Raw genomic sequence first — 53,854 nt, forward strand, 5'->3', positions numbered from 1 at the left:
TTTCCTTGTGAATGCCCGGAGCCGCCGGGCGCGGTTCTGTTGGGAATGTTGCCCCCGAGGGCCCTATCCACCTCGGGGGCTTCCATCCGCGTCAGGGAGGGGGAGACGCGGTTGGAATTGGCGCCGCCGGGGCTGCCGTCCCGGCGGCTCTGCTGCGCTCAGTTGGTGGGCTGGGCGGGGCAGGTTTCGGGTTCGGATTTGGCGGGGCCGAATTCGGCGTGCAGCGCTGCGATGATTGCTGCCGTGACGCGATGCGCGGTGTCTTCATCCAGCACATGCGCAGCGACCTGCAGGATGTGGAGACCGGTCAGATTATCGACGATCCAGCCGTTACTCGACATGCGAAACCGGGCCGCCATCACAGCGCCCCCTCGGCGATCTGGCTGTTCGGCGCGGTTATCGCGGTGATAATGGCGCTGCCCAGAGCGCTGTCGCGCAGCCCCGGGACCTCGTGCAGCGCGCGCCGCAGCAGGTCCTCGGTGATCAGCATCCGAACTGCCAGCATCGGCAGTTGTGCGGCAAACTCGGGGCCCATGAGCTGGGTGGGTGAGGTTGTCGACATCAGCGCACCCCCTCGACCAGCTGCTCGATCGAGCGTCCACGCGTTTCCAGGGAGGTCGGCGCGACGAAAGCCTGCACATCCGCCCAGCTGATCGCGCTGCCCGCGACGTGCCAGGCTGTGACGATGATGATGACAGCGGAAATGGTTGCGGCGACCAGTGCTACCGCGCGGATCGCGCCGGAGAGCATGGCGCCGATGCGCGGGGCGGGGCGGGCGGCTGCTTTGGCCGGGTGGGCAAGTGCGATCATGCTGCGCCCGCCTTCCGGAGCAAGCGCAGCGCAGCGTTCACGCGGCTGGCGTGGTTCCGGCTGGTGTCTTTCAGGATCGCGATCGCACGGGCGGTCAGCGTCTCCGGCTCAAGACCGGCGTCCGCCTCGGGCATGGCGAGATCTCGGACAGACAGGACGGTGGGAATGTGCATGTGCGGGCTCCATCCGGTTGGGGATGGGGATATTTATGCGTAGTGCATAAATTATGTCAATGCGATACGCATATAAATATGCGAAATATATGCGATGTGATTCTGTGATGGCAAAATCACCGAGGTTAACGCGTTGCGTTGTGCCTTGCTTGCGGTAGTCGAATTATTCACAGATTCGCCCTCAGGTTTTATTCTGGGAGCGTGAGTCAACTGGTTGCCTAAAGGACTTGTTCACCTAACGTTCTGATGTCGGCGGTTGTGGAGAGGGTAATGGTCAAGCTTTCGGTTGAGGAGGATATGAAGTTCATTCTGAGGTCGCTGCGGGCAATCAGCTCTCTTCCGGTCGGAAGAGAGCGCGTTGACGCTTTACAACGGCTGCTATCATCCGCTGCTCTTCTTCGGACAGTCCGTCCAGGGAATCCGTTATGGCCTTCACTATTGGCGCTAGCGGAGACTGCGGATCGGCCGACTCGGTAATCGGCTCCGGGCCTAAATCTCCGAATAAGAGCCACTCCGGGCGAACGCCAAATGCTTTGCCATATTTGGCTGCGTCGTTCTGGTCGTAGGCACGACTTCCATTCTCGTGCGCGGCATATGTTGGATACGGTAGTGCCAAGCGCGCGGCACCGGCCTTTGCTGATTTGTACCCAGCGCGTCGACGAGCATCTTTGAGTCTGCTGTATGCGGTGTTCATGCTCAGCTTCTACAGTATAAAAATATGCATAGCGCATTGACCTAAAAAAATGCGTAGAGCATAATAATATGCATGACGCATATTTTTCACATTTGGCCCAAGATGGCCGATCTCGCGGCGGATCTTGGTCTGAGCTATCAGACTGTCGCCGCGTGGAAGCGGCGCGGGCGCATTCCCGCAGAATATGACCTTTCGTTGATCGAGGCGGCGAATCGCAAAGGTTGCAGCCTGACGCTCGATGTTCTCGCTCATGCGCGCGCTGTTCGGAAAAGATCTCCCGAGGACGCGGCATGAGCCTTCGCCCCGCCGCATCCTCTCTCCGTTCTGATGATCGTCCTTCTCCACGGGGACACAACAGCACAGGACTTTCTGAAATGTCTTTCCGAAAATGCAGCGGCGAGGAAGCCGAGCGGGCATGGTTTGCCAGCTTGCTCTGGCGCGCCTTCCCAGAGGCGCAGTCCGAGAACGATCTGGCGGAACGTGCAGCTGAGGTCCTGACCTCGGATCGTCGCCCGGTCACCTCGCGCACGGTGCGCAACTGGCTCCGCCGGGAGAATGCCCCGCATTTTCGCTATGTGCTGAAGGTCGTCGCCTTGGTCGGTGCCGAAGCGGTGTTTCAGATCATCGATCCGGAGGCGGAATGATGCGGGTGCTCTGGCGCATGGCGCAGCGATATTACGCGGCCCGGCATCGCCGGGCGCTTCGGGTGGCGGGTCGCTCGGCTGCCGATGCCGAATGGTTCAAATCGCAGTCGGAAAGATTTTTCCAACGGATCAAGGGCGCAAGCCGCGAATAACCCGGAGATTTTGCGGCCCTCCGGTTTCGTCACCGCCTAGCCTGTCCGGCTCCGGTGACCAACTGCGGGGCGGTCTCTGCTCAGATCGCCCCGCCTTTTCTCAAACAAACGCGAATGCGCATGAGGGACGGATCAGATGTATATTGCTTCTTCTCGCACAGCCGATGAGCGCGACCTCGCGATCCTGCGCCGCGCCGTGAGCGGCGACAGCTATTCCGAAATCAGCCGCGATCACGGCAAAGGCGTCTCCTTCTCTCGCGTGCTGGTCGCGCGGATCCGGGATGCAGATCTGCGCGAGAGCGGCGAGGCGGCGAGCATTGTGATCGCAGGCTATCCGAAGGCGCGCCTCCATGGGTAAGCGATCGAATTTCCCGCGGCGGGAGCGTGATTGGTACGCGACGCCGTCGGCAGCGGTTGCGCCGCTTTTGCCGCATTTGACATGGGGCGACAGCTTTGTCGAACCCTGTGCGGGAGACATGGCACTGGTCAGTACGCTCGAGGCCGCTGGCATGTCTTGCCAATGGGCGGGCGATATCGCGCCGCGTCATGAGGATGTCCGGTGCTGTGATGCCCTCTCCGACGATCTGGCCAGCTGGGCCGAGGATGTCGATTACATCATCACCAATCCGCCATGGACCCGCTCGATCCTGCATCCGATGATCCGGCATTTCGCGGCCATGCGCCCGACCTGGCTGCTGTTTGACAGCGATTGGGCGCACACGCGGCAGTCGGCTGAGTTCACGCCGCTCCTGCGCAAGATTGTCTCGATCGGGCGGGTCAAGTGGATCCCCGACAGCACGATGACCGGCAAGGACAATTGCTGCTGGTATCTGTTCGATGACCGCCCTTCCAACGGGATGACGGAGTTCTTCGGGAGGGCAGCGGCATGAGCGATTCCGTTCTCGGCCAGCCCGGTCGTGGGCGCGGCTGCTATCATTGGCAGGGGCGGGTCTATCATGGGGCCAAGGCCGTCGCGGCGGCGGCGGGCGTTTCTCTGAATACCGTATTTCGCCACCTGCGCGCCAACGGCAATCTCGATGGCCTCAGCGCCGAGGTTGCGGGTCGGTATGAATGGCAGGGCAAGTTCTATCGCCGACAGGCCGATGTCGCGGCGGCGGCCGGCACCTCGCGGTCCGGCGTTTCACAGCACCTTAGGCGTCACGGGAACCTCAAATCGCTCGGTGTCGGTGTGGGGCGCAATAATTCCCGCGCACCGATTCCGGGGCAACCCGTTCGGGTTGGGTCACAGAAATGGGAATCGATCAGCGCCCTAGCGCGCGTGATCGGGGTATCACGGCCAACCGTCAAGCGATGGCTGAAGCGCGGTGACCTCGAGCGGCTGCAAGCTCGGCTGATGGCGGTTGATGTGCGGGCCGCGAAAAGAGGTGCCGCATGAGTGTCGGCAAAAACACTCGGGCTCTTAGCCTGACACGCATTTTCGCAAAGCAATCGATGAGAAAGGACGGCATGCATGTCGCAAGCCTCTGATTTTTGGGCTTACCCGCTGCGTCATGGCGATAAGCTGCCCGGCTATGAATGGATGCCGCTCTATACGGAGCGCCTGCTCTCGTCGCGGTTTGTGTCCACGGCCATCTTTGCTGGCCGTCGCGAAGATATAGGCACCGCTCTGCTCTTGTGGGCCAAGAGCATGAAGCAGGATCCAGCAGGAACTTTGCCGGACGACGATGTCGAGCTGGCCCAGTTCGCGAGCTTTGGCACCGATGTTGGTGCGTGGCGTGAGGCGCGAACGGTTGCGCTCTATGGCTGGCGGCCGGTTCACATTGATGATGCGCCAGAAGGTGCAACACCGCGCCTCGCCCATCCGGTGATTGCCGAAATCGCGAAGGATCAATTCTCACGGCGGCGTGGGCGCGAACGTGGGCGAGAGGTTGCAGCATTTGCGATGATGAAGTCGCGGGTGCGCGGCAAGCTTCGTGAGATCAACCACGGCAAGGTCGCTGAAAACGAATTCGCAGTGGAGCAGATCGCAGGTTGGCTGCGGGACAATGACCTCTATGTCACGGCTGAAAACGTGCGGGTCGCAATGGAAGACGTCATGGGCGGCCCCAAGGTTGTCGCCCTGGCCGGGAGAGAGGTCTGATCGATACGGCGTGGTGTTAAGGTGCTGTTAGATAACTGAAATCAACTGTTACGTGATGTTATGATAACAGTTACCAACAGTTACGATGTCAGGGGTTAACAGGTCTGCAACTGTTATTGCCCTACAGGACAGCACAACACATCACACCGACATAGACAAAGACAAGAAACCTCTTATGGCGCGGCTGAGATGCTGCGCCTGTGGATAAGTCGAGACGTGCTGAGAAACGGGGATAGCCATGAACAGCGAAGAACAGGCACAGGGCGAAAAGCGGGTTTTGCGGCTTCTGGTCGAGCCATTGAAGCGGCGCGGGCTGGCCAAGCCGTCCTCGCTGACCGTTGCTGACTTCGAGGAAATGGTCAGAGATATGTGCGCGTGGCTCGCCTATATGTCGGCTGGGAGCCTGATGGCGCTTGAGGAGCAGGTCGCGGCAAGCCCCGGCGGCAAGGATCGCGATCGCTTCCCGATCTCGAACCAGATCCTGCAATGGGCGGGCGAGATCCAGCCGCCGGGCGACAGCGCTTCACCCTTGATCCGCGCCGTCTTTTCTCATGCCTGCGGCCAGACCGCGATCGCAGAAGGCTGGGCGCCCGAACTGCTTTTCGACTTGCGAAAGAACCGACGCTGGCCGTCTGCCTGGGCGCTCGGCACCATTCGCGATGGCGCGGCGAGCACCTTGCGCCGCTATCGTGATCTCGAAGGCCGCCTGGCCCGAGAAGGTGAGCTCGGCCCGGTGGACCTTGACTGGTGGGATCGGCGCAACGCGGCGTTGCAGCGTTGCCGCGAAATCGGGGAAGGGGTTGCAGCATGACCAAGGACTATCGGCAAATGGCCCAAGGGAGGGCGGCGGAAGAACGGGCGCGCCTCGATGCGGTTCTGTCGCGCGCCACACCGGTAGAGGGCTGCGGTCCGCTGATCCCGGTGGCGCCCGCGCGGGGGCCGCAGGTGGTGGTGACGCCGCTGCGCATGGTGCCGGATCCGAAGGACGGAACCGGTTGGAAGGTCGAGGAAATGGGCTGGCGCGGCTTTAACGCCGTGCGCGCGGCAGATGTCTTTGACGATCTTGCCCGCCGAGCGGCTCGGAGAAAGGCGGCGCCGCCCTTCTCGCCGGGGCAGGTTCAGGTTGCGCGGCTCTATCGCGATCTGGTCGAACGCCATGATGCGGGCGGGATGCGCTGCTCAAGCCTTGAGGCTGGGCGCGGTGGCTCAAGCTCGGGTGGCGAGTTCATTGATGCCTTCATCGAAGAGGGCAGGGTGATCGATCTTTTGCGCCGTCGCATCGGGGCCGGTGTCGCCATGGCGGTGCGTCGAGTTCGGCCCTCGGCGCGGGGTGAGGGTGGCGCGCGGATCATTCACGACCGCGTGCTGGTTGATGAGATTTGCCTGCATGGACGGTCGTTTCGCGACGTGCTGGAGCGGCATGGGTGGACTGGGACCGCGCGAAATATCAACATGCTTGTCGTGTCTTTGACTGCGGTCCTCGAGCGCATGCGCGGACATTTTGCGCCAGCCTAAGTCAAACCCTCTTGACTGCTTAGGACGCACGGCCCTATCAATCTTTCTATCATCTATCAGTGCGCCCGGCGGGATCATCCCAAGCCGGGCGCACTGCGTTTCAGGGTCTGCGATGTCGCGTCACGCTCTCTATAAGACGGCGCGGTGGCGGTCTGCCCGGCTTGCGCATCTGCGACAGGAACCACTTTGCCGGATGTGCCAGCTGCGCGGCATCCTCAATGATGGATCTCGGTCAGCGTCGGGCGAGCCGCAGGGCAACCCGAAGCGGCGCTTTCTAGTGGTCGATCACGTCATCCCGCACCGCGGCGATCTGGTTCTCTTCTGGGATCAGTCGAATTGGCAGACGCTCTGCCCCGATCATCATGACGTGGTGAAGCAGCGCGAAGAGGTGCGGGGCTTCTCGAACGCGCGGGGCCCGGACGGATGGCCGCTCGACCCGCAGCATCCGGCGAACCGGTAGGGCCCCAGCGCGATCCGTCAGCGCGTTGCCAAAATGTCACAGATGGGAGGGGGGAGGTCGAAAGTTCAGGGGCGTCGGGCCCAGGGACCGGCGTCCATCCTTTCTGTGCGCAAAGTCGAAATTGGATAGAAAAAGCCCAAGGTTAGGAAGAGGTAATGGCAAGGGGACGCAAGCCTGCCGAGTCTGTCGTCGTGCCGATGAAGGACGACGGCGACGCCGGTCACAATCTGCAGGCCCGTGCTATCGCCCGCGCCGCCGAGCTTCGGCCCGAAGGGCTGCTCGACAAAGAACGCTGGGTTTATGACCGGTTGGCGCCCCACCTTTGCCATCCGACCAAGGCCCGACTGAACGAGATCAACATCTTCATGTTCGTTCAGCTTTGCCGGTCGGTTGTGCGCTACGAAGATTACCAGCTGCTGCTGGCCGAGTTGGGCGAGACCTATACCGCGCAGACGCGCAACGGCATCCAGATCAAATCCCGGCCCGAGATCGCCCAGCTCAACGAGACTTGGCGGCAGATCCGTGCGCTTGGGGGCGACTTCGGTATGACGCCGGCGGCAGAGCGTTCGCTTGGCGGGGGTGGCCAGCTTGGCTTCACCTTCCCGGACAACGGCGATGACTTCACTTGAAGCCGCGCCGGCGGATCGCTATGCGGCCGATCCAGTCACCGCTTGGGCCGAGGATGTGGCGGCCGGGAAGGTCACTGCCGGGCCGCATGTGCGTAACGCCGCCGCGCGGCACATCCGCGATCTGGCCGAAGGACCGGGGCGCGGGCTCGTCTGGGATGTCGATGAGGCCAAGCGGGTCATCGGCTGGTTCGCCCGTAACCTGCGGCTCAATGGCGGGCAGTTCGAAGGCAATCCCTTTGTGCTCCATCCGAGCCAGGCGTTTCGCGTCGGCTCGCTCTTTGGTTGGAAGATCAAGGCAACGGGGCTGCGCCGCTTTCGCCGCTTCTATGACGAAGAGGGCAAGGGCAACGGCAAGAGCCCGATGCTCGGCGGCATTGGCCTCTTCCTGCTGGTCGGCGATGGCGAGGCGCGCGCCGAGATCTATTCAGCGGCTGCCAAGAAGGATCAGGCGCGCATCCTCTTCAATGACGCCGTGGCCATGGTCGATCAATCGCCGCGGCTGGCATCGAAGATCGTGCAGCATGGGATCGAGCCGGTCTGGCAGCTGAGCTATCGCGGCAAGGATGGTGGCAAGCGGTTCTTCAAGCCGATCGCCAATGAGACCAAATCCCGCGGCCAATCCGGACCGCGTCCGCATGCGGCACTCTGCGATGAGGTCCATGAGCATCCGAGCCGGGATACGATCGACATGCTCGAGCGCGGCTTCAAGTTCCGCAAGCAGCCGATGCTCTGCATGGCGACGAACAGCGGGTCTGATCGCAAGTCGATCTGCTGGGAGGAGCATCAGCACGCGGTGCAGGTCGCCGCGGGGATCAAGGAGGATGATCGGACCTTCGCCTTTGTCTGCTCGCTCGATGAGGGCGACGACTGGGCCAATGATCCGAGCTGCTGGGTCAAGGCCAATCCGTTGCTGGGCGAGACGATCACCGAGGAATGGCTGGCCGAGCAAGTCAACCAGGCGAAGATGATGCCGGGCAAGCGCAACGGCATCGCCCGGCTGCACTTTTGCGAATGGACGCAGGCGCAGACGGCGGCGATCAAGCGTGAAGCTTGGCTCGCCTGCACAGGCGAGGTCGATGAGGAGGAGATGCTGCGTGCGGGCTATCCCTGCTATGGCGGTCTCGACCTCAGCCGGACGCGGGACTTTACCGCGCTGACGTTGCTCTGGCTAATCGATGCGACCCGTGACGCCGAGCGCTTCGTGACCAAGACTTGGTTCTGGACCCCGAAGGACACGCTCGCCGATCGCGCGGCGCTGGACCAGACGCCCTATGATGAATGGCATCAGCAGGGCTATCTCGAGGCGGTGCCGGGCGACCGGCTCAAATATGCCTGGCTCGCCGATGCGGCGGCGCGGCTCAACGCGAAGTTCGCGCCGATCACCATCGGTTGCGACCAGTACGGCCTCGAGCGGCTGCAGGAGAACCTGACGGATATCGGCGCGGCAATCCCGGCCGAGATCCACCCGCAGGGCTTTCAGAAGCGGATCCTGGAAAAGGACGCCTCGCAGCCCGAAGGCCAGCAGGAAATCTATTTGTGGATGCCCGACAGCATCAACAAGCTGGAGGCGGGGCTCTATGAGCAGCGCTTCCTGATCGATCGCAACCCGCTCATGGACAGCATGGCGGCCAGCGTCGTCTATGCCGAGAACCGCACCGGGCATCGGATGTTCGACAAGCCCAATGCCTATGGCCGCATCGACGGCATGGTCTCTCTCGCCATGGCAACCGGTGTGGCGCTCTGCAGGCCACGCGGTGCCGGGCCATCCATCTACGAGGAACGCGGAATTTTGGTGATCTGATGGGATACTTCAACCGCCTTGGCGCGGCGCTGCTCGGTCAAGGCGGGGTGAAAGCCGCGGTTTCCGACGGTCCGCCTTCCTATGACCTGAGCGATCCGCGCATCGTGGAGTTGATGGCGGCGCTCAGCCAAACCGAGAGCGGCGGACAGGTCTCGGTCGCCAGCGCCTTGCGCAACACCACGGTGTTTCGCTGCGTCAGCCTGATCAGCTTTGCCATGGGGATGCTGCCCTTGCAGCTTCACCACAGCAAGGACCGCAGCAAGGCGCGCGAGCATCCGCTTTATGCCCTGCTCGCGGTTCAGCCGAACGATTGGCAATCAGCCTTCGACTTCAAGGCGTGGATGCAGTTGCAGGCGCTGGTGCGCGGCGATGCCTTCGCGCTGATCGTGCGCAGCATGGGGCGGCCGATCCGGCTGGTGCCTCTGAAGCCCGGCACGGTGACCGTGGTTCAGCGCGCCGATTGGGCCGTGGATTATCACTATCAGCCCGCGCGCGGCGGCAAGCAGATCTTTGGCGCGAACGAGATCCTGCATCTGCGCGGTCTCTCTGAGGATGGGCTGCGCGGCATGTCCTTGGTCAAACAGGCCGCCGAAGCAATCGGCCTCGCCGCGCAAGCTCAGAAGGCGGCGGGGCGGCTCTTCAAACAGGGCATGATCGTCGGCGGCATCCTGAAGCATCCGGGCAAGATCAGCCCTGAGGCCTTCGCCCGGCTCAAGGCGAGCCTAGAGGATCGGCGCGGGGCAGATGGGGCCTATAAGGAGATGATCCTCGAAGAGGGCATGTCCTGGGATGTGCCGTCCGCAACCAGTCGCGACAGCCAGCATCTCGAGATGCGCGGCATGCAGATTGAAGAGATTGCCCGCGTCTTCGGCGTGCCGCGCCCGCTCCTGATGCTCGACGACACTTCATGGGGATCGGGCATTGACGTGCTCGGCCAGTTCTTCGTGCGCTACGGGCTCGCGCCGTGGTTCACGGCTTGGGAGCAAGCCATCCGCCGGTCGGTCCTGACCGGCGCGGAAAAGGAAGAGCTTTACGCCAAGTTCAATGACGGGGCGCTGCTGCGCGGCTCGATGAAGGATCAGTCGGAGTTCTTCGCCAAGGCGCTTGGCGCCGGGGGGCATCAGCCCTGGATGTCAGTCAAGGAAATCCGCGACCTGCAGGATCTTCCCGAGATCGATCCCAAAGACCTGCCGCCCGCTCTGGGCCAGAGAAAGGAGAAGGGCAATGAGCCTTCGCAAACTGCCTGAGATCGCTGCAGCGCGCCTGCCCACGGTCTGCGCCTTTGAGCCCGATGCCGATGCGGTCGAGCGTTGGAGCCCTGGCATGATGGCTGCGGTTTCGGGCGAGACGACGATCAGCATCCTCGATGTCATCGGCGAGGATTACTGGACCGGTGGCGGCGTGACCTCGAAACGGGTCGCCGCTGCCCTGCGTGCCATCGGCGATCAGGATGTCGTGGTCGATATCAACTCGCCCGGCGGCGACTTCTTCGAGGGCGTGGCGATTTACAACGCCCTGCGCGCCCATCCCCGCAAGGTGACGGTGCGGGTCATTGGACTGGCCGCTTCGGCTGCCTCGATCATTGCCATGGCTGGCGATGAGATCCAGATCGGCAAGGCAGGATTTTTGATGATCCACAACTCCTGGGTCATGGCGATCGGCAATCGTCACGATCTTGCCGATGCCGCGCGGACGATGGAGCCCTTCGACGATGCCATGGCCACGGTCTACAGCGATCGGGCCGGGGCGACGAAAGCCAAGGTCACCGAATGGATGGATGGCGAGACCTGGTTCAACGGCGAGCAGGCGGTGCAAGAGGGTTTGGCCGATGCCTTTCTCGCGGCCGATGCCGTCGCCGAAGACAAGACCAAGGCGGAGGCGGCGCGCGGGGTGAATGCCACCCGGCGCATCGACGCACGCCTCGCCAAGACTGGCATGCCTCGGACGGAACGCCGCGCGCTTCTGGCCGAGTTGAAAGGGGGCACGCCCGACGCTGCCCCGCCCGCTACGCATGACGCTGGCGCACTGGTCGCAGCCCTCGCTGCGGCATCCCTGACAATCCGGTCATAACGGAGGTATCCCATGACCAAACATTTTGCCCCCGCGAAAGCTCGCGGGATTGTCTCCGTGCGTGCAGATGGTGATGCGCTGTCGCTGATCCGGGCGCTGAATTCGGACTGGAAGGCGCATAAGGATGCGCAGGCCGAGAAGGACAAGCAGCTCGCTGCCCGCTTCGACGATGTCGTCACGACCGACAAGCTGGTCAAGATCGAGGCTTCGGTCGGCGCGCTGACCGGGGCGCTTGATGAAGCCAACGCCAAGCTGGCGGCTCTGGCGCTGAACGGGCCCGGCGGACAGGATGAGCGCAGCCAGGAAGAGCGGGAATACTCCGCCAGCTTCGATGCGTGGTTCCGCACCGGCGAGGGCGAACGCGACCTGAAGGCGCTGGCCAAGAACGGCGGGATCAAGGCGGCCTACTCGGTCGGCTCCGATCCGGATGGCGGCTATACCGCGCCGGTGGAATGGGACCGCACCATCACCGACAGGCGGGTCGAGGTCTCGCCCATGCGCCAATATGCGGGCGTCCAATCGGTCTCGGGGCAGGGGTTCAAGAAGCTCTACAACGTCCACGGCACGGGCGCGGCCTGGGTCGGGGAAACCGGCGCACGCCCGCAGACGGCAAGCTCGACGCTGGTCGAATACGATTTTGCCTTCGGTGAGCTTTACGCCAACCCGGCGGCGACCGAGCGCATCCTCGAAGATAGCGAGATCGATATTGCGAGCTGGCTTGCAGGCGAGGTCAACATCGAGTTCGCGCGGCAGGAGGGCCTTGCCTTCATCAACGGCGACGGCGTCAACAAGCCCAAGGGCCTGCTGCGCTATGACGCGGCGACCGAGGCCGCGCTGCCCGTCGCGCAGCGCCACCCGCTCGGCGCGATCGGCGAGGTCAACACCGGCGCGGCAGCAGGGCTGACCGCAGATGGGCTGATCGATCTGATCTATGATCTGCCCGAGGATCGCTCGACCGGGGCGGCGCTCTATGCCAACCGCAAGAGCCATGCTGTCATCCGCAAGATGAAGGATGGCGAGGGCAACTTCCTGTGGTCGCCGCCGTTCCAAGCGGGCCAACCGGCGCAGGTCCTCGGCCAGCCGATCCGCGAGCTCTCGGGCCTGCCCGATGTTGCAGCCAATGCCGTGCCGATCGTCTTCGGCAATATGGCCGAGGGCTATCGGATCTTCGATCGCGTCGGCGTGTCGGTGCTGCGCGATCCCTACACCAACAAGCCCTACATCCTGTTCTACACCCGCAAGCGCGTCGGCGGCGGGCTCTGGAACCCGGAGTGGCTGCGCTATCACCGCGTCGCTGCCTGATCGGGCGGGTCTGCATTGATCGAAGGGGCGGCGCGACCGCCCCTTTTTCTATGGAGAAGGAGGCCAATTATGGCGAAGCTGACCAAGCCCATCACCGGCGTGCCCGATGGTGAAATCTATCCGCGCGTGATCCCGGCAGGGGAAGACTGCCCCGCCTCGCTCGTGACCTATGCCCAAAGCGAGGGCGCGTTCGATCCTCTGCCTGATGGCAACATGCCCCTGACGCTCCGCGCCGACATTCTCGAATCCCCGGAGTTTCAGGCGGTCTTTGCCGAGATGATGCGCGAAGCGAAGGAGGCTGCGGATGAAGCGCTTGCGAAAGTCGATGAGCGCAGCTCCGAGCTGGAGGCACGGTCGAGCGCGCTCGACCTGCGCGAGGCAGATCTCGATGCGCGCGAGGCCGATCTGGCTGCACGTCTCGCTGCCATTGAGGCGCATCCGTCGCGCGACGATGAGGCGGCTCATCAAGCCGCGGATGAAATCGATGCCGCGAAGGGAGAGGCGGCGAAGCCGAAAGGCCGGGCTGGGAAAGCTGAAGCGGGCGAGCCGTCGGCATGATCCCGCGTCTCGTGGTCGCGCCGACCGAGCTTCTGGTCACGCTAGAGGATGCCAAGGCACATTGCCGGATCGACGGCAGTGACAGCAACGCTCTGGTTCAGGGCTATATCGATGCCGCCATAGCCTATCTCGATGGCTATCGCGGCATTCTCGGCCGTTGCATCATGACCCAGACTTGGGAGATCGATCTGCCCTGCCTCGGGCGCCATCGCCTGCCGCTGCCGGATGTGATCGAGGCCAGCGCCGTGGATGCCGAAGGCGAAGAGATCGCCTGCGAGTTAGTGCAAGATGCGCGGGGCAGCAGCGTCATTCTCGCCGGTGCGGCGACGGTGCGCTTTACGGCGGCGCTGCCGGAAGAGCTGCGCCCGAGCCTGCGCGTCGCGGTGCTGTTGCTGGTCGGGCATTGGTATGAGAATCGTGAGGCGGTCACGTCCACGGCGCCGCACGAGCTGCCAATGGCTGTCGATGCACTGCTCGCGCCGATCCGTTGGTGGGCGCCATGACCGCGGGCAAACTCGATCGCCGCATTGCCTTCCAGTCGCCGATCGAGGGCAAGGATGCCGACGGCAAGGTCGTGCAGGCATGGTTCGATGAGTTCACGCTTTGGGCAGGGGTTCGCTATCTCAAAGGCGGCGAGGCGGTGATGCAGGCTCGGCTGGCCGCGCGGGCACCCGTCCTGATCATCATTCGCCGGTCGAGTGATGCGGCCCGGATCACCAATGCCTGGCGCTGTCTCTTTGACAACGAGGTTTATCATGTGAAGGAGCTGCCCCGCATGACGGAGGATCGCGCCTATCTCGAGTTCCTCGCCGAAGCGGTGATCACGCCGTGAGGGCCGGTCGCAAGCTGCGGGTCATGGTCATCGCCCGGATTGAGGCGGCTGTGCCCGCGCTCGCGGGACGGGTCTATGACCGCCCCACCGAAAAAGCCGCCGCACCCTATGCCGCGCTTGGACCGAGCGATTGGCGGCCAGACGATGCAGAGTGCATCGCGGGTCGCGTGATCTCGCTCCAGATCGATGTTTGGGAGAAAACCGAGAGCAAGGGCGCGCTCGAGGATCTGACCGATGATGTCGCCGCTTGCCTCAAGGGCTGGGCCGATACCGACGCGCTCACCATGCATCCGATCGAGATCGCGCTCGTTCGCGTCATGGATGACCCCGATCCGGATTGGGTCCATGGCGTGGTCCAGATCGAGGTCGAGGTAGAGGAGTAGGGTATCCAAGTCGGGTCAGTATTCAGAAGTTTAGAGGCTGATCGGCACCAAATTGAGCGCCGGCGCATACCCCTGTCTCCGACAAAATGGTTTCGTCGTCCTTTTCGACATCCATCACTGAATTGGCCGGTGACCAGCGGAAGTGGTATCCGTCAATGTTCGCGGTTTCAAAGCGAGTTGAGCCGGAACCCAGCGCCATAACAACCGGCCCTCGACCGCCGACAGTTATGACGCCCGACAAATCTACGTTTGTCCGAGAGAAAGACATGATCACATTCGGTATGGTCGGAAACTCGCAAGAAAGAGCGAATTGGTCAAACTCATCCGGTCGGTCATTCGCCAATGCGGGGAGCGTAAGTACCAATGCCAAAGCAATAATTGGGAGTGCGTGGCGCATGGTTAATAGCTCCGGATTGAAACTCAAGCTGTCCGCTATCCCAGTCAAGGTCCTTGAGGCTGTCAAGAGCCAGATGGAGGCTTACGCCAATCAGATTGTGGGTGAGATGCGGATGCTTGCCCCAGTTCTCGCTGAGCCTGATCCGCGCCGAACGCCGGGCGCGCTGCGGAATAGCATCGGATGGACTTGGGGGAAGGCGCCAAAGGGGGCAATGACCATTGCTGAGGTCAAAGGCAACAAGATCGAGGGGCTGTTCATTACGATCTATGCCGGGACGCGTAGCAAATCGCTTGGCGGCAATGATGCCTATTATGCTCGATGGGTGGAGTTCGGAACGAAAGGTGCCCCGGCGCAGCCGTTTTTCAATGTCACCTGGCGCGCCAATCGCAACCGGGTCCGTCAGGGCATCAACCGGGCCATGAAGAAGGCCGTCCAATCCATCTGAAGGAGGCGACATGCCAAAGCCAACGCGCGCGGAGTACCGCGTGCTGAAGTCGTTTGACTACGTGCCCAAGCAGAGCGTGGTCATCGCTTTCAAAGCGGGGCAGCTCCGTTCGGGCCTGACCGCAGACATGATTGCCCGGGGAAAATCACTCGGCGCTCTCGAACCTGTTTCCACCTCAAAGGAGCCTGACAATGGCTAAGCCGAAAACCTATTCCGGGTCGCTCGTGGCGATCTACCTCGAAGGCGCGGTCGCCGGGCAGTTCACACGTCCGTGCGGTCTGACACAGCATTCCGTGTCATTCACGAAGAACATGAACGAGGTCGATGTGCCGGACTGCGATGATCCGGACCTGCCGGCGTGGATCGAGCGCGAGGTTTCCTCACTCGATTTCTCTGGCAATGGTTCCGGCGTGCTTGCGGTCGGAGCTGTCGATACCTGGTGGGAAGCCTTCGAATCGAAGGAATCTATCCCGGCCCGGGTCTATATCGGCAAGCCGGATGATGTTCAGAATGGGCGTTATTGGGCTGGCAATATTCATGTCAGTTCGTTCGAGGTCACCGGCAATAAAGGCGAAAAGGCGCAGGTCTCGATCGCCTTTGCCTCTGACGGCGAAATGACCTTCCATAACATCACGGCACCCTGATGCGCGAGCCGGAGTTCCTCAACTGGGCAGGAGGGGAGCATCCCTTCCTGCACCGTATCGGTGAATTGCTGGCTCTGGAAAAGTCATGCGATTCCACAACCGGCGAAATCTATGAGCGCCTTGGCTCCTCGCTGGTCGGGGCGCTGCGATGGGGTGTGCGCGATGTCAGCGAGACGATTCGCCTTGGCCTGATCGGCGGCGGGATGGATCCCGGAAAGGCACGCGAGCTAACTCTCGGTGCGATTTCATCTTTTGGCCTCATGGCTCTAGCCCCGACCGCCCTGGCAGCGCTTTATGGGTCGCTGCGCGGCGACGATGAAGAGGTGGTGCCGGATGGGGACGGTCTGCCGCAGGACGAAAAAAAAACACACCGCAAGGCTAGATCCTGAGGGCCTTTATGGCTCCGGCGCCGTCCTCGGCTATCGTCCTCTGGACGTGCGTGAGATGACGCTGGACGAGTTCGGCGCCTGCGTCGCGGGCTGGAATCGGGCGCAGGGAACTGGCCCGGCACCCGATCTGTCGGATGCCGATTACGACGCGCTTGCTGCGCTCACCGATGTATTCAATGGGGTTAGCCATGGCGAAGGATGATAGCGATCTTGCGATCGATATTGGCGTCAGCATGCAAAAGCTGAACCGTCAGCTTGCAAAGGTTGAAGCCGATTTCGTCAAAGCGGCCAAGAAACAGGAAGCGAGTTTCAAAAAGACGAACGAGCGGATCGCCAAGGATTTCGATCGCCTGCAGCAGCAGGCCAATGCTTCACTGTCCAAGATCCGCGCTCCTACTGGCCTCTCGTCGCTTGGTGGCCTGGGCGCTGGTCTGGCCGGCGCTCTCTCGGCGCGCGAGTTGGTCCGAATGACCAGCACTTGGACTGATTTGTCTGGCCGCGTCGGGCTCGCCGTCGGGCAGATGGATCAAGCGCCGGAGGTGATGAAGCGTATCTCTGAGATGGCGCGGCGCACCTACTCAAGCCTCGAATTGACCGCCGAGAGCTATCTGGCAAACGCGACCACGCTTCGGGAGCTTGGCCTTTCAACCTCGGAAAGCCTTGATTTCACCGAGGCGCTCAACAACGCTCTGGTCGTTTCCGGGGCGAAAGCCCAGACTGCGGCCTCCGTCCAGGATGCACTGTCGAAGGCCATGGCGCTCGGCGCGCTCAAGGGCGATCAGCTTAACACCGTCATTGCCAGCGGCGGGCGGGTAGCCGAGCTTTTGGCGGAAGAACTCGGCGTTGGTGTGAACCAGCTGCGCAAGATCGGTACCGAGGGTGGCATTACCGGAGCCGTGATCGACAAGGCACTGCGCGGCAATCTGGAAAAGCTGCGCACCGAAGCCGATTCCATGTCGGCGACTATCAGCGATGCTTTCCAACTTCTGCAGAATGCTGTCCTGGAATACGTTGGCACGACGGATAAGGGTCTTGATGCCAGCGAACGGCTCGCGGCGGCGCTCATTTTTGTCGCCGATAACATCGATCTCGTCGTTGCGGCGGGCGGCGTCCTGGCGGGGCGCGTTCTCGGACCGGCAATGCTTGCATTGTTGACCCGTACCTCGGCGGCCTTCGTGGCAACAGCTGCGGCCCTCCGGACCACGGCAGCAACGGCGGGCGCAGCGGCTGCGGCGATGACCGGGCTGAAAGCTGCGATGTCCTTTCTCGGCGGCCCGATCGGGCTTGTCCTCGCCGGATTGACAGCCCTGCCCCTGGTCACGACATCGGCAGCAGAACGGACGGCAGAGTTGAGGCGTGTCGGAGAAGGTGCAGCAACGGCGCTCAATGCCTTTGCCGAAGCCTCCGAGAAAGCAAAGGCCGAGCAGTCCGGGCTGGCGGGCGAGGTTTCCCGGACCACGGCGAACCTGCTCATGCAAAGCCGCGCTGCATTGCAGGTCTCGCTCAAAGAATTGCGCAAACAGGCGGGTGCGCAGGATGGCCGCCTGACGGGCAGTAGCAACTGGATCTTTGCCGGTGAGATCGACGGCGCGGTCCGCGTGCTTGAACCTGCCGCGCGGGCTGGCGCGGAGTTCAATAGTCATTTGAGCGATATCCGTACAGGCCTTCAGGGGATTGGTAGCAGAAAGACCGATGTTGCGGCGCTGGTCGCGCGGATGGATCAGTTGGCCGGTGTCGGCGATGAGGTTTCTGGCATTCTCGCGGAGGTTGACGCTCGCCTGAAGGAGGGTGACAGCCGCGCACTCGAGGAAGCAAAGGTCGAACTCATTCGGCTTGCAGAGGCTGCCGGTGCCTTTGAGGCTGAGCTGGCCGCTGTGAAAAAGGCCAAGACCGCCGAAGAGCAGCGAGCAGCATTCGACCTACTGCGCAAGTCGATGGGCGAGGCATCACAGGCTGGTCAGGTTTTGCGCGATACGCTGATGTCAAGTCTACGCGAGAACCTGTCGGATTGGGCCAATACCGAAATTCTGATCTCGGCCGTCGAGGAAGCGCTGAAGGGGAATTTGCAGGCGGCTCAGGCGATATTGGCCAACGGCAATCCATTTGCAAAGGTCGAGGCTGGGGCATCCAGTGCGACTACGGCGGTAAACGCGCTTAAGGAAGCAATGGATGCCCTGCCGAAGGAGATTCAGACCCGTGTCAGTGGACTTGAAAACGCTTCTGAAGGTCTGACCGCCTCGGCCTCGCTATTGCGGCAGTTTGAAGGCTTCTCGGCAACACCCTATTGGGATGTCAACGCATATCGTGCGGGCTTTGGTTCTGATGAGATCACGCTTGCCGATGGTTCTGTCCATCAAATCACGGCTGGAATGCGCGTCTCTGTGGAGGATGCGAACCGCGACCTACTCCGCCGGATCGGCAACTTTCAGGATGGAATTCGCCGGGATATCGGGGCTGAAACCTTTGAATCATTCAATCCGGCGCAACAGGCTGCCTTGACCAGTGTCGCATATAACTACGGTTCTCTCCCGGACCGCATCGTCGCCGCGATCAGAAGCGGCAATAACGACAGCATCGTCACGGCTATTGCGAGCCTGCAGGAACATAACGGTGGGGTTAATCGGGATCGGCGTCTTGCAGAGGCATCGATCTTTGCCAATGGCGTGGGCGTCGAAAGCGCGGCGCAAAGGCAGGAATCCGATGCTGCAAAAGCTAAGGCAGAGGCCGAGCGTGAAGCAAAGGACGCCATTACGGAACGCACCAAGGCGGAAAAGGAGGCCAAGGAAGCCCGTGCCGATCTCGTCAAGCAGGCAACTCAGCAGGTTAACGACGCCGCCTTCGAGGTCGAGCTGATCGGAAAAACCGCCTCGGAGCAGGCCCGCTTGCGCGCGATCTATCTGCTTACAAATGACGCCAAAGCGCGTGGGATCGATCTCAACGAGCGGCTTGCTGGTTCGGAAAAGACCTACGGCGACATCATCGCCGAGCAGGCGGCCAAGGTCGGCGAGTATGTCGCGCAGCAGGATCGTCGGACGAAAGCCGTTGAGAATGCAGCTGAACGCGAGCAATTTTTAGTAGGCGTCCAGGACACCCTCAAGGACGGCCTGCTCGACGCGATCGTGGCGGGCAACAGCTTCGCTGATGTCCTCGGTAATGTCGCCAAGATGCTCGCCAAGGCCGCGCTGGAGGCGGCGCTGTTCGGGTCTGGGCCATTCTCTGGCGGCGGGTCGGGGTTGCTGGGCGGGCTGTTCGGCAGCATCTTCGGCGGGGGCGACAAGTTGGTCGGAGCGCTACGCGGCGCGGGTGCGCCTGCTGTCCTTCCGGGCCGCGCCAATGGCGGCCCCGTTACAGCCGGTCAGATGTACATGACTGGCGAGCGCGGGCCGGAGCCGTTCGTCCCGGCGGTCAACGGGCGGATCTTGAGCGTCCCGCAGGCGCAGGCCGCGCTGCGCGGGGGGCAGGGCGGCGGCAGCGCAACCTTTGCGCCGCAGATCCATATCGCGGGCGATGCCAGCGAGAAGACCGTGGCGCTCATCAAAGCGGCGCTGGCGCAAGAAGGGGCGAAGTTCCCCAGCCGGTGGCGCGCGGCCCAGAAAGAATTCTCTCAGAGGACGTAATGCCAGAGATCATCGAATGGCCTTGCGGCCTTGGGCTGCGCGATACCGATTTCTTTCTGAAATGGACCACGCGCAGCGCCGGGCGCAACCTTGCCGGATCAGAGCAGATTATCGGGGTCAACTCGGCAGTTTGGGAAGTCTCGCTGACCTTTGGCCAGACCTTCAAAGCTGACCGGCTGCGCGCCTTCGAGGTGCTGGTGACGCGGATGCGCGGGCGGACCAATATCGCGAGCCTCTGCATCTGCGATCCGTTTCGCTACGGCCCGCGGGTCGCGCCCCGGCAATGGCCCTTCGACGATGACGTCTGGTTCTCGGACGGCACGGGATTCGCGGATCCGACCAGCGGCATGCAGGATCTCCTGCTCAAAGCGGCGGCCTCGGCCGGCGCGACCTCTTTCGTGACCGAGACCAGCAATCCGACGCGCCCGAACCTGCGCCCCGGCGACATGTTCTCGCGCGATGGATTTCTCTATCGCGTGACCGGCAGCCAGCCCGGCGGTCAGGTCTCGTTCGAGCCGCCGCTGCGCGCGAACCTGCCGCTTGGCGTCCGGCTCGTCACAGATCCGCCGCGGTTCTATGGCCGCTTTGCCTCGGACGATGAGGGGCGGCGGGTACGCGAGAACCTCAAATGGGGCCAGCAGGTCACCGTCAACTTTGTCGAGGCGTTTGATCGATCGTGAGTGCGTGCATCATGGGATTACCGCACAAGAAAGCTCTGGAAAGGCTGCATCCTTAGCTGTGCGCAAAGATTGCCGCAGCGCTGAAAGGGTGTTGGCCCGGTAGGGGTGATCCTCGACCGTGATCCTTGCAATCTCATCGACCAGCAGAATGGCTTGATGAATTGCCGCGCGAATATTGTCGTCATTTGACGCCATGAACCTGTCCATTCGTTGTTGATGTGTGCGCCAGTTACGCGCGCCACTCCAAGGAAGTCCAGAAAAAGGAACATTTTGTCTTGGCTTTCACCCCTGCGCAGGTCGCGCTTCTCGACGCCAATCGCGAGCTGGTCGAGTGTCGACGCCTGTTCCATGTTGCCTTTGCCAGCGCGAGCTATCGGCTGATCGAGGGTAGCACGCCGGACACGCTCGGCGGGGTCACCTGGCAACCCGCCCATGACTGGGTCCAAGCGGCGGCGATCGAATCCGGTGGTCCGTTGGAGGCGGTGCCCGCGATCTATCGCATCGGCAAGAACCCTCTGCCGCTCCTGCTTGCGGCGCTCGACAACCGCGCCGAATGGTGGGGGCGTCCGATCCAGCAATACCTGCAGCTCTATTCCGGCGGCGTGCCGGTCGGGCCGATGGTCTCGATGCATCGGGGCAGGATCCGCGATGTCAAAAAGGTCCAGACTGCCGAGCTCGAATATCTCGAGATCCGCGCCGAGAGCCCGCTCGACATCCGCAATATGACACCGCTTGGCGAATATACCGATCGCGACCAGCAACGGCGCTCAGCCGGGGATCGCGGCTGCGAATTTGCGCCGAGCCTCGTCGGCAAGGTCATCATCGGTTGGCTGCGCGGGTAGGCGATTACATCCGCCAGAGCTGGCATCGACCCTGGAGCTGGGGCGAGGTCGATTGCACGCTCTGGGTCGCGGATTGGTGCCTCTTGCATTGGGGCCTCGATCCGGCGGCGCGCTGGCGCGGGCGATATGCGACCGAGGTGGAGATGCGGAGGATCACCGGCGGCGATCTGCCGGGGTTTTTGGCGCAGGAATGCCCGCTGCCGCAACGCGCGGCTGCGCGTGAGGGCGATGTCGCGGTGATCGCGGTCGCGGGTCATGAGGTCGCGGCGATCCGCCATGGCGAGAAATGGGCTTTTCGTAAGCCGCGTGGTGTCGGGCTGGTCCGCGCCGAAGCAATCCAGATCTGGGGAAGATGAATGCCACAAGTTGGGGCTTGGCTGGTGGCGACATGGAGCGCCCAAACGGTCGTGGGCTTTGCTCTGCGCACGGCAGCCGCCATCGCGTTGAATATGGCGGTGGCCAAAGTCACCCAGCCGAAAGGGCCAAAGCCGCGCGATCTGCAGACCGAATTGCGCGACAGCAACGCGCAGCGCATCCGCCATCTTGGCCGGGTGCGCGCCTCGGGCGCCGCGATGTTCTGGGATTGGGCGCAGGTCGGCGGTCAGCGACGGCTCTTCAAGCTCTTGGCGATGGGGCAGGGCGGGATCTCGGCGGTTGAGACGGTGTGGCTCAATGACAAGGAGGTCACACTCTCAGGGACTGCGGTGACCAGCAAACCCTATGACGGCGTGGTCAGCATCGACTGGCGCTCTGGCCAGAGCGCCCTGCAATCGGGCGGGGCCTATGCTGCGCTGCAGGCAGCGTTTCCGGGCTGGACGCCGAACCACCGGCTGCGCGGGGTCGGCACGATCTTGGGCACCTTCGATGCGGTCAAGGGCGACAAGATCTCGGAGATCTATAGCGGGGGCGATCCGCAGATATCGGCGCTGATCAAGGGCGATGCTTGCCACAACCCGATCACCGGCGACGCGACCTGGTCCGACAATATCGCCGTGCAGGCGCGGGATGTGCTGACCCATCCGAGCTATGGCCCGCTGCGGCTCGCCGATCTCGACACGGCCTCTTTCGCCCAGGCCATTGCCGATTGCGAGGATCCGATCCCGCGCAAGGCACCGGGCACCGCGCGGCGCTATATCGGCGGCGGCAGCTATGCCCTGTCCGAACCGGTGGTCGATGTCCTGCGCCGCCTCGAGGATGCTTCTGCGGGCCGGTTCTACATCACCAGCGAGGGCAAGCTCGGCTTTCGGGTCGGCAAATGGCGCGCGCCGAACTACACGATCCGGGAGGAGCATATCGTCAGCCTCGACATCGGGCCGGGCTCTGGCGAGTTCGAGCGCGTCACCACGCTGGTGCCCAAATATGTTGCGCCCGAAATCGGCTGGCAGCAGACCAGCGCTGATCCTTGGGATGATGCTGCGGCGCTGGCGCTTTATGGCGAGAGCGCGGCGAAAGAGATCGACTTCCCTTGGGTGCAGAGCCACGGGCAGGCGCGGCGGCTTGCCAAGATCAAGATGGCCAAGCTCAATCCGAGTTGGCGGGCGACGGTGCGGTTGCGCTTCTGGGGGCTGTTGCTCCTCGAAGAAGAAACCGTGCGCCTGCATCTGCCCGAGCTTGGGCTGATTAATGCGAGCGCCTGGATCGACGGCTTTGCCTTTGACGCCGAGGGCGATGACGGCGTGGTCACGGTCCAGCTGATCGCGGCAGATCCGGCGAGCTTTAGCTGGACTGCCGCGGAGGAGGGCGACCCACCCTCGGTCCCGGAGAAAGTCGAGCCCGGTCAGCAGCTTCTCGCGGCGCCGGTGATCTCCTCCCTGACAATCGCCAACAATGACGGGCCGCCCTATATCCGCATCGAGGTCGATCCGATTGACGGGCCGTATTATCTCGGCGGCTATTACCGGCGCGCGGGCTCGAGCTTTCGCTATGGGCTCGAGGTGCAGGACATCCGGGTGGGCGGCAAGCTCGTCGCGCGGAGCCTGCCCAATGCCGATCGCGGCGAATATGAGATTGGCATCGGCTGGTATAGCGCGCGCCCAGATAGCGGCGCGGCGCCGGGCGGCAATGATGCGGCCTCAGAAATCACGACGGTGACGGGCATCGAGGTTGTCGCCAATACCACGCCTCCCGATGCGCCGCAGATCATCAGCAAGTCCGGGACGGCTGGCGGCACGCTGACGGTGATCATGGCTCCGGATCTCGGCGCCAATTACTACCGCACCGGACTGTGGCGCGCCGCGCCAGCCGCGCCGTTCAGCGCGGCGGTCTTCCAGCGCTGGAATTACGACACCTCGTCCGAGGTCGCGATCACGGCCAGCATCCCGTCCGAGGGCGCGCGCTACTGGCTCAGATCGGAAAACCAAAGCGGCAAGACCTCGGCTGAGGTGCTTGTCGGCCAATATCTCCCCTAAAAACTGAGGTTCCCCATGGTCACGACGACCAAGACGCCGGGTGCGATTTACCCGAATGGCTCCGCGGTGCCCAAGGCCGATATCCGGACCTGGATGACGGAGATGCAGACGGGCACGAATGCTGAGCTCACGGATCTGCGCAATGGCAGGCTCTGGCACAGCTCGAGCACCAATCTCTCTGCGCAAACCCCGCCGCCCGGCACGAACCAGATCATCGTCGCCAATAACTCCGGGACCTTTAACTGGCGTCGGCTTGGATCTGCCCCGAACCCGGTCAATCCGGCGATCCATGCCCAGACCGCCGATGCCGCGTGGTGGTATCTCTCCGAGGATACCCCGGCGATCAAGGCGCGGGTCTCGGCTGTTGAGACCGATCTGCCCAATGGCCGGGTCTGGCGCTATGCCCGCAATGACCTGACGCCGGTGGGTGCTGCGCCCCCGACCGGCACCCAGATGATCGCGGTGCATAAGACGACCGGATCTGGCCAGGCCGACTGGGTTCGGCGATCGGCGCCGACGAGCGGCGGCGCGACGGATGTTTTGGTTCAGGATGCGACCGGCCAATGGTGGGGGCGCACGTTCTCGACAACGTCGATCGAGAGTGATCTCGCGGCCAAGGCTGACACCTCCGAACTGCGCTCTGGCCGGGTCTGGCAATATGCGAGCAATGGCCTGACGATTGACGGGGCCAATCCACCAACCGGGACGCAGCGGATCACGGTCAATCGCTCTGCCGGGACCGAGACGGCGGATTGGGCGCGGACCTCGGCCCCGTCTGACGGGGTGCTGACCGCGACGCTGCGCCCGGATGCGAATGGACAATGGTGGCGCCGCGTCGCCTCGCTCTCGGCCATCCTCGATGAGATGCGCGACGGTGAGGTCAAGCGGATCATCTCGAACAACCTGCACCCCTCCGGGGCGACGGTCCCGGTCGGGGCCAAGGTGATCTGGGTGGTCAAGGGCAATGCCTCCGGCGCGGCGATCTGGGCGACCATCGGCGCGCCGGGCAACGGGATCGAGACCGATGACTTCAAGAAAGACGCCTCTGGCCAATGGTGGGTTCTGCGCTGGTCGTCGGACTGGATTGCGCGCGATCATCCGACATTTGCCCAGATGCAGGCCGCGCTGGCCACGGTCTCGGGCAGCGGCTCGGGCGGCGGCTATACGCCCCCCGAGCCCTTGCCCGCCTCGGCGACCCTGTTGCCGTGCCGCGTCGGCGGCGTAACCCAGCTGGTTGGCGATGCCGGGATCGGCGCTGCGGCACGCTATACGATCGGCGGCGACGGGGCATGGAACTGGTTGCCGTCCCGTGTCGCGATTGTCATGGTGCTCGGGCAGTCCAATGCGGCTGTTTCTGAGATGGAGGGCCCTCCGCTCTATATTCCAGCGAAAACGCCTGACTTCGTGATGATGTCGAATGATGGTGTCGGCGAGCTCGGTGCGTTGCGCGGCTGGAATGGTCAACCTCCGGGCAAGGCGATCACCGGCTTTGTGCCCGCCGAGATCACCGGCGTCCAATCCTCGGCCGAGGCTCTTGCCTCTGCGTCGAACGCGCTCGATCCGCGCGGGGCCGGGGTGATCTACGCCGGCAGTCATGGGCGCGGCGGCGCGGGATTCACGGCGACCGATCCGAATTTTGCGATCTGGAAAGTCCTGCCGAGTGGCGCGCCCGCGCCCCAGCGCATTCGCATGATCGAGTGGGTGACAGCGGTGATGACTTATGCCCCGGTTCCGCCCACGGAAATCGTGATCGCCTTCACCCATGGCGAGACCAACCGGCGCGACCCGTGGGCGACCTATACGGCTGACGGGCTCGGCTACATGGCCGATATCGAGGCTGATCTGGCGTTCACCGGCCTGCCGGTGGTCTGGCTGGTCGATATTCCGGGCGGCACCACAGCCATGTCCGCGTTTGGTAGCGATTGGCAGGTCAAATACGCTTTGCGCGAGTTGATGCGACAGGCGCGCCTGGCGGGTCATAAGGTGGTCGATGTCGGGCCGCGTTATCACCTGCCGATGGGCACGGCGCGCGGCGGGACGCCCGATCATATCCACACCTCCTATCTGTCGCAGGTCCGTTTGCGCGAGATGGATGCCTTTGCCTATCGCAACCACGTTGCGGGCCTGCCGTGGTGGTGTGCCTTTCCCAAGGGAGAGCGCGCGGCAGGGCTCGGCAACAAGGTGATCCTCGCGGTCGAGAGCCTGACGCCGATTATGATTGACCGGGACATGATGCCGCTCGATCCCCATCTCGGCTTCAGCCTCTCGAACGACAGCGCCACAATCACCGGGGTTGAGCAAACCGGGGATCGCGAGATCACCCTGAGCCTCTCGGGCACGCCGAACAGCTCGGCCCGGCTGCAATATGTCTATCGCCGCCCGAATGCGGGTGAGATCGACACACGCTATGTCACCGCAGCGGGCTCGATCCGCGAGGTCTGGCAGGGCACCGGCCCGATCACCGGCCTGCCGGTCTATCGCCCGATGCACTGCTTCGAGGTGCCGATTGCCTGATGCCCGCCTCGCGCGGGCTTTTTCATGCGCAGGAGGCGCAATGACTGAACCTTCTTCCTTCCGCTCTCCCGAGTTCTGGATCGCGATCGCCATCGCGCTGATCGTCAAGATCAAGACCACGGCGCAGCTCGGCCCTCTTAAGGTCATCACCACGATTGCTGTTGCTGTCGGCGCGGCCTGGGTCGGGGCCGATTGGGCTGCAGAAACCCTTGGCGTTCCCGTGCCGGTCGCCGGTGCCGTTGTCACGCTCACCGCAGAAGGCGTCATGCGCTGGCTGCTCTTGGCTGTGGATGATCTGAAAAACGCCATCGATCTCTGGAAGCACTGGCGGCGCTGACCGCCTTGCCCGTCCCACACGCTGCCGCCCCTCCGGGCGGTTTTTTCATTTCAGGAGAGAGAGAACATGACCGCAGTCATGAACGCGGTGCGCGCGCGGCAAGCGCGCTGCGCCGCTTTGGGCTTTTGGCCAGGCCCGATCGACGGGATCAACGGCAGTCGGACGCGCGCGGCCTATGCGGCGGCACTGGCCGCCCAGAAGGCGCGGGGGCAGCCGTTTCAGCATTCGAGCGGGGTCACCCGGATCCACTGGCATTGGGCCGCGAGCGGCTATGCCGCCAGCACCGAGGCCATGGCCGCCTATCACGCCCTGATCCTCGGTGATGGTGAGGTGCGCTGGCTGGCTGATCCAGCGACGCCGCGCTCGCATACGCTCAATGCCAATGGCGGCGCGGTCGGTCTTTCGATCTGCGCCATGGCCGGCGCCAATGAGCGCCCGTTCGTCTGGGGCCGGGCCCCGCTCCTGCCGGTGCAGGTCTCAGCTCTCGCGCGCGAAACTGCGCGGCTGTGCCGGATCTACGACATCCCGGTGTCGCGCTGGTCCACGCTCTCCCATGCCGAGATCCAGCCGAGCCTCGGCGTGGTCCAGAAAAACAAATGGGACATCACGGTGCTGCCCGGCATGGCCGGTCCCGCTGATCCGATCAGCGTGGGCGATCGCCTGCGCGATCTCGTGTCCCGCGAACTCTCCACCCTCTGAAACCGAAAGGAACCGCTCTCATGCTCGGACAAATTGCTCTGATTATCCGCTATATCCTCTACCCGCTGGCCGGTGCGCTGACCGCGCTTGGCTTCGTCAGCTTCGATGAGGCCACGGGCACGCTCACCGTCTATCTGAACGACCTCGCTGTCGTTCTCGCGGGGCTCGTGATCTATGCGGCGACCGTGATCTGGTCGCGTGTCGCCAAAAAGAAAGGCGGGGCGACGTGATTGTGGTGCTGCTGGTCAGCGCAGCGCTGGCTGCGCTGCTCTGGGGGCTGTTCAGGGGTGGAACAAACCGCCCCTGAACAGCAAGCGACCGAAAGGAAACATCCTGCCCGGCCACCAAAACATGCACTCGTTACAACACAATCAACAGGCGTCACTCATCACGCAAAGACAGTGCTGCGATGCAGAACGAGTTTCCTGTCTAAAACGGCAGGCGGTTGTCCAAGGGGCGGCTGGAGCGTAGCTTGACGTCGCGGTGCGGCGTTCGCGTCGCGACGTAGCGAGTCTTAATCTTCCGGTCAGACGCCGGCATTCTCGGGCTCCTTTCCTTGTCCCGGGGCCGGTCGGTGCGGTTACTTGGTGGTGTAGCCGCCGTTGACGAGGATCGTCTGGCCCGTCATCCACCAGCCCTCGGTGACGAGGAAGCGGATCCACGGAGCGATGTCCTGAATGTCGGTCAGGCCGGTTTTCGAAAAGCCCGACAGCGCGGCGGCTGATTTGTGATAGGCCTGCGCGTCGGCGTTTTCCTGGCCATAGAAGAACGGCGTATCCATCGGGCCGGGGCCGATGGCGGTAACGGAAATCCCCCGCTCGCCCAGCTCTTTGGATGCGGCGCGAGTGAAATGCTCAACCGGAGCCTTGGTTCCGGCATAGCTCGAATAGAACGGCGTATAGGCCCCCAGCAGCGAGGTCACCAGCGTGCAGATTGCGCCATTGTCATTGACCGCGCGCCCGGCCTCTTTCAGGAAGAAGAACGCGGTTTTGGCATTTACCGCGCTCATCTCGTCATACTCTGCCTCGGTGATGTCGGACATCGGCTTTTTCAGTACCTTGCCGACGGTGTTGATAGCGATATCGGGGCGACCCACCGCCGAAGTCGCATCGGAGAACAGCTTTTCAACCGCGTCAGCCGTGGTCAGATCGGCCTGAAAGGCAACCGCCTGCGCCCCGGCGGCCTTGACCGCCGCGACCGTCGCCTCGGCATCCCCGGCACTGGCCGCGCTGTTAAAGTGAATCACGACGGCCTTTGCCCCCTGCGCTGCGAAATCGCGGGCCAGCAACCCGCCGAGGTTCTTGGCCCCGCCAGCAATTAGTACGGTTTTCCCGGCAATGGTTCTGTTTGTCATGATCGGCTCCTCATTTCTGAGGGCTTGTTATATGTTCGCGGGTATCGGAATAAATTCACCCATTCTGACTTCACCTGTCGCAGAAATCGAACAATGGATCAGCTCGACCTCTATCGCATCTTCGTCCGCGTAGTTGAGGCCCGCAGTTTCACCCGTGCGGCGGATACATTGCAGATGCCGCGCTCTAGCGTCTCGACCGCGATTGCGGATCTAGAGGCGCGTCTGGGTGCGCGGCTTCTGAACCGCACAACGCGCGTGGTCGTCCCCACCGACGAGGGTCAGGAATTCTATGAACGCTGCACCGGCTTTCTGGCTGCGGGCGAAGAGATGGAGGCGATGTTCCGCAATGCCGGCCACGGGATGAAGGGGCGGATCCGCGCTGATCTGCCGGGGCGGATCGGCCGGCTGATCGTGGCGCCGGCCTTGCCGGACTTTCTGGCGCTCTGGCCCAGCATGAAGGTGGAACTAGGGATGACCGACCGCGCCGTGGATATGCTGGGCGAGCGGGTGGATATTGCCCTTCGTATTGGACCGATGCCCGATTCCGGGCTGAAGGCACGGCGTATCGGCGAGATCGCCCAAATCAATGTGGCCAGCTCCGCCTATCTAGCGCAGCATGGCGTGCCGCTGTCGCCTGCTGATCTAGAGGCACATTGGCAGGTTGCCTATGCTTCGCCCTCGACCGGCCGCGTGGCGGAGTGGGAATGGCAGGAGGGCGCGCGGACCCGGACCTGCCCTGTGCCATGGCGGGTCACCGCGAACAGCGCCGAGGGCTATATCGCCTGTGCGCTGGCCGGGATGGGGTTGATCCAGATCCCGGCCTATGATGTGGCGGACCATCTGGCCAAGGGCGAACTGGTCGAGGTGCTAGCAGAGCATCGCCCCGATCCGATGCCGATGTACTTTCTGTTTCCGGGTAGCCCTGGCAAGCTGCGCCGCGTGACAGCTTTTGCCGACTGGATGGAGGGGCTACTGAGAAGGCGTATCTGCGGTTGATGTGGCCCGTCCAAAATAGCTCGTGCTGCGCGCGGCAAGCAGACCTCTCAAATGGCAGAAGGGCTTCATGAACGATCTCTTCGCGTTCGCGAAGGGTGGCCGCCGAGGAGTGCGATGGCTGACCGGGCCCAGGAAACAGTCCTTGCCCGGTCAAGAGCACAGATAGCTAAACAGCTTACTCAGAAAAAAAAGCGTCACAAACACCAACGGGGCTGATGTACTACACGTGTATACGTTATGCCAATTTGCCTATTTGGATAGACGCATTGTTGCGCGCCTGTGCGCTTCCGATATGTCCTAGCTTAAAGTACCGGAAGCGCATGGTCAGTTCGTCTGATAGTCTGGCAACGACAGCGAGGATGGATCGACGCGATACAGACGATGATGATACTGGATAGACATACCTCTAGACTGCTTAGCAGCCTGATCGATCGGGACGGAGAGCAAAGCGCTCTTGGGCCGTTGCTCGTCGATGCACTGCTTCGTGCACAAGTTATCTTAGGTCTAAATCCGCACGGAAAGCGATCATACGAACCGCTTCCTTAGGCGTAGCACGGGGATGAGAGTAGAACCGAGCGGAAAGTTGATTGTAAGACCCGCTCGGCACTTTAATAAAACATCATTTAACGTGTGCTGTAAATCCGATTTCGCATGCAGGGGGGTGAAGCCCATGTATCCATTTGGACAGGTGCAATTTCCCCATATACTTTTCTAGCGCACCTCCAGAACGGCTACTGTAACGTGCTCCGCGGCTCCAGCAGGACTGGTCCGGTAGCGTTCGACAGCCATACTGCGCACTTTGGTGCGCTAGGAGAAGATGAGACTTAGATCTTGGCAAAATCAACCAAATGATTTTAGATCCGGAATCCTTCTTGTGCGAATGATTGCGCCGCTGATTTGATTAGTGGTCTGAAATTCTCTGGAATCGATTGATAGAGCCTGACTAATTCTAGAGCAGACTCTAGCAGCGGGTCTATGGTCGCCTCTTCTCCCGTTTGCAGGTAGAGATCGCTGACAGAGACACCGAATATTTTGGCGATCTCAAAAAGCGTTGAAGCAGGTAGTCGATTAACTGCAAGTTCGTACTTCTGCACTTGCTGGTATGAGACGTCTAGTTGTGCTGCGAGGTCCCGTTGAGTAAGTTTGGCTGACCGACGCAGGCGCTTTATTTCTTCACCTATCATTTGATCGATGGGATGGCGTACTGAAATTCGTGTCATCATAAGAATATTCTTGAACACCTTTCTGGTAGTACGACAAGCCAAATTTATCGAAATATGCACCGAATCGGCATACTCGTGCTTATGAGTTCGGGCCAAGGCGACCGACAAAATGCTTTTGAGATTGAATCGTAGGTCACTTCAGTTCGAAGGCTATGCGTAACTCAGTATTGGGGGCGGCTATCGCGACGAACTGCTTACGCAGCGGGCATTGCGGTCTATGCCCCGACCGTTTGCTGGCCGCGCTCCGTCAAAGGTGAAGGCAGAGACACCTTATGCTCGGGTTGTGTCCCGGCTGCGGCACACTGTTTGGTTTCGCGCTCTGGGGGCTGATAGGGGTCGGAAAAACGCCCCTAAACGGCGAGCGACCGCCAGAAAACATCCTGGGCGGTCACCAAAAGGCTACTCGCTAACACACAATCAACACGCGTCACTCATCACGCAAAACCAACGCTGCAATGCAGAGATGGTTTCCTGTCTAAAACGACAGGTTTGTATCCGTCGAGCTTGGCTGTCTCGATAAGGGTTTCAAGCAGAACGCATTTTCTTGAAAGTATACAGATCTTCGGAGGGCCATGCTTCGTAAACCACCCGGGCCGTCGATCGGCGACGGCCAGTCGGTCGCCGCTAAATCCTCAGTTGATGTAAATGACGGATCAAAACTCCATGCCATCACTGCGAATGAATGATAAATTTTCTACCCTGTTGGCTGGGCGCCGCCAGCGCCTACGGCGCCGATTTGAGGTTATAATTTGACGAGCGTTTGGGCTTCATTGTAGTAACGAAGGAACGAAGATGAAGCTCAAATCCTCCCGTGCACACTCGCCGAGTAGGTCCCCTGCTAAGGGGCGGTTAAGGATATCCGACGTCAGACGTGTGGACACCTCTCGGCTGAGGACAAGATCCGGATCGTCGTAGAAAGCCTGCGCACTGATGACAGCGTGGCCGAGTTGTGCCACAAGGCGGGCATTGCCCAGGGCCTCTATTACACATGGTCCAAGGAGTTCATGGATGTGGGTAAATGTCGTCTTGCCGGCGATACGGTCCGTGCCACGATGACCGGCAAGGTCTAGGATCGACACCGCTAAACCCGCGCGCTTAAGAGGTGCGTTCCCGAAATCACCCTAGAAAACCGATTTCCCCCAAAAGTATGGTCGCAGATGGGAGCGAAGACGGGTGAGGGACCCCGCATCCTATAAGTTCGCGATCATGCGGATCGCCGAACAGTCGGACCTGTCGACCAAGCGGAAGCTGGACCAACTCTGTATTACCCGTCGGATGTTCTATAGCTGGTATCATCATTACCGGCGTGGTGGATCGGAAGCGCTGGAGGATAGCCCTTCGGCACTGAGGCCGGTGTGGAACCGCATCGGTGGGAATGCCCAAGACAGATCAGCGAAATGGCGTTGAAGGCGACCGATCTCAGTCCGCTCTCTGATAATCTACGCCGCTAGCCGCGTTAAGTGTTCTGACGACGGACAGATTAAAAATGGGCCGCAAGCGATTTCCCTCGCGGCCCGAGAGAGCTCATCAGCCGAAACGGATCACGTCAGTTACAACGGGACGCCTGTTTTGACGATGGCGCACCGCAAGCTTACGAGCCTGACGACCAGAGGCGAGTATCCGCGCAGGGGGCATCACATAGTCCGGTTGCTTTAACTCCGGGAAGAGGGCCAATATTTCATTGACCGCTTCTGGACTCAGCGCTTTCAACGCCTCTGGCCCGGCATAAAGCGATTCCGTTTCCGCGCCATTCGAAAGGACGACTTCGTGCTGGTCAAACATGAAATGAAAGTATTCGACATCTTCCATATCTTCAGCGATATCGACTCCGTCCAGTTGAAGCAGCTGTTTGGCAGCCACCAGGACTTCGTTCGTGCCAAAAACCCTCTGTGCGATCGCTGAGCGCACCAAAATTCGATGTTGGGGTGAGACCAGCAGGTCAGAGCTTGGAATACCTGAGCCCAAAGCTCCTTGCTTAATGCGGATGGGAAGGAGTTTCGGATTGCGCTTGAGGGTATTGGCGCCCACTTTTGCACTGCCAATCCAAACAATGGGCTTGAACCCATTGTCACGGGTCGCCACGAAGTCACCCACAGTTAGCTCCTCCACTGGGATCAAGCCAGACTGGGTCGCAATGAGCGTTCCGATGACGAAGCAAGGAACGACTTGATCATCATCAAGATCTAGAGTTCCGGTCGGGCTATAACCGACGTTGACGACCAAGGTATCAAGTGCACCCTGAATGCCGCTGAGCAATGGACCAAGAAGCGGGTTGCTAGCCAAAGCATCTAACTTGATATCCAAAAGGTTAACGTTGAGACCTGCGATCGTGCCTTGAATTTTAACCCCGATGTGTGAGCTATCCAAAGGCTGATCGGTGACCATGTAAACCTTGTTATCTGGTCCGACAACATAGTGACCATTTATCGGATTTAGCTGGACTGTAACACCCAGAAGTGGCGGCAAACCAACATTGACGCTCGCTGTCGACAAGGACCCGGAGCCAGCGTATTTCGCTCCGGACATGAGTGGATCGTTATTTTGGTCAACAAAGCCGATGTTGTCTCCGCCATGGAGTGTAGTTGCTTGATTGGCATCTACATCATATTTGTCAAACTCCGTTGAGCCGTGAAGCTTGTTCAGAAGCAAGTTGCTTCCCAAGCTGACGACCGGAGTCGCGACTGTGAGGTCGATGGTTGCCCCGGGGATCTCGGTATAATATGGCATAGTATTCTCCAAAATCAGGCAGGTTCGCGCTCTGCCGATAGAGCGTTGCGAAGCGAGTTCGCTAAAATGAAAGTTAGGTGGAAGATGTAAACAGGTTGAAATGTACCTACACAACGCAACCTTGAGCCGAATCGCGCAGTCGGGTCAATTAATATTTGATCTTCGTGTAGAATATTTTTTCGGAAAGCAGCGTTTTCGGTGGTGGTCGGTGTCTCGCGGCGGTGCATCGTCCAGCTTGTTGGCGAAAATGTAATAATTTGAAATTGTTGGAGTTGTTTCGCTACCTGCCGTAGCCGTGGAATTGCTCCATTCGGAAGTCAAGGAGGGAAAGAGCCGCACCGGCGTCCGAAGGTGTGGCTCTTGTTAGCTGGATGAAGTGTAAGTAAAACTCGCTAGGGGTGTCGAAAGCTCTGGCTAACTCACATTGGCCTTATTCATCAGTAGCACGCCAGCTCTTGATGGTGACGTTGCTAAGTTCAGTTATACCGGCTGCTGGTGTTTGATCTTTATAGATCTAAATCTATTCCCCTAGCTCGCCAATTGTGGATCGATTGACGAGAGCGCTCTCGGCTGTATCACCATCCTGACTGAGGACGCGTAATGCAGTTAAGATAATAGGTCTCAGGTGCTTTGGGATGGAGTGATATAGCTCCATCAGTTCGTGTGCTTTTGGGAGGGTGGGATCGGTAGGAACTTTCTCAACTATTTTCGGATATAGTTCATCAATGGGAATATCCAATATTCGCGAAATCATATAAAGCATTGAAGCTGGTAACCGATTTGCCCCAGACTCGTATTTCTGAATTTGCTGAAATGAGATTCCGAGGTGCCGAGCGACATCTCGCTGTGTTAGTTTTTTTTCTCGCCGCCGCGTCCGGAGTTCGCCTCCGAGTGCAGCATCGATGGGGCTGTATTCAGTTCTTTGTGTCATGATAGGGCTGCTTCAGGACAGATCAACCGATGACGAGCGCTCTCATGGCAGTATATGGCTTAGTAATGCGATAAGCTGCATCGGCAATTGTCAAAAGCTCTCCCGTGGAGAGGGCAAGTCCCAATTCATGAATGGCATCATCGGCCTGTTCAAGCAGCGATAGAAAGCCCTCTTTTTCGCAGGCGCTGATTTCAATAAATGATGTCATGGCGATCCCCATTGTTCGCTCAATCTTGGGAAAGGACAGACTGGTTAATTGTAATTGGTAATAACGACAGCACGCGTCGGCAAACGTCCGCAGTGTAATGGGTGGTAATAACGCAATACTTTCCTCTAGGAAAGAGGTGGTCAAGAATTTTTTTCCTATGATCATCTCGCGAAATCTTGTTGGCATAGTTGCCTCGTAAGCGTTCGTCTTGGTCGCGAAAAGTCAACGAGGAAAATCGACGTCAGCCAGCGCTTCGCCCAGCTCTTGGTCAGGGGGGCGCGCTCGGTCTCAGGTGAGGATGTGGGCGGTGACTGCTTTGATACGAAGGCAGTCTCTCTATTTCCATTATGAGATTGACGGCGCGACAACTCATCGTCCATTCCAAATCGAAAAACATCCACGGGACACTAAGCAGCATCACGTCGCTAATCACTGGCCCTTCCGGAGATTGGCGTGGGAAACTTGCTGTAGAGTGTCCTATATTTCTATCGCTTCAGCGTTTGAGAGCTTCCAGATGAGGACGCACAGGCTGGCAACCTTAAGCGCCCTCCGGCAGCGCTCAGGCGCCGCCTCGCCTAAGCTCACGCGCTAGCCTCAGGCCGCAAACTCCTATTCGGCCACCTTCTTCACGAACTGGGACTTCAGGCCCATCTGGCCGATCCCCGGCACCTTGCAGTCGATGTCGTGGTCGCCGTCTACCAGCCGAATGCCGCGCACTTTGGTGCCAACTTTCACGACCTGCGACGAGCCCTTGATCTTCAGATCCTTGATCACCGTCACCGTGTCTCCATCGGCGAGGATGTTGCCGACCGCATCACGAACTTCGGACTGGGCGTCAGCTATCTCGGACGACCATTCATGGCCGCATTCAGGACAGTTGAAAAGCGTATCCACCTGATAGGTGAAGCTGGAGGAGCATTCGGGGCACGGCGGCAATGTTTCTGTCATGCCGAGATCTTAGCGGGCAGCATAAGGATAGGCCAGTCATCGCTTGGCGGCGTGTGCATCGATCCTGACGGGACCGTGACGCGGATATCGGCGGCAGGCTAGAAGACGATCGAGATACGGCGGGAGAGTCGGCGAGGCACCGCGCGGACACTGGGCATAACGCGGCTCTAGGGTAGTAACAGTGCGCGATCATCGTTCGCCGCATCAATGCTGTCTATGTGCGTGGCATAATGGGCATTTCCTAGAAATCACCATACGCTCAAGACTGTACCACATTCCAGCAGCGCGAGTTGCTGCGCCGGCCTTTCAAGACGCCAGCGCAGTAGGGGATCGCGCTATTCGCTCGTGGCTTCGCTCAATTCGCTATCCGCGCGCCAGATCCGGTATTTCACAACAAGATCTTCGGGCGCATAGATTACCAGAGGCAATTTGCTGTTATATCGCCGCAGGGATTCGGCGCCGATATTAGCGGTGACGAAACGCTCGGTCTTGGCATTGTCCGGGCAGGCCATCAGCGTCGTGGCCGGAGGTGATACTTTCCCGATTGTGAGGTAATCATAGCCCCAGCCGTCAACGGTTTTCGTTTCCGCTTTGGCCGCGATCATCACGCGGTTGCAATCGACTTCAAGCATCTTGCCGGGAAGGATCTCGACGCGGAGATCCTCTTCGTTCTGCTTTGCGGGGAGCGTGATGACATGGCGGACCATCCCCGCTTCGGCGGCGGGAAATGCCTTCAGATCGGTGGCCGCGCTTTGGGCGAATGCTGGTGCGGACAGGGCCAGAAGGCTGGCGGCGGCGATCCCTATGGGTGCGATGGACATGCGCTTTTCTCCTACAGGTTCCATTGGGACGACCATGTCAGGCCCGGGTTATAATGACAATGCAGCGTGCTGTCCTAGGCGGACTTACCCAAGGAGACGCAGGTAACAGATTCCCGTCCCAAAATTTCGGTGGTTCCACATGGCGTGCCGCTGCCTCAAGTCAAGCGGCGCGCCCAGTGCCGTGCCTGATGGCAACATAGCGTCTGCCAAGTGACGGTGATCGGCGACGCTCTTGCTCCCAGCGACGAACCGACGGTTGCCCCACCGCTCTGGGCCCGTTTGCCCGCGGTCATGGGCGGTCCCATAGTGCTATTTTGCGAGAAGCAAGGTTTGTCCATGTCGAGTATCCGGCACATCGCCTTGAAGGCTCTCTGGGCCGTGCACTGCCGGAAGAATGCGCCGTTCTGCTCAGCCCGGCAATGGCTGACAGGTCTTCTGCGCTTGCTAATGGATCGGTCGGCAAGCTCGCTCATGGCTTCTCTCCCCTAGGGTGTCCGTCGAGCCGCTGTGCGCGCGCGGCAGCAGCTCTGGGACGGCCTGATCGGTTGGCGGCGCTGTCTCGGTGTAGAGTGGGGAGCGAGGAGCGCTTGAAAAGGCGAGGTTAGGATAGTCTTCGAGAGCTTCTATAAAAACAGCATCTTTTGAGAAAACTGCCAAAACGGTGATACAAAACGCGCCATAAGCTATTGATATGTCGTGCGGCTGTTTTAGGTGGTGATACAAGATAGCACATTGAATTTAAAAGGTTGCACTAGTCCTCTTGGGTGCGCCATAAAATCAATGCTTTAGCCATTATCTTCCTTCCTCGCGGTTCATTTATGGTGCGGATATCAACCGCGCCGGTTCATTGCGTCCACCGCAGATGCCTGATGCTGCGGGCTATGGTGGCCATAGGTTCGTTCGATCGTTTGGACTGATGTTGAGAAATATCCAGCAGCATCCCAAGTCGTTGCCCCACGCTGGAGAGCCCAGGTTATAGCCGTGTGCTTCAGGGTGTGGGGCGTCACGTCAGACAGGTCGATCCTGATGCCTTTTGCCTCAGCCATGCTCTTGGCTAGGCGGCGGGCGCGATCCCATGATTTTTTAACGTCACGCACCATTTCACGAGAGATTGTGCCGTTCCGTTCGATCTGCCGTTCGACGACATATTTTCGGCCATTCTTGGCTTGGCGCCGAAGTTGCGCGAGATAGCGTGGCGGGATGCGCGCCGGGCGCTGGCGCTTATTCGTTTCAACCTTCGAGATGGGCTTGCGGTAGAGAATACCGCTGCGAGTATCGACTTAGCCGCCGAGAACTGACCGCTGATCGATATGCATTGCCAAAATCGTCTCCTTGCGGCTGCCCGTGTAAAGGCCATGCAGGATGAAATCGGCGAGATGGCGGCCGTCACGGTTCAATGCTCTGGCAGCTCTGATCAGCCATGCCGCTTCCTGCCGCGTTAGCCAGCGTTCCTTGCTGGCAGGACGATCTGGCATTGCGACCCGCGGGGCATGGATCAAATAGCCCTCGGCGTGGCAGTGGTTTATTGCGGCTTGGAGAACGTTGAGTTCTCGGCGGATTGTTCCGTCGCTTGCCGGTTGTCCATCTTTCTTGATCCGGCTCTTGGCGTATCGACGACAGGTTTCGCCCTTGACGTCGCCGATCGTCATGCCCCGCCAGAAGCGATCAAGCGCGTCGATCGCATACCCGATCCGTTGCGGGTCGGACACGGACACAGCCCGCTCCTCAGCATAGATTGTCAGGCACATGCCCACGTCTAGCTCGTCCGGTCGAGCGGGACCACTTGGGCGATGTTTCCGGTCGATGTATTGCGCGAGCTGCGTTTCAGCATCGCGGCGGCTGTCTGTACCGGTCGAGATTCTGGTGCTGCCGTCCCTGATTTCCCAGACGGACGGACCGTCTTCACGATCTCTCCAGTAGAGGCGGGGGCCTTTCGCTCTGCGCGGCATAGGTTGATGATCTCCGGTAGGTCGTCGGGGTGCAGGCGAACGGAACGCCCAATTCTGATTTCTAGGCCATGATGTTCCACGACCCTTTTCAAGCTTGTCTCTGGAACGCCGAGACGGGTCGCGGCCTCGCGTATCGTCCAAGGGAGCGGCGTCATGTCATCCTCCTTAAAAGCCCCTCGACGGCTGGACACGACATCGCACTGGTAAAGCGCCTTCGAGGAGGAGTTAGCCGCGCCTGCATGGTGGATGCAGGGTGGTGCGGCGGGATAAATCAGCGCGGGGCGAAGACGCCGTCCGCGAATTGTTGTTTCAGCGTCTCCCGCAGAGCGCGCAGCAGATCCTCGAAGTCCCAGAGGCCCGCGGTCATGCTGCGAGCGCGGCGTGACAGACCTCGCCGCTCCCGGCCTAAGCCTTCTGAAGCAGCTCTGTAGGGCGGCGGTCTTGCATTGTCTCCGCGCGCTCATCGGTGCTTTCAGCCACACCTAGAGCGCGCTCGACTGGATGCGCGGGCGGCGGCACATCGCACGGATGGAAAACTGACCCCGATACTCGGCCACAAATGTCGTCGTCATTGGACTCGAACCAATGGCTCCACTCACTTTGCATCCCCGGAGAATACGCGGTGGTCTTTTGGCAGATTTCACGCTCCTCGGAGACCCGCGCCAGTTCCCGCTTCAGTCGCCGGATCTCCGTATCCTTCTCAGTGTCACTAGATGCCGCCTTCGCGACTGGCGTTTCCATGTATAGAGTGCGAGAGTGCTCGCCCCGAGACGATCCGAAACCTCGCTGACCGGATAGCCTCGCTCGGTAATCTTGTGCGACCGCATCGCGCTTACGCTCGTCAATGAAGTTGCCTATGCCTATCATGGCCTCCTTACCTCAAGATTAGCGAAGAAGGTGTCCACGAAACATGGGGCTATTCAGTTTGACCCAATGCGCGACCAACTACTTGTTAGCACCAATTATTTCGGAAATTTCGCGAATGCCGCAGTCTGAAGATATCATGTCGAGCACCTCGGCACGAAGCTCCTGCAGCCAGCTACAGCGGGGACTCTTATGCCAAAAAGCTCCGGCGTTGTCCTGAACCCCAATACTCAGCGTTATCACCTCTTTTTGTTAGGTGACTTCATTGTAGATAAGTTATTGATTCATTGAGGCATGGAGTCTTCGCGCCGCTTACAGTACCTTAATAAGCTCAGAATCGCCTGACTTTTCGCCATCCATTAGATGCGGACGGCGAACGTCTCTCGGACTTCAATAATCTCGCTTTGGATTACCGATGATCTCACTGCGCGGAACCATGCTCATTGGTGCAAGTAAGAAGGGCCTTAGCATTCTTCAAATGACGTCGGATCAGCTCTTTTTGCAGCGCGTTCGATGGGATCATATGTGCCGACGTTCCAAGACCAATCTCGGGAAAGAGTGTCGCAAATTCTTCTCGTTGCGCCTTGCTGAGCGTTTTTTGCGTTTCGAGGTTTAGCAAGAAGCTCTCGGTTGGCGTGCCTTCGGCGAATATTACTTCATGCTTTTGGAGGATGAGATGAAAGTATTCGACATGATCTACAGTGTCATCAACGTAAATCCCCGGAAGTTCTGTCAATCTTATCGCTGCGACGAGAGCTGTCTCGGACCCAAACATACGCTGAACAATAATGGATTTTATGGCCATCCGATGCTGGCGGGATACAAGCAGATCTCTCGTGGGCAATGCCGATCCCAATGCCCCAGCGGTGATCCGTACTGGATAGAGCTTTTCATTTCGCTCCAGCTCATTCGACTCGACGATTCGGCTTGTCGCCATAATAAGCTCTTGAAACCCATTATCCTGCGTCAGCACCTTAAAGCCGGGCTTCAGTTTTTCCACGGGTATATCGCCCTGATCTGTCGTGACCAAGGTTCCGCGGACGAGGCAGGTCGCGCCGGTTGGAACCAAGTCGCCAGCGACCTCAAGGGTATCAATGTCAGAGTTCCATTTTAACACGCCGAGAAGGCCACCGCCAGAAAGCTGGGAAAAATCAATAACCATAGTGGTATAGACATCGCCTACGGCAGGGCTTCCGGCAATATTGACGATCCCCGAATATGTCACAGCTATGCTGCCACTGATATTTTCATAAGCTTGCTCTAAATGAAAAGGGAAACCTTCCTTGGATCCAGGTGTGGAGGCGGCATTAGGAGAGGTGTCGGAATCGAAGGTCGTGTCGAATACTGAGCTGGCGGGCTGTAAATCGATTTTAAGTGAAGCCAAAAGCTTGGTTGTCGATAGGTTGTGCCAATCGAAGCCGAACGACATTTCAATGTTTTCGCCGCTAGCCCCACCCATAGTGTATGGGTCATAAGCGCGCCAAGTCAGGGTTTCAGTGGAGCCATCAGCATATGTCGCTGTGACCTTGGCGCCGTCCAGATCGACACCGCGCGAGGCGGTATCAACGCGAAAGCCGTGAACGGTTTCATGCGGATTCTCGTCGAGCCTGACAATATCAATCGATGGCATTTGCGAAAATACTTTCCATGACTTGTGTTTTATACCAATGGGGTTCGAAGGCGTCGTCTGCACATGTCAATAAATGCGGGTTCGAGTATAGTCACGAGCCTTTGCGTTCATCCAAGCCCCTCGCGCAATCTTCCCTTTCCGTTAGGAGGGGAATGTTGTGCTAATCAAATAGCGCCCTCGAACTGTTTTTGCGTTCGATAGGGGGGCTCTAGGGCCATTCGCAGAGATATGCTGAACAGCTGGAGGCGGTTCAAGATGGCGAAAAGGACAGGAAGCATCACCTCTCCCACGTAGCGCAGATTGAGCGGTTTCAAGTCCTGCTCACCGGGTGCCGGAGAGCGGGACGCTTCGGCGTAGGCCTCTAGGGAGTGATCTTGCTTCCCGCGCTCTCGGCCTCATGTAGCGGTCGGATATCCTTCCACGGCCAAGCCCGCCTTGGAGTAGTCCAGATGGCGCCCGCGAACGATACCGACAGAGTAAGCGAGCAAAAGCTTGCCTGTGTCGTTTGGTGCGGTTTCGATGCGCCGTCTGCCTCTCTGCTCACCGCGACGCTCACGACAGGGGTGGAGTAGGGGCGCGACACCACCTGCCTGTGCATCATTGTCTTACACAAGCGTGGCCTCCTTAGTCACTCATTCGGCATCTTCGATAAGGTGTAAGCGCGACGCCGATCCCCTCCTGCCATTGCTAAGCTGAACCGGCCATTGTTGGCGTGTATCGGTTTAGGGGCTTGGGATTGGGCAAGAGGCAAAGAAGTGGGCTTCCATTTAGACGGCTCCTGCGATGGTTCGGTTTCCCGGCTGGAGATGATCGAGGGACCGAGTGGTCGGCGGCAGCGAGCAGAAGCGGAGCGGGCGCGGATCGCGGCAGAGAGCCTGATCCCGGGGATGCGGGTGGCCGACATTGCCCGCAAACACGGCACGACACGTTGGCAGATTTATAATTGGCGCAACAAGCTGCGGATGGGGCACTTGATGATGCCCGAGAGCGTAGCGTCCCTGCCGATGTTTGCGGAACTGGTTGCCGAGAGCGGTGCTGCGCCTGTGCCGCCGCCCCGCGCTCCCTCGGAGGTGGAGATCGTGGTCGGCGATGTTGTGATCCGCGCCCGTGCCGGTGCAGATGAGGTCCACTTGACGCGGGCGATCCGCGCGGCTCGGGCGGCAATGTCATGATACTGGGTCAGGGCGGGCCAGTGAAGGTCTTTGTGGCAACCCGACCGGTCGACTTCCGCAAGGGTATCGACGGCTTGGCCCTGGCAGTCCAGGAGATGTTCGGGCTGGATCCCTTTTGCGGGGCGGTCTTTGTGTTTCGGGCCAAGCGCGCCGACCGGATCAAGCTTCTGGTCTGGGATGAGACCGGCATGGTGCTGGTTCACAAGCGACTGGAAGACGGCAAGTTCGTCTGCCCGCAAGTGCGGGACAGCGTGATGCGGATTTCGTCCGCACAGATGGCCGCGTTGTTCGAGGGCTTGGACTGGCGCCTTGTCCGACCTGAGCGAGCACGGCGCCCTTTGATAGCAGGCTGATTGGTCGATCGCTTGGCAATGCCTGTTTTTGCTGGCTGAAAGGGATAATCCAAGTTTCACTTTGAGCCATGGATGCTCTTGCCTCGGAAAACACCCTTCTGAAGGCTCGCCTGGCCGAGCTTGAGGCGGCGCTATCCGAAGTGCAGGAGGCTAGCCGTCGCCTGGAGGACATTTTGCGCACGGCGCAACGCGCGCAGTTTGGCAAAAGCTCTGAGAAGCTGTCACCCGACCAGTTCAACCTGCCCTTGGAGGATGCCGAGCTTGCTCAGGGCGTGCTCGAGGCGGCACAGGAAAAGGCCGAGGCGGCGCTACAGGGATTGGGGGCAAAGACACCTCGCAAACCTGCGCGCAACCGCGAGCATCTGCCGGCGCATCTGCCCCGGATCGAGCGCGTGATCGAACCCGCCAGCACCCTGTGTCCCTGCGGTTGCGAGATGGCGCGGATCGGGGAGGACGTGTCCAAACGCCTCGACCTGATCCCCGCCCAGTTCCGGGTTCTGGTGACGCGTCGACCCAAATATGCTTGCCGTCGCTGCTCTCAGACTGTGGCGCGAGCTCATGCTCCCGAGCATGTGGTGCCTGACGGAATGCCCACGGAGCAGTTCATCGCCTGGATCTTCGTCTCGAAGTTTGACGACCACCTTCCGTTCTACCGCCAGGCCGAGATCTTCAAGCGGCAGGGGGGGCGATGTAGATCGTGGCACGCTTGGCAACTGGGTCGGTCGTGCCTGCTTCCATCTGACGCCGGTCATTGACCACATGCGCGCTCATCTGCGCGGTGCGGACCGGATCTTCGTCGACGAGACCCGCGCCCCGGTGTTGGACCCCGGCCGAAAGGCCACAAAGAGCGGATACTTCTGGGCCGTCGTGTCCGATGATCGCGGACATGGCGGTGCCGGACCGCCGATTGTGCTGTTCCACTATTCCCCTGCCCGGGGAAAAGAGCATCCGCTGAAGTTCCTCGGCGGATACCGGGGCCGGTTCCCGCAATGCGACGCCTATCAGGCCTAAAATGCGATGACCGGGATGGAGCGCGACAACGGCCCCTGGCAACTGGTCTATTGCTGGGCCCATGTTCGCCGTCGCTTCGTGAAGCGCTTCGAGAATGAGGGCTCACCCATTGCGGAGGAGATGCTGCGCTAGATTGCGCTGCTTTATCAGGTCGAGAAGACGGTCCGAGCAAAGGATCCAACCCTTCGCCTTGCTGATCGGCGCGGCTGTTCGGCACCGGTCATCGCCGCGCTCAAGCCGTGGCTGGAGGCCAAGCTCTCCTGCATTCCGCGGAAAACCCAACTGGCCGAGGATATCCGCTACACCCTTGCACATTGGCCCGGCCTGATCCGCTTCCTCGAGGACGGCACACCTGAGCTGGACACCAACCCGGTCGAGAACCAGATCCGCCCAATAGCTCTTACGAGAAAAAATGCACTTTTTGCCGGCAATGAAACCTGCGCTGAGAACTGGGCAATGCTGGCATCGCTGGTCGCCACCTGCAAAATGTCCAGCGTGAACCCTGTCGACTATATCGCAAACACTCTTCAGGCCATTCTCGATGGACATCCGAAATCCCGCATCGAGGACCTCATGCCCTGGCACTTTAGCCAGACGTCAAGGCTCGCCGCATAGGGTGGAGCCGTAGCGCTTACGATAAGGTGTGCTCGGCAAAGGATTAGGTTTTCGATGTGCCACGCCACCGGCTGCGCGCTTGCAGGCTGGATCATGGCGTGGATGTTGGGCCTCGTAATTGTCCTGTGTGGCGGCTTTGGCGACTACAAGCCCATTCACGTTGTGCCAAACAAAGTGGCGTTGTTTTGGGTCACCGTCCGGCAGCACATGAGGTGCCTGAGCCATACCGCTGTAGCTCAGCATTAGTCCATCACCCGCGCCTGTGTTGTCAATCAACCCATGCGCCTTCATCGTGCCGCACGCCGTCGCGGGGGAGAGATCGGGCTGGTCTGTCATTGGCGGGGCTCCTGCTCTTGATCATCACTCTCTAACGACGTGATTTTGCCTCTCTTGAGAGCTCGAGACCCTTTGGAGGGGCATGGCGACGATCGGCATCGGCAATGGATGTCATCATCCAGCATTTAACCTATGCAATTTGGGCAACGGCGCACCGCCACTACGCCTCCCACCGTTGGGCTGGTCGAGGCGGGCGATTTCTTCGATCCATTCGATAATGTCCGCGAATGCGAGTAATGGGCTTGTGGTCCTCTCATGGTGCAGGCGCGCCACGATCACTTAAAGGCTTCCTTCCGCACCCGCTTCACATGCTCTGCTAGGTCGGGGTCGGGGTCGGGGTCGGGGTCGGGGATGCTGTTAGCTAGTGACGTAATGGAAACCTCATGGGGCCACGGGCATATTAGAATACTATTGTTGCCGCCTGCTCGGTCCTCGGGCCGCCCGCAAAACGTCCATGGTAGGAGCTCCCGCGCGGTATAATTGGCTGACGGGGCGGTCGGCGAGGCAAGGCGTAGGTCATGTCGGCACCGCCGCAAACTGTGCGCGCACAACTCGGTGAAGTCACGCGATTTTAAGTGAATGCGAATCAGCCACAAAATTGGGGCCATTCGCGAGCAACCGTCACTGCCTGTTTTCTGAAGGTGGAAATCAGAGGTTCAAATTTTCTAGGTTTGTAAATTTTATCACAATATCAGCATGCTAATGAGATAATCGTCGGCTAATGAACTGCTATCCGTTATTGTTTAGAACGAGTTCAGCTGCAAAGAAAAGTTCTTTAGGCAGATTCCGATCTACATCTGCCAGCCAGACTAGGCGGTAATCGTCACGCAGCGCGGCATTCTCGATAGTCAGCCCGATGCAGGTCAACTTGGGGTTAAGGAGGCAGAGCATTTCCTTGAAAGTTGAATTGCTGTGGGTCAGCATCCGGCAACTTATCAAAATTCTGGTTCGCCGCGGCGTTCGATTAGCGCACTCAGTTCCCTCACCACACGGCGGTCCAAGATAGATGTGTCATGAATCTCAGCGAGGCATTCGCGTGTGACGTCATCAACGAAGTTCAGTACCTGGAAGCGGCATTAGCAGCCGAACTGGTCGTGAATGAAATTCGGCGACCAGAGCGCATTACCCTGTGCCTTCACCAAGATTGGGATCTGGTTCCGATGGTCTTGCGTCGTGCTTTGGCTTTGCGCAACGCTAACTCTTTCTCACGCCAGAGCCTGTAGATGAGATCGATCCCAGAGGTTCGCCCTTTCGTCTGGAGCCGCACGAAGAGACGTCACTAAAAGGCCTGCATTCTCGATCGATAGAGAGCTGTTAGGCAAGAAACGTGCCGGGCGCCCGTCGAAACCATGTTTGCCATGTTAAAGGGCCGGAGGTGTGTTGTAGCAAGGTGGGAGGGGAGCCCAGCAGTCATAATTCCTGTAGTAGCACTCTCTGCGACAGTTCTCCGCAGGTCCAGAGAAAAATCCAGCGCCTACACGCCAGGCAGAGTCGGTTAAAAGATGTCCGGATCACGGCTCTCGGTTGGTGGCGAAAGGATAGATCGCAGGTCCGCTTCATTGTTGAGGTTCTCGCGGTCGCTCGTTGATCTAAGTAAATACTTATATACAGCATCTAAGTCTAAATAGCTCGCTAACTCCCTTTGGGCGTCTTCCATTAATACAATTGACCTCGAAATTATATACAGTGCCTTACTTGCATCGCTTAAAGCTTGCGAGATAAGGTCGATTTCTTGAATAAGTCCTGTGATTTTTTCGACGTTATCTATCCGGGTGTTGTGCGCATCGGGGAGTCTCTGCGAGGTTGTGGTGAGTGAGCTGTGTTTTGCTAGTGTCTCCGCGAATACCGTATCTCCAAGATGGTTTTGGAAAGACACGCATGATTTGTGGCATAGCTGGAGAAGGTCTGAAGTGTTTAAAATAAGCGCCGCAATATCTTCTCTCAAGTGATTTTCCCTACAACCGCTTCGATGCAGGCTTTCAACTCACCGGGGGTGAATGGCTTTTTTATGAAATTATTCATGCCAAGAGATTTCCCACGATCGATAATCGCTTTGTCGGCTCTTCCGGTTATGAGGATGAAGCCGATGGATTTAATCACGGAGTTTCCTCTGATTTTTGCCAGTAAGCTTAATCCATCCATGCCTGGCATGTTGAAATCAGATAAGACGAGGTGAATCGGGCGCGAGTTCAGGATTTTTAATGCTTCGGAGCCATCTCCAGCCTGGTGAATGTTGGTGAGCCCTTGGCTTTCTAAGGCCTGGGATATAAGGCCGCGGCTTGTTGACATGTCGTCGACGATCAGGATTTGAAGTTTATCTTTAATGCTCACCGTTCGATCCTTACTGTGTTCTTTGGTAGCTTGTATGGCCTTGGGGTGTTATTTTCCCTCTGAGAGTATCAGGGATACGCTCGGAATGGCCGACAAATAGCCATCCACCGAGGGCGGTCTTATTTATTAATTTTTGCCAGATATTTACTTGATCTTCGGGGGTAAAGTAAATTAATACATTTCTACAAAATATTACTTCGAACTCAGGAAGGTCTCGAAAATCAAGGAGAAGGTTTTTTTGCCGATATTCAATCATTCGAGATATGTTATGATTGACAGTGTAGTGCGGTGGGGTGCTTGAGAAATGCTTTTTCAATAGGTTTGCGTTTAGATTTCCTGTCTCGCTCTCATGAAATGTTCCAAGCTTGGCGCGATTCAGAATATCTGTGTCTATGTCGGATGCCGTGATTTTTATCCTTGTGGCCGAGTCGGGCAGCGTATTTAAACATTCTATAGCGATGGATATGGGCTCTTGACCGCTGGAGCAACCTGCGGACCAGATATTTAGTGGATTTCCAGAGCGAGCTATTGGTGCTAAAATTTGTTCACGTAATATTTTGAAATGATGCTCCTCTCGGAAGAAGTTAGTGTAATTTGTTGTGATGGCAGATATTAGATGGGGAATCTCTTGATTGGCCTTGTTGCCTTCGAGTATGCTTAAATAGCTGTCGATGTTTTCGCAGCTATGATGGAGCATTCTCTTAAGTAGCCGCGATTTGATTAGATCGATCTTACTCTCGCCCAGAGATATGCCGGATGCTTCCTTTATGATTTCTGAGATTCGTCTATAGGCGAGCTTTTCGGCGGTGGCCTCCATAGCGGATGGGCTTCTCATTGGTTTTCCGACGTAGTTTGAGGGATAACGAGGTCTAGATCTAATACTCTTATCAGGCGATTTTCTATTAGTGTTAGGGATCGGATACAACTTTTCATATCGTCGTTTCCTAGGTCTGGAGGTATCTGTAGGTCATTGGGTGCGATGCTAATGATGTCAGATACAGCGTCAACAAGCAGGCCTGCGGTTTGATTGTTGACATCGACCACGATGATGACATTCTTATCGCTCGCAGATGTTGCCTTCATTTTTAGGCGAATTGCGAGGTCAAGTACCGGCAGGATGGTTCCTCGAAGGTTGATTACTCCAACGACATGAGCGGGGGAGAATGGAAGCGGAGTTGCATTCGTCCACCCTCGAATTTCGCGCACCGACATAATGTCGATGCAATATTCTTGTTCGCCGAGGCGAAAGGCAAGAAGCTCCATCTCATTTGGGTTCGCTTGCTGAAATTGATCATTCATGGCTTCGTTTCCTTAAACGTAACTAGTGAAGCTCATTCTGCAGTTGCTTGGGTTGAGCTAGGTTTGAAGGATCCAGAATTAGTGCAATTTGACCATCCCCGAGAATTGTCGCTGCGGCGACACCAGGGATGTTGCCATAGTTCTGGCCAAGGCCTTTAATGACCACTTGCCGTTGCTCCATGATTGAGTCGACGATCAGCGCGGCACGGCTACCATCGTCCTGGGTTGTTAGAATGACGATGGAGTTCTCGAGTCGATCTTTTTGCTGACGAAAGCCCAACCTGGTTCCCAGATCGTGAAGGGCAACGAAATCTCCTCTGATATGCAGGAGCTCAGCAGAGGATCCGATCGGTTTAATATTTTCGGATGTTAGGGTTGCTGTTTCAACGATAGAGTTGAGCGGAACGACAAGGGTTTGATCTGCAACGCGAACGACCATGCCATCTAGCACAGCCAAAGTTAAGGGGAGTGAAATTGAAAAAGTGGTTCCCTTTCCCGGCTCGCTGCTGATCGTAATACGTCCACCAAGTGCTCCAATAGCACTTTTGACGACATCCATTCCGACACCGCGTCCTGAAAGTGCCGATACCTGAGAGGCGGTTGAAAAACCCGGGAGAAAGAGCAGGTTGTCTATTTCTGTGTCGGTTAGGATCGCATCGGCTGGAATGAGGCCTTTCGCAATGGCGATCTCACGGACTTTTGGCCGGTTGATGCCTGCGCCGTCATCCGAAATTTCGATGATGATCCTACCGGCGCGGTGTGACGCAAGGAGAGTAATCGTCCCCTCGGAGGACTTGCCGGCTTCCAGACGTTTTTCGGGTGTTTCTAGGCCGTGGTCGACGGCGTTGCGGATCATATGGGTGAGGGGGTCGGCCAGTCTTTCAATGACTGTTTTGTCGACCTCCGTATTTTCGCCCTCGGTCCGGAAGCGCACCTCTTTTCCAACCGCGTTAGAGGCCTCGCGAACAATGCGGGACATGCGCTGGAAGAGTGGTTTCACCGGTTGCGCCCGGATCATCATGACGCTGTCCTGGATGTCCCGGGTGAGCATCATGAACTCTTCGAGGCCGTTCACGACAGCCGGATGCTCAGCCATGCCGGCTTCGTTGACGCTTTGAGCGAGCATAGCCTGGTTGATCACGAGCTCGCCCACCAAGTTGACCAGCCGGTCAATCCGTTCGAGGTCGACCCGAACCGTTGTCGCGACAGGTTCGCTGGTCGGTGCCTGGGGTGCGCGCGATGGAGCGGCCGGAGGCGAGGGAGCCGGGCGCGCGGTGGGCGGCTCTGGCTGGCTGCTTTCTTCGGGCTTGGCTGCCTCTGCTTCAACAGCAGGGGGAGGGAGCTCCGCGGCGGTTTCGCTCATATTCACGCCGACGAGCGCATCGGCATCAGGAAAAGGGGAGGAGAGCGCTGCCTCCGTCGTCTGTTTGATCGTGAGGTCGCAGACATCTGCTACGAAGTCGAAAACCTCGCGGATTTCCTTTTCAGTGCAATCGGCATGGAGCTCGATATCCCATGCGAGCGAGGGAAGTTCGGCGCGCTCTTCAACCAGAGGAAGCTCTTCTGGGATTACACAGCGGGCGGAGACCTCACCGAGTTCCTGCAGGGCTTTGATGATTAAAAGCGCTTCATTGCCGCAGGAATAGAGCGAGGCATCCGGGCGAAAATGGATCGACCAGATCGGCAGTTCACCGATACCTTCATCGAGATCGGCGTCGCCGAGACCGCCTTCTGCATTCGTGTCATCGTCGGAGCCGAAGGCAAAGCTCAGGCCGGCGGGCGTGAAGTCAACGACCTCTTCCTCTTCTTCGGCGACACCGCCTATCAAGGCTTCGAGTGCGGCGAGGACGGCCGGAGCGGCCTCTGGCTCCGGCCCGTCGACCTGAGCCGCACGGATCTGATCCTGAAGAACGTCAGCGCCTTGGAAGAAGAGCTTGATTGCCTCGGGCGTCAGCTCCAGCCGATCCGAGCGCAGCTCGTCCAGAACGGTTTCGAACCGGTGGGCGAAGCTGACGAGCGCATCGAGCCCGAAGGCCCCTGCACCACCCTTGATCGAATGGACCGCGCGGAAAACCACGTTGATTGTTTCGTTGGAATGTCCCCCTGACTCCAGCGCGAGAAGGGCATCCTGAAGGCTTTCCAGGAGCTCTTCACATTCGATGAAGAAGGAAGCGCGGATTTCGGCCATCGGGTCATGCGACATCGGCGCGCTCCTCAGCCCGTGACCATTTGAAGCGTCTTGACGAGCTTTTGCGGGTCGAAGGGTTTCACGATCCAGCCGGTTGCCCCGGCGTTGCGCGCGCGGGCCTTAAGTTCCGGCGCACTTTCGGTGGTCAGAACCAGGATCGGCACGGCGCGCAGATGGTCGATCTTGCGCACCGCTTCGATGAAGCCGAAGCCATCGAGGCGCGGCATGTTGATGTCCGAAATGATCGCATCCGGCATCGTTTCCATCTCGTCGAGGACGCGCAGCCCATCGACCCCGTCTTCGGCGACGGTGACGGACATTCCCGCGGCGGAGAGGGACAGCTTGACCATGTCGCGCATGGTGCGGCTGTCATCGACAGCAAGGACATTAAGGCTCATGAATGGATTTCCTCTCCGAATTCGGATGGGTCGACGCCGAAAATGGTGAGAGCGTCGCTGAAAGGGGCAGATCGAGGTGTGATGGCGAATTCGCAGGTTGTTTCGCGCCACTGGCGTGCGGCGGCGAGGAGAACCTGAAGGCAGAGGCCCCCCAGGTGTTCGACATTGCCAGCATCCAGGGTCACGGGCTGGCCAGAATGGGCATTCAGCGCGGCGGCGAGGCCGGAGGCTTCCGTCAGGTCGAGGCGGGAGGCGAGTGTCACGATATTCATGCGGCGCCCGCCACGGAGACCGCGGTCAACAGATGTCTTGGCAATTGCTGTCCTTTCCTCACTTCACCAGCCCATATGAACCGCTACGGGTTAATCCGTGGTTTACGGCCGAAGCTCAGAATGCATGAAAATGCCCGAATCCGAGCCGAACCCATAAAAAGCCGGGTATTTTGCCCCAAAGCCGACCTCAGGCACCGATTTCCCCCGCGCTGAGGCCGCATGACGATAGGGGGTTGAAATCCGCCGGTAGTCAGATTATTTGGCGCTCACTTCACAGGCGGGGTCGGGCCCCGGCGGGAAAAATCCGCCGAAGGTCCACCGGTTGGGACTTGATCCTGAAAACCCTGCCCAGGCGCAAACCGGAAAGGAACGAACATGGCGCTTCCCGAATTCTCCATGCGTCAGCTCTTGGAAGCTGGCGTTCACTATGGCCACCAGACTCAGCGCTGGAACCCGCGTATGGGCCAGTACATCTATGGCGAGCGCAACGGTATCCATATCGTTGACCTGACCCAGACCGCTCCGATGCTCGAGCAGGCCCTGAAAGCCGTTCGTGACGTCGTCGCGAAAGGTGGCCGCGTGCTCTTCGTCGGCACCAAGCGTCAGGCGCAGAAATCGATCGCCGAAGCTGCTGAGAAATCGGCTCAGTACTACATGAACCACCGCTGGCTCGGTGGCACGCTGACCAACTGGAAAACCGTTTCCCAGTCGATCCAGCGCCTCAAAGCCATCGACGAGACCCTTGGCGCAGGCGCGGAAGGCCTGACCAAGAAAGAGCGTCTTCACATGGAACGCGAGCAGGGCAAACTGCAAGCGAGCCTTGGCGGCATCCGCGATATGGGCGGCCTGCCGGACATGCTCTTCGTCGTCGACGTGAACAAAGAAGATCTCGCGATCCTCGAAGCCAACAAGCTGGGCATCCCGGTTGTCGCCATCGTCGACACCAACTGCTCGCCCAAAGGCGTTGACTACATCATTCCGGGCAACGACGACGCGGCTCGTGCCATCGCGCTCTATACCGATCTCGTCAGCCGTGCGGCTCTGGACGGCATGTCGGCCCAAATGGGCGCGGCGGGTGTCGATCTTGGCGCTCTGGCCGATGTTCCGGTCGAAGAGCTGGACAACGCAGAAGTTGAAGCCGAAGCCTGATCGCTGCGCGATCGGTAATTCATGGAATTGACATCAGGCGGGGATAAGCCCCGCCTGACGCATTGCAAAGCGAAGCAAGGAGACATCCGATGGCGATCACTGCAGCGATGGTGAAAGACCTGCGCGAAGCGACCGGCGCAGGCATGATGGACGCCAAGAAGGCGCTGACCGAAACCGATGGCGACATGGAAGCGGCCGTTGATTGGCTGCGCACCAAAGGTCTCGCGAAAGCGGCGAAGAAATCCGGCCGCGTGGCCGCTGAAGGTCTGGTCGGCGTGTCCGTCGGCGACGGCCGTGGCGTTGCCATCGAGCTGAACTCGGAAACCGATTTCGTTGCCAAAAACGCCGATTTCCAGAAACTCGTTCGCGAAATCACCGATCTGGCTCTGACCACCGGTGAAGAGCTCGAAGTGCTGCGTCAGACCCAGCTCAACGGCAAATCCGTTGACGAGGTTCTGAGCGAAGCCATCGCGCGTATCGGCGAGAACATGACGCTGCGCCGTCTGCACGTTCTCGAAGGCGAGACCGTCGTCTCCTATGTCCACAATGCCGCGACCGCTGGCATGGGCAAGATCGGCGTTCTGGTTGCGCTGAACGGTCCGAAAGACAAAGCCGAAGAGATCGGCAAACAGTTCGCGATGCATATCGCAGCGACCAACCCGGCCTCGCTGTCGGAAAAGGATCTCGATCCGGCTCTGGTCGAGCGTGAGAAAACCGTTCTGACCGAGCAGGCACGTGAATCGGGCAAGCCCGAAGCCGTGATCGAGAAGATGATCGAAGGCCGTATGGCGAAATTCCTCGAGGAAGTGACCCTTCTCGGCCAGAAATTCGTCATCAACCCCGATGTCACCGTGGCTCAGGCTGCGAAAGACGCGGGCGTCGAGATCACCGGCTATGCCCGCGTTGAAGTCGGCGAAGGCATCGAGAAGAAAGAAGAAGACTTTGCCGCCGAGGTCGCCAAGACCATGGCCGGCGCCTGATCTTTCAGGTCTTCGAAGGCAAAAACACCGGCCCTTGGGCCGGTGTTTTCATTTGTGGCGCGGTTTGAGCGAGTGCCGGTGTCTTGCGGTGGGGTTTGGGTTTGCAGCCCGAAACGCCGTCGACTGGCGCGACTGGCTGGTGCGCGAGACTTGGAGCCGGGTCAGGCTGCGCGGCTTCCGCTGATTTCGCCCGGCAGCGGGCGCGGCTCTGCGATGAAGATCTGATTGCGCAGGCTGGCTAGCACAATCGCTTGCGCCGTGGTGCGCACCCCCAAAGTCGAGCGCGCAAGGCGCAGGTGCTTCTCGACCGTTGGGGCAGAGATTTTCAGGATTTCGGCGATCTCTGCCGTGCTTTTGCCCGCCGAGATGCATTCGAGCACCTCGCGCTGGCGTTGGGTCAGGGGCAGAAGGCCGCCGCCGAAGGGCAGGGAGGCGATGCGCATCTGCGCCAGCGAGGCCAGCGCAATCGCCTGAGCGTGATGGCGGTCCCAGATCAGATCCAGCTCGGGCTGGGTCATGCCGACGGGCGCGCCCAGCACGATCGTTCCCTGATGGCGCGGCGCGATGTGGTGAAGGCTGATCCCATAGGCCGCAAGATGCCCGCGTTCGAGAAAGGCGGTCAGGGTCGCGATCTCGCGCGGCGACAGGGCTCCCCGGTCCCAGTCGTTGAAGACCCGCTCAAGCGAGCTCACGCCGCCATGTTCGTTCAGCCAGCGATGCAGCGGCGCGGTCTGGGAAAGATCGCCCAGACGAAAGCGCTCGATCAGCCCATGCGGCAGGTTCGACAGCGTGATCTTGTCGCATGGCATCGCGACGCTGTCGCTTTCGAGCACGCGGGTCACTGTATAATGCGTAAAGGGGAAGCCAAGCTGGGTCAGAGCGTTTGAGAGATAGCTCCAGACCTCGGCGACGCTCTGCATCCGGCTGAATGGCTCGATGTGCTGGAGCATTCGTCCCTCCTGTCTGTTCTGCGCGCGGCGAGGCTGCACGGTCGTGATGAGAG

Annotated in this window: 62 protein-coding genes and 4 pseudogenes (1 of these 66 cut by a window edge); 38 read left to right on the forward strand and 28 right to left on the reverse strand. The window is 59.7% G+C overall.

Translation table 11 applies throughout. The features are described 5' to 3' along the window. The 6 genes from JCM7686_RS06015 to JCM7686_RS24295 form a co-directional block, all read right to left on the reverse strand. On the reverse strand, positions 1–86 hold the beginning of the coding sequence (locus JCM7686_RS06015) for a tellurite resistance TerB family protein (protein ID WP_236635873.1). 445 nt of this gene lie to the left of the window's left edge; 86 of the gene's 531 nt are visible here — the first part of the coding sequence; its start codon is at positions 84–86; its stop codon lies beyond the left edge, outside the window. A 72-nt stretch (positions 87–158) separates the two neighbouring features. Then, positions 159–359: a hypothetical protein gene (locus JCM7686_RS06020; protein WP_041527100.1), complete on the reverse strand. Its 201-nt coding sequence runs from the start codon at positions 357–359 to the stop codon at positions 159–161. Beyond that, positions 359–562: a hypothetical protein gene (locus JCM7686_RS06025; protein WP_020949525.1), complete on the reverse strand. Its 204-nt coding sequence runs from the start codon at positions 560–562 to the stop codon at positions 359–361. Before JCM7686_RS06025 ends, JCM7686_RS06020 begins: the two co-directional genes overlap by 1 nt. Next, positions 562–810: a hypothetical protein gene (locus JCM7686_RS06030; RefSeq protein ID WP_020949969.1), complete on the reverse strand. Its 249-nt coding sequence runs from the start codon at positions 808–810 to the stop codon at positions 562–564. The genes JCM7686_RS06025 and JCM7686_RS06030 overlap by 1 nt, the downstream gene beginning before the upstream one ends. Continuing rightward, the gene (locus JCM7686_RS24655; RefSeq protein WP_020949970.1) at positions 807–983 is read right to left on the reverse strand and encodes a hypothetical protein; all 177 of its coding nucleotides are present in this window, start codon (positions 981–983) and stop codon (positions 807–809) included. Before JCM7686_RS24655 ends, JCM7686_RS06030 begins: the two co-directional genes overlap by 4 nt. A 703-nt stretch (positions 984–1,686) precedes the next feature. Further along, on the reverse strand, positions 1,687–1,929 hold the full coding sequence (locus JCM7686_RS24295; RefSeq protein ID WP_148292580.1) for a hypothetical protein: 243 nt from the start codon (positions 1,927–1,929) through the stop codon (positions 1,687–1,689). A 122-nt stretch (positions 1,930–2,051) separates the two neighbouring features. Here JCM7686_RS24295 and JCM7686_RS06040 point away from each other — a divergent pair, with 122 nt between their 5' ends. The 17 genes from JCM7686_RS06040 (at position 2,052) to JCM7686_RS06120 (ending at position 14,124) form a co-directional block, all read left to right on the forward strand. Next, positions 2,052–2,321 (forward strand): hypothetical protein, encoded by a 270-nt coding sequence (locus JCM7686_RS06040; protein ID WP_041527103.1) that lies wholly within the window; start codon positions 2,052–2,054, stop codon positions 2,319–2,321. A 288-nt stretch (positions 2,322–2,609) separates the two neighbouring features. Beyond that, entirely contained in the window at positions 2,610–2,831 is a 222-nt protein-coding gene (locus JCM7686_RS06045; protein WP_020949972.1) for a hypothetical protein, read from the forward strand. Next, on the forward strand, positions 2,824–3,363 hold the full coding sequence (locus JCM7686_RS06050) for a hypothetical protein (protein WP_020949973.1): 540 nt from the start codon (positions 2,824–2,826) through the stop codon (positions 3,361–3,363). Before JCM7686_RS06045 ends, JCM7686_RS06050 begins: the two co-directional genes overlap by 8 nt. Beyond that, positions 3,360–3,869: a hypothetical protein gene (locus JCM7686_RS06055; RefSeq protein WP_020949974.1), complete on the forward strand. Its 510-nt coding sequence runs from the start codon at positions 3,360–3,362 to the stop codon at positions 3,867–3,869. The genes JCM7686_RS06050 and JCM7686_RS06055 overlap by 4 nt, the downstream gene beginning before the upstream one ends. A gap of 75 nt (positions 3,870–3,944) precedes the next feature. Then, complete coding sequence (locus tag JCM7686_RS06060; RefSeq protein WP_020949975.1) at positions 3,945–4,574, forward strand: hypothetical protein; 630 nt, start codon at positions 3,945–3,947, stop codon at positions 4,572–4,574. 238 nt (positions 4,575–4,812) lie between these two features. Beyond that, positions 4,813–5,385 (forward strand): hypothetical protein, encoded by a 573-nt coding sequence (locus JCM7686_RS06065; RefSeq protein ID WP_020949976.1) that lies wholly within the window; start codon positions 4,813–4,815, stop codon positions 5,383–5,385. After that, entirely contained in the window at positions 5,382–6,089 is a 708-nt protein-coding gene (locus JCM7686_RS06070) for a hypothetical protein (protein WP_020949977.1), read from the forward strand. The genes JCM7686_RS06065 and JCM7686_RS06070 overlap by 4 nt, the downstream gene beginning before the upstream one ends. A 112-nt stretch (positions 6,090–6,201) precedes the next feature. Beyond that, positions 6,202–6,549: an HNH endonuclease gene (locus JCM7686_RS06075; RefSeq protein WP_041527164.1), complete on the forward strand. Its 348-nt coding sequence runs from the start codon at positions 6,202–6,204 to the stop codon at positions 6,547–6,549. Between the two features lie 155 nt (positions 6,550–6,704). Beyond that, positions 6,705–7,178, forward strand: coding sequence for a P27 family phage terminase small subunit (locus JCM7686_RS06080; protein ID WP_020949979.1), 474 nt, complete (start codon positions 6,705–6,707; stop codon positions 7,176–7,178). Continuing rightward, complete coding sequence (locus JCM7686_RS06085; RefSeq protein ID WP_020949980.1) at positions 7,165–8,979, forward strand: terminase large subunit; 1,815 nt, start codon at positions 7,165–7,167, stop codon at positions 8,977–8,979. Before JCM7686_RS06080 ends, JCM7686_RS06085 begins: the two co-directional genes overlap by 14 nt. Further along, positions 8,979–10,226 carry a phage portal protein gene (locus JCM7686_RS06090; protein ID WP_020950737.1) on the forward strand — a complete coding sequence of 416 codons (1,248 nt, stop codon included), beginning with the start codon at positions 8,979–8,981 and terminating at the stop codon, positions 10,224–10,226. The genes JCM7686_RS06085 and JCM7686_RS06090 overlap by 1 nt, the downstream gene beginning before the upstream one ends. Next, a complete protein-coding gene (locus tag JCM7686_RS06095) occupies positions 10,204–11,049 on the forward strand; it encodes a head maturation protease, ClpP-related (protein WP_020949981.1) in 846 nt (281 codons plus the stop codon). Before JCM7686_RS06090 ends, JCM7686_RS06095 begins: the two co-directional genes overlap by 23 nt. Before the next feature lie 12 nt (positions 11,050–11,061). Further along, positions 11,062–12,351, forward strand: a complete 1,290-nt coding sequence (locus tag JCM7686_RS06100) for a phage major capsid protein (protein WP_020949982.1) — start codon at positions 11,062–11,064, stop codon at positions 12,349–12,351. Positions 12,352–12,420: 69 nt separating this feature from the next. Then, positions 12,421–12,909: a hypothetical protein gene (locus tag JCM7686_RS06105; protein WP_020949983.1), complete on the forward strand. Its 489-nt coding sequence runs from the start codon at positions 12,421–12,423 to the stop codon at positions 12,907–12,909. Then, positions 12,906–13,412 carry a head-tail connector protein gene (locus tag JCM7686_RS06110; RefSeq protein ID WP_020951333.1) on the forward strand — a complete coding sequence of 169 codons (507 nt, stop codon included), beginning with the start codon at positions 12,906–12,908 and terminating at the stop codon, positions 13,410–13,412. The genes JCM7686_RS06105 and JCM7686_RS06110 overlap by 4 nt, the downstream gene beginning before the upstream one ends. Further along, the gene (locus JCM7686_RS06115) at positions 13,409–13,741 is read left to right on the forward strand and encodes a phage head closure protein (RefSeq protein ID WP_020949984.1); all 333 of its coding nucleotides are present in this window, start codon (positions 13,409–13,411) and stop codon (positions 13,739–13,741) included. The genes JCM7686_RS06110 and JCM7686_RS06115 overlap by 4 nt, the downstream gene beginning before the upstream one ends. Next, complete coding sequence (locus tag JCM7686_RS06120; protein ID WP_020949985.1) at positions 13,738–14,124, forward strand: DUF3168 domain-containing protein; 387 nt, start codon at positions 13,738–13,740, stop codon at positions 14,122–14,124. Before JCM7686_RS06115 ends, JCM7686_RS06120 begins: the two co-directional genes overlap by 4 nt. A gap of 22 nt (positions 14,125–14,146) precedes the next feature. On the opposite strand, the gene JCM7686_RS06125 is transcribed toward JCM7686_RS06120, so the two are convergent. Beyond that, positions 14,147–14,521, reverse strand: coding sequence for a hypothetical protein (locus tag JCM7686_RS06125; protein WP_041527165.1), 375 nt, complete (start codon positions 14,519–14,521; stop codon positions 14,147–14,149). On the opposite strand from JCM7686_RS06125, the gene JCM7686_RS06130 reads away from it, so the two are divergent. Genes JCM7686_RS06130 through JCM7686_RS06160 form a run of 7 tightly spaced genes read left to right on the forward strand, consistent with a single transcriptional unit; the run spans position 14,520 to position 20,296 of the window. Then, positions 14,520–14,966 (forward strand): HK97-gp10 family putative phage morphogenesis protein, encoded by a 447-nt coding sequence (locus JCM7686_RS06130; protein ID WP_020949986.1) that lies wholly within the window; start codon positions 14,520–14,522, stop codon positions 14,964–14,966. The two genes, JCM7686_RS06125 and JCM7686_RS06130, sit on opposite strands and share 2 nt — an antisense overlap. A 10-nt stretch (positions 14,967–14,976) precedes the next feature. Then, on the forward strand, positions 14,977–15,165 hold the full coding sequence (locus JCM7686_RS06135) for a hypothetical protein (RefSeq protein ID WP_041527166.1): 189 nt from the start codon (positions 14,977–14,979) through the stop codon (positions 15,163–15,165). Next, a complete protein-coding gene (locus JCM7686_RS06140; RefSeq protein ID WP_020949987.1) occupies positions 15,158–15,610 on the forward strand; it encodes a phage tail tube protein in 453 nt (150 codons plus the stop codon). Before JCM7686_RS06135 ends, JCM7686_RS06140 begins: the two co-directional genes overlap by 8 nt. Then, a complete protein-coding gene (locus JCM7686_RS23350; RefSeq protein ID WP_020949988.1) occupies positions 15,610–15,999 on the forward strand; it encodes a gene transfer agent family protein in 390 nt (129 codons plus the stop codon). The genes JCM7686_RS06140 and JCM7686_RS23350 overlap by 1 nt, the downstream gene beginning before the upstream one ends. Positions 16,000–16,054: 55 nt before the next feature. Further along, positions 16,055–16,201 (forward strand): hypothetical protein, encoded by a 147-nt coding sequence (locus tag JCM7686_RS24660; RefSeq protein ID WP_158442340.1) that lies wholly within the window; start codon positions 16,055–16,057, stop codon positions 16,199–16,201. Next, entirely contained in the window at positions 16,188–19,616 is a 3,429-nt protein-coding gene (locus tag JCM7686_RS06155) for a tape measure protein (protein WP_020949990.1), read from the forward strand. The genes JCM7686_RS24660 and JCM7686_RS06155 overlap by 14 nt, the downstream gene beginning before the upstream one ends. Beyond that, entirely contained in the window at positions 19,616–20,296 is a 681-nt protein-coding gene (locus JCM7686_RS06160) for a hypothetical protein (protein WP_020949991.1), read from the forward strand. Before JCM7686_RS06155 ends, JCM7686_RS06160 begins: the two co-directional genes overlap by 1 nt. Positions 20,297–20,305: 9 nt before the next feature. Here JCM7686_RS06160 and JCM7686_RS24300 read toward each other — a convergent pair whose 3' ends face one another. Beyond that, positions 20,306–20,491 carry a hypothetical protein gene (locus JCM7686_RS24300; protein ID WP_148292581.1) on the reverse strand — a complete coding sequence of 62 codons (186 nt, stop codon included), beginning with the start codon at positions 20,489–20,491 and terminating at the stop codon, positions 20,306–20,308. Positions 20,492–20,571: 80 nt separating this feature from the next. Between JCM7686_RS24300 and JCM7686_RS06165 the strand changes: the two genes are divergently transcribed. The 7 genes from JCM7686_RS06165 (at position 20,572) to JCM7686_RS06195 (ending at position 27,326) form a co-directional block, all read left to right on the forward strand. After that, positions 20,572–21,138 (forward strand): hypothetical protein, encoded by a 567-nt coding sequence (locus JCM7686_RS06165; protein ID WP_041527168.1) that lies wholly within the window; start codon positions 20,572–20,574, stop codon positions 21,136–21,138. Continuing rightward, positions 21,123–21,494: a DUF6950 family protein gene (locus JCM7686_RS06170; protein ID WP_020949993.1), complete on the forward strand. Its 372-nt coding sequence runs from the start codon at positions 21,123–21,125 to the stop codon at positions 21,492–21,494. The genes JCM7686_RS06165 and JCM7686_RS06170 overlap by 16 nt, the downstream gene beginning before the upstream one ends. Continuing rightward, on the forward strand, positions 21,495–23,546 hold the full coding sequence (locus tag JCM7686_RS06175) for a phage tail protein (protein ID WP_020949994.1): 2,052 nt from the start codon (positions 21,495–21,497) through the stop codon (positions 23,544–23,546). A gap of 15 nt (positions 23,547–23,561) precedes the next feature. Further along, complete coding sequence (locus tag JCM7686_RS06180) at positions 23,562–26,060, forward strand: hypothetical protein (RefSeq protein WP_020949995.1); 2,499 nt, start codon at positions 23,562–23,564, stop codon at positions 26,058–26,060. A 40-nt stretch (positions 26,061–26,100) separates the two neighbouring features. Then, the gene (locus JCM7686_RS06185; protein WP_020949996.1) at positions 26,101–26,397 is read left to right on the forward strand and encodes a hypothetical protein; all 297 of its coding nucleotides are present in this window, start codon (positions 26,101–26,103) and stop codon (positions 26,395–26,397) included. 66 nt (positions 26,398–26,463) lie between these two features. Then, positions 26,464–27,096, forward strand: a complete 633-nt coding sequence (locus tag JCM7686_RS06190) for a peptidoglycan recognition protein family protein (protein WP_020949997.1) — start codon at positions 26,464–26,466, stop codon at positions 27,094–27,096. A 20-nt stretch (positions 27,097–27,116) separates the two neighbouring features. Continuing rightward, positions 27,117–27,326, forward strand: coding sequence for a Pam3-gp28 family putative phage holin (locus JCM7686_RS06195; RefSeq protein WP_020949555.1), 210 nt, complete (start codon positions 27,117–27,119; stop codon positions 27,324–27,326). A 350-nt stretch (positions 27,327–27,676) separates the two neighbouring features. Here the strand turns inward: JCM7686_RS06195 and JCM7686_RS06200 are convergent, their stop codons facing one another. Continuing rightward, positions 27,677–28,450: an SDR family oxidoreductase gene (locus JCM7686_RS06200; protein WP_020949998.1), complete on the reverse strand. Its 774-nt coding sequence runs from the start codon at positions 28,448–28,450 to the stop codon at positions 27,677–27,679. 93 nt (positions 28,451–28,543) lie between these two features. On the opposite strand from JCM7686_RS06200, the gene JCM7686_RS06205 reads away from it, so the two are divergent. Continuing rightward, on the forward strand, positions 28,544–29,446 hold the full coding sequence (locus tag JCM7686_RS06205; RefSeq protein WP_020949999.1) for a LysR family transcriptional regulator: 903 nt from the start codon (positions 28,544–28,546) through the stop codon (positions 29,444–29,446). A gap of 854 nt (positions 29,447–30,300) precedes the next feature. Here the strand turns inward: JCM7686_RS06205 and JCM7686_RS23880 are convergent. After that, positions 30,301–30,669 carry a helix-turn-helix domain-containing protein gene (locus JCM7686_RS23880; protein ID WP_084621033.1) on the reverse strand — a complete coding sequence of 123 codons (369 nt, stop codon included), beginning with the start codon at positions 30,667–30,669 and terminating at the stop codon, positions 30,301–30,303. A gap of 792 nt (positions 30,670–31,461) precedes the next feature. Here JCM7686_RS23880 and JCM7686_RS24905 point away from each other — a divergent pair. Further along, positions 31,462–32,096: pseudogene (locus JCM7686_RS24905) on the forward strand (transposase); the annotation flags it as partial. A 100-nt stretch (positions 32,097–32,196) separates the two neighbouring features. Here the strand turns inward: JCM7686_RS24905 and JCM7686_RS23355 are convergent. The 8 genes and pseudogenes from JCM7686_RS23355 to JCM7686_RS23360 form a co-directional block, all read right to left on the reverse strand. Continuing rightward, a complete protein-coding gene (locus tag JCM7686_RS23355; RefSeq protein ID WP_020950001.1) occupies positions 32,197–33,396 on the reverse strand; it encodes a Hint domain-containing protein in 1,200 nt (399 codons plus the stop codon). A gap of 520 nt (positions 33,397–33,916) precedes the next feature. Continuing rightward, a complete protein-coding gene (locus JCM7686_RS25155) occupies positions 33,917–34,327 on the reverse strand; it encodes a helix-turn-helix domain-containing protein (RefSeq protein ID WP_020950002.1) in 411 nt (136 codons plus the stop codon). A 22-nt stretch (positions 34,328–34,349) separates the two neighbouring features. Continuing rightward, complete coding sequence (locus tag JCM7686_RS06220; RefSeq protein ID WP_148292582.1) at positions 34,350–34,679, reverse strand: hypothetical protein; 330 nt, start codon at positions 34,677–34,679, stop codon at positions 34,350–34,352. Positions 34,680–35,144: 465 nt separating this feature from the next. Beyond that, positions 35,145–35,483, reverse strand: coding sequence for a zinc ribbon domain-containing protein YjdM (locus JCM7686_RS06225; protein ID WP_020950004.1), 339 nt, complete (start codon positions 35,481–35,483; stop codon positions 35,145–35,147). Between the two features lie 335 nt (positions 35,484–35,818). Then, the gene (eco, locus tag JCM7686_RS06230; RefSeq protein WP_020950005.1) at positions 35,819–36,304 is read right to left on the reverse strand and encodes a serine protease inhibitor ecotin; all 486 of its coding nucleotides are present in this window, start codon (positions 36,302–36,304) and stop codon (positions 35,819–35,821) included. Positions 36,305–37,584: 1,280 nt separating this feature from the next. Continuing rightward, complete coding sequence (locus JCM7686_RS24910; RefSeq protein WP_236635874.1) at positions 37,585–38,019, reverse strand: site-specific integrase; 435 nt, start codon at positions 38,017–38,019, stop codon at positions 37,585–37,587. Positions 38,020–38,661: 642 nt separating this feature from the next. After that, positions 38,662–39,120: pseudogene (locus tag JCM7686_RS24915) on the reverse strand (transposase); the annotation flags it as partial. A 418-nt stretch (positions 39,121–39,538) separates the two neighbouring features. Continuing rightward, positions 39,539–40,747 carry a Hint domain-containing protein gene (locus JCM7686_RS23360; RefSeq protein ID WP_051201522.1) on the reverse strand — a complete coding sequence of 403 codons (1,209 nt, stop codon included), beginning with the start codon at positions 40,745–40,747 and terminating at the stop codon, positions 39,539–39,541. Between the two features lie 755 nt (positions 40,748–41,502). Here JCM7686_RS23360 and JCM7686_RS06250 point away from each other — a divergent pair. The 3 genes and pseudogenes from JCM7686_RS06250 to tnpC all read left to right on the forward strand — a co-directional run bounded on the left by JCM7686_RS06250 (position 41,503) and on the right by tnpC (position 43,898). After that, on the forward strand, positions 41,503–41,919 hold the full coding sequence (locus tag JCM7686_RS06250; RefSeq protein WP_041527170.1) for a transposase: 417 nt from the start codon (positions 41,503–41,505) through the stop codon (positions 41,917–41,919). Between the two features lie 20 nt (positions 41,920–41,939). Beyond that, positions 41,940–42,272, forward strand: a complete 333-nt coding sequence (gene tnpB, locus JCM7686_RS06255; RefSeq protein WP_201769417.1) for an IS66 family insertion sequence element accessory protein TnpB — start codon at positions 41,940–41,942, stop codon at positions 42,270–42,272. A gap of 68 nt (positions 42,273–42,340) precedes the next feature. Next, positions 42,341–43,898, forward strand: a pseudogene (gene tnpC / locus JCM7686_RS06260) (IS66 family transposase). Here tnpC and JCM7686_RS24305 read toward each other — a convergent pair. The 9 genes and pseudogenes from JCM7686_RS24305 to JCM7686_RS06305 all read right to left on the reverse strand — a co-directional run bounded on the left by JCM7686_RS24305 (position 43,881) and on the right by JCM7686_RS06305 (position 50,722). Further along, complete coding sequence (locus tag JCM7686_RS24305; RefSeq protein ID WP_148292583.1) at positions 43,881–44,234, reverse strand: hypothetical protein; 354 nt, start codon at positions 44,232–44,234, stop codon at positions 43,881–43,883. The pseudogene tnpC and the gene JCM7686_RS24305 overlap by 18 nt on opposite strands. Positions 44,235–45,178: 944 nt before the next feature. Further along, positions 45,179–45,510 (reverse strand): annotated as a pseudogene (locus tag JCM7686_RS24920) (IS3 family transposase); the annotation flags it as partial. Between the two features lie 219 nt (positions 45,511–45,729). Then, positions 45,730–46,179 (reverse strand): hypothetical protein, encoded by a 450-nt coding sequence (locus JCM7686_RS24310; RefSeq protein ID WP_148292584.1) that lies wholly within the window; start codon positions 46,177–46,179, stop codon positions 45,730–45,732. Then, a complete protein-coding gene (locus JCM7686_RS06285; protein WP_041527174.1) occupies positions 46,176–46,565 on the reverse strand; it encodes a response regulator in 390 nt (129 codons plus the stop codon). The genes JCM7686_RS24310 and JCM7686_RS06285 overlap by 4 nt, the downstream gene beginning before the upstream one ends. A 10-nt stretch (positions 46,566–46,575) precedes the next feature. Then, positions 46,576–47,382, reverse strand: a complete 807-nt coding sequence (locus JCM7686_RS23900; RefSeq protein ID WP_020950018.1) for a CheR family methyltransferase — start codon at positions 47,380–47,382, stop codon at positions 46,576–46,578. A gap of 14 nt (positions 47,383–47,396) precedes the next feature. Continuing rightward, positions 47,397–47,864 carry a chemotaxis protein CheW gene (locus JCM7686_RS06290; RefSeq protein ID WP_020950019.1) on the reverse strand — a complete coding sequence of 156 codons (468 nt, stop codon included), beginning with the start codon at positions 47,862–47,864 and terminating at the stop codon, positions 47,397–47,399. A 22-nt stretch (positions 47,865–47,886) separates the two neighbouring features. Beyond that, positions 47,887–50,067: a chemotaxis protein CheA gene (locus JCM7686_RS06295; protein ID WP_020950020.1), complete on the reverse strand. Its 2,181-nt coding sequence runs from the start codon at positions 50,065–50,067 to the stop codon at positions 47,887–47,889. Between the two features lie 11 nt (positions 50,068–50,078). Then, positions 50,079–50,450, reverse strand: coding sequence for a response regulator (locus JCM7686_RS06300; RefSeq protein ID WP_020950021.1), 372 nt, complete (start codon positions 50,448–50,450; stop codon positions 50,079–50,081). After that, positions 50,447–50,722, reverse strand: coding sequence for an STAS domain-containing protein (locus JCM7686_RS06305; RefSeq protein ID WP_041527175.1), 276 nt, complete (start codon positions 50,720–50,722; stop codon positions 50,447–50,449). The genes JCM7686_RS06300 and JCM7686_RS06305 overlap by 4 nt, the downstream gene beginning before the upstream one ends. Before the next feature lie 375 nt (positions 50,723–51,097). On the opposite strand from JCM7686_RS06305, the gene rpsB reads away from it, so the two are divergent. Together rpsB and tsf are read left to right on the forward strand one after the other, a co-directional pair. Next, a complete protein-coding gene (rpsB, locus tag JCM7686_RS06310; RefSeq protein ID WP_020950022.1) occupies positions 51,098–51,871 on the forward strand; it encodes a 30S ribosomal protein S2 in 774 nt (257 codons plus the stop codon). An 89-nt stretch (positions 51,872–51,960) separates the two neighbouring features. Beyond that, positions 51,961–52,851 (forward strand): translation elongation factor Ts, encoded by an 891-nt coding sequence (gene tsf, locus JCM7686_RS06315; protein ID WP_020950023.1) that lies wholly within the window; start codon positions 51,961–51,963, stop codon positions 52,849–52,851. A gap of 161 nt (positions 52,852–53,012) precedes the next feature. Here tsf and JCM7686_RS06320 read toward each other — a convergent pair whose 3' ends face one another. Beyond that, the gene (locus JCM7686_RS06320; RefSeq protein ID WP_020950024.1) at positions 53,013–53,801 is read right to left on the reverse strand and encodes a helix-turn-helix transcriptional regulator; all 789 of its coding nucleotides are present in this window, start codon (positions 53,799–53,801) and stop codon (positions 53,013–53,015) included. Positions 53,802–53,854: the final 53 nt, after the last annotated feature.

Source organism: Paracoccus aminophilus JCM 7686 (assembly GCF_000444995.1).
Classification (GTDB): domain Bacteria; phylum Pseudomonadota; class Alphaproteobacteria; order Rhodobacterales; family Rhodobacteraceae; genus Paracoccus; species Paracoccus aminophilus.

What these genes read in the sequence shown, in the direction of transcription:
- JCM7686_RS06020 (WP_041527100.1), bottom strand. Translation starts at nt 359, where the DNA reads ATGGCGGCCCGGTTTCGCATGTCGAGTAACGGCTGGATCGTCGATAAT.
- JCM7686_RS06025 (WP_020949525.1), bottom strand. Translation starts at nt 562, where the DNA reads ATGTCGACAACCTCACCCACCCAGCTCATGGGCCCCGAGTTTGCCGCA.
- JCM7686_RS06030 (WP_020949969.1), bottom strand. Translation starts at nt 810, where the DNA reads ATGATCGCACTTGCCCACCCGGCCAAAGCAGCCGCCCGCCCCGCCCCG.
- JCM7686_RS24655 (WP_020949970.1), bottom strand. Translation starts at nt 983, where the DNA reads ATGCACATTCCCACCGTCCTGTCTGTCCGAGATCTCGCCATGCCCGAG.
- JCM7686_RS24295 (WP_148292580.1), bottom strand. Translation starts at nt 1,929, where the DNA reads ATGAGCGAGAACATCGAGCGTCAGGCTGCAACCTTTGCGATTCGCCGC.
- JCM7686_RS06040 (WP_041527103.1), top strand. Translation starts at nt 2,052, where the DNA reads ATGTCTTTCCGAAAATGCAGCGGCGAGGAAGCCGAGCGGGCATGGTTT.
- JCM7686_RS06045 (WP_020949972.1), top strand. Translation starts at nt 2,610, where the DNA reads ATGTATATTGCTTCTTCTCGCACAGCCGATGAGCGCGACCTCGCGATC.
- JCM7686_RS06050 (WP_020949973.1), top strand. Translation starts at nt 2,824, where the DNA reads ATGGGTAAGCGATCGAATTTCCCGCGGCGGGAGCGTGATTGGTACGCG.
- JCM7686_RS06055 (WP_020949974.1), top strand. Translation starts at nt 3,360, where the DNA reads ATGAGCGATTCCGTTCTCGGCCAGCCCGGTCGTGGGCGCGGCTGCTAT.
- JCM7686_RS06060 (WP_020949975.1), top strand. Translation starts at nt 3,945, where the DNA reads ATGTCGCAAGCCTCTGATTTTTGGGCTTACCCGCTGCGTCATGGCGAT.
- JCM7686_RS06065 (WP_020949976.1), top strand. Translation starts at nt 4,813, where the DNA reads ATGAACAGCGAAGAACAGGCACAGGGCGAAAAGCGGGTTTTGCGGCTT.
- JCM7686_RS06070 (WP_020949977.1), top strand. Translation starts at nt 5,382, where the DNA reads ATGACCAAGGACTATCGGCAAATGGCCCAAGGGAGGGCGGCGGAAGAA.
- JCM7686_RS06075 (WP_041527164.1), top strand. Translation starts at nt 6,202, where the DNA reads ATGTCGCGTCACGCTCTCTATAAGACGGCGCGGTGGCGGTCTGCCCGG.
- JCM7686_RS06080 (WP_020949979.1), top strand. Translation starts at nt 6,705, where the DNA reads ATGGCAAGGGGACGCAAGCCTGCCGAGTCTGTCGTCGTGCCGATGAAG.
- JCM7686_RS06085 (WP_020949980.1), top strand. Translation starts at nt 7,165, where the DNA reads ATGACTTCACTTGAAGCCGCGCCGGCGGATCGCTATGCGGCCGATCCA.
- JCM7686_RS06090 (WP_020950737.1), top strand. Translation starts at nt 8,979, where the DNA reads ATGGGATACTTCAACCGCCTTGGCGCGGCGCTGCTCGGTCAAGGCGGG.
- JCM7686_RS06095 (WP_020949981.1), top strand. Translation starts at nt 10,204, where the DNA reads ATGAGCCTTCGCAAACTGCCTGAGATCGCTGCAGCGCGCCTGCCCACG.
- JCM7686_RS06100 (WP_020949982.1), top strand. Translation starts at nt 11,062, where the DNA reads ATGACCAAACATTTTGCCCCCGCGAAAGCTCGCGGGATTGTCTCCGTG.
- JCM7686_RS06105 (WP_020949983.1), top strand. Translation starts at nt 12,421, where the DNA reads ATGGCGAAGCTGACCAAGCCCATCACCGGCGTGCCCGATGGTGAAATC.
- JCM7686_RS06110 (WP_020951333.1), top strand. Translation starts at nt 12,906, where the DNA reads ATGATCCCGCGTCTCGTGGTCGCGCCGACCGAGCTTCTGGTCACGCTA.
- JCM7686_RS06115 (WP_020949984.1), top strand. Translation starts at nt 13,409, where the DNA reads ATGACCGCGGGCAAACTCGATCGCCGCATTGCCTTCCAGTCGCCGATC.
- JCM7686_RS06130 (WP_020949986.1), top strand. Translation starts at nt 14,520, where the DNA reads ATGGTTAATAGCTCCGGATTGAAACTCAAGCTGTCCGCTATCCCAGTC.
- JCM7686_RS06125 (WP_041527165.1), bottom strand. Translation starts at nt 14,521, where the DNA reads ATGCGCCACGCACTCCCAATTATTGCTTTGGCATTGGTACTTACGCTC.
- JCM7686_RS06135 (WP_041527166.1), top strand. Translation starts at nt 14,977, where the DNA reads ATGCCAAAGCCAACGCGCGCGGAGTACCGCGTGCTGAAGTCGTTTGAC.
- JCM7686_RS06140 (WP_020949987.1), top strand. Translation starts at nt 15,158, where the DNA reads ATGGCTAAGCCGAAAACCTATTCCGGGTCGCTCGTGGCGATCTACCTC.
- JCM7686_RS23350 (WP_020949988.1), top strand. Translation starts at nt 15,610, where the DNA reads ATGCGCGAGCCGGAGTTCCTCAACTGGGCAGGAGGGGAGCATCCCTTC.
- JCM7686_RS24660 (WP_158442340.1), top strand. Translation starts at nt 16,055, where the DNA reads ATGACGCTGGACGAGTTCGGCGCCTGCGTCGCGGGCTGGAATCGGGCG.
- JCM7686_RS06155 (WP_020949990.1), top strand. Translation starts at nt 16,188, where the DNA reads ATGGCGAAGGATGATAGCGATCTTGCGATCGATATTGGCGTCAGCATG.
- JCM7686_RS06160 (WP_020949991.1), top strand. Translation starts at nt 19,616, where the DNA reads ATGCCAGAGATCATCGAATGGCCTTGCGGCCTTGGGCTGCGCGATACC.
- JCM7686_RS24300 (WP_148292581.1), bottom strand. Translation starts at nt 20,491, where the DNA reads ATGGCGTCAAATGACGACAATATTCGCGCGGCAATTCATCAAGCCATT.
- JCM7686_RS06175 (WP_020949994.1), top strand. Translation starts at nt 21,495, where the DNA reads ATGCCACAAGTTGGGGCTTGGCTGGTGGCGACATGGAGCGCCCAAACG.
- JCM7686_RS06180 (WP_020949995.1), top strand. Translation starts at nt 23,562, where the DNA reads ATGGTCACGACGACCAAGACGCCGGGTGCGATTTACCCGAATGGCTCC.
- JCM7686_RS06185 (WP_020949996.1), top strand. Translation starts at nt 26,101, where the DNA reads ATGACTGAACCTTCTTCCTTCCGCTCTCCCGAGTTCTGGATCGCGATC.
- JCM7686_RS06190 (WP_020949997.1), top strand. Translation starts at nt 26,464, where the DNA reads ATGACCGCAGTCATGAACGCGGTGCGCGCGCGGCAAGCGCGCTGCGCC.
- JCM7686_RS06195 (WP_020949555.1), top strand. Translation starts at nt 27,117, where the DNA reads ATGCTCGGACAAATTGCTCTGATTATCCGCTATATCCTCTACCCGCTG.
- JCM7686_RS06200 (WP_020949998.1), bottom strand. Translation starts at nt 28,450, where the DNA reads ATGACAAACAGAACCATTGCCGGGAAAACCGTACTAATTGCTGGCGGG.
- JCM7686_RS06205 (WP_020949999.1), top strand. Translation starts at nt 28,544, where the DNA reads ATGGATCAGCTCGACCTCTATCGCATCTTCGTCCGCGTAGTTGAGGCC.
- JCM7686_RS23880 (WP_084621033.1), bottom strand. Translation starts at nt 30,669, where the DNA reads ATGATGACACGAATTTCAGTACGCCATCCCATCGATCAAATGATAGGT.
- JCM7686_RS23355 (WP_020950001.1), bottom strand. Translation starts at nt 33,396, where the DNA reads ATGCCATATTATACCGAGATCCCCGGGGCAACCATCGACCTCACAGTC.
- JCM7686_RS25155 (WP_020950002.1), bottom strand. Translation starts at nt 34,327, where the DNA reads ATGACACAAAGAACTGAATACAGCCCCATCGATGCTGCACTCGGAGGC.
- JCM7686_RS06225 (WP_020950004.1), bottom strand. Translation starts at nt 35,483, where the DNA reads ATGACAGAAACATTGCCGCCGTGCCCCGAATGCTCCTCCAGCTTCACC.
- eco (WP_020950005.1), bottom strand. Translation starts at nt 36,304, where the DNA reads ATGTCCATCGCACCCATAGGGATCGCCGCCGCCAGCCTTCTGGCCCTG.
- JCM7686_RS23360 (WP_051201522.1), bottom strand. Translation starts at nt 40,747, where the DNA reads ATGCCATCGATTGATATTGTCAGGCTCGACGAGAATCCGCATGAAACC.
- JCM7686_RS24305 (WP_148292583.1), bottom strand. Translation starts at nt 44,234, where the DNA reads ATGACAGACCAGCCCGATCTCTCCCCCGCGACGGCGTGCGGCACGATG.
- JCM7686_RS23900 (WP_020950018.1), bottom strand. Translation starts at nt 47,382, where the DNA reads ATGGAGGCCACCGCCGAAAAGCTCGCCTATAGACGAATCTCAGAAATC.
- JCM7686_RS06290 (WP_020950019.1), bottom strand. Translation starts at nt 47,864, where the DNA reads ATGAATGATCAATTTCAGCAAGCGAACCCAAATGAGATGGAGCTTCTT.
- JCM7686_RS06295 (WP_020950020.1), bottom strand. Translation starts at nt 50,067, where the DNA reads ATGTCGCATGACCCGATGGCCGAAATCCGCGCTTCCTTCTTCATCGAA.
- JCM7686_RS06300 (WP_020950021.1), bottom strand. Translation starts at nt 50,450, where the DNA reads ATGAGCCTTAATGTCCTTGCTGTCGATGACAGCCGCACCATGCGCGAC.
- JCM7686_RS06305 (WP_041527175.1), bottom strand. Translation starts at nt 50,722, where the DNA reads ATGAATATCGTGACACTCGCCTCCCGCCTCGACCTGACGGAAGCCTCC.
- rpsB (WP_020950022.1), top strand. Translation starts at nt 51,098, where the DNA reads ATGGCGCTTCCCGAATTCTCCATGCGTCAGCTCTTGGAAGCTGGCGTT.
- tsf (WP_020950023.1), top strand. Translation starts at nt 51,961, where the DNA reads ATGGCGATCACTGCAGCGATGGTGAAAGACCTGCGCGAAGCGACCGGC.
- JCM7686_RS06320 (WP_020950024.1), bottom strand. Translation starts at nt 53,801, where the DNA reads ATGCTCCAGCACATCGAGCCATTCAGCCGGATGCAGAGCGTCGCCGAG.